This window comes from Pseudomonas sp. SAS7, assembly GCF_052112345.1.
GTDB classification, from domain to species: domain Bacteria; phylum Pseudomonadota; class Gammaproteobacteria; order Pseudomonadales; family Pseudomonadaceae; genus Aquipseudomonas; species Aquipseudomonas putida_Q.
The window spans coordinates 1-57,671 of the sequence record NZ_JBEGGO010000019.1 but is presented as its reverse complement, the minus strand read 5'-3'; the positions used below and the strand labels follow the sequence as shown (position 1 = coordinate 57,671).

The 57,671-nt window shown below is 61.9% G+C and carries 51 protein-coding genes and 2 tRNA genes (1 of these 53 running past the window's edge); 35 read left to right on the top strand and 18 right to left on the bottom strand.

Annotated elements, in window-relative coordinates; all coding sequences use genetic code 11:
* The 3 genes in view from carB to ABI582_RS24845 are tightly spaced (at most 2 nt apart) and all read left to right on the top strand, a layout consistent with a single transcriptional unit that may run on beyond the window.
* On the top strand, positions 1-1,341 hold the final stretch of the coding sequence (carB, locus tag ABI582_RS24855; RefSeq protein WP_019470447.1) for a carbamoyl-phosphate synthase large subunit. 1,881 nt of this gene lie to the left of the window's left edge; 1,341 of the gene's 3,222 nt are visible here — the last part of the coding sequence; its start codon lies beyond the left edge, outside the window; it ends in the stop codon at positions 1,339-1,341.
* Between the two features lie 2 nt (positions 1,342-1,343).
* Positions 1,344-1,820: a transcription elongation factor GreA gene (gene greA / locus ABI582_RS24850; protein WP_024717413.1), complete on the top strand. Its 477-nt coding sequence runs from the start codon at positions 1,344-1,346 to the stop codon at positions 1,818-1,820.
* On the top strand, positions 1,798-2,247 hold the full coding sequence (locus ABI582_RS24845; RefSeq protein ID WP_019470448.1) for a hypothetical protein: 450 nt from the start codon (positions 1,798-1,800) through the stop codon (positions 2,245-2,247). The genes greA and ABI582_RS24845 overlap by 23 nt, the downstream gene beginning before the upstream one ends.
* Before the next feature lie 12 nt (positions 2,248-2,259).
* On the opposite strand, the gene ABI582_RS24840 is transcribed toward ABI582_RS24845, so the two are convergent.
* A complete protein-coding gene (locus ABI582_RS24840; protein WP_016489174.1) occupies positions 2,260-2,568 on the bottom strand; it encodes a YhbY family RNA-binding protein in 309 nt (102 codons plus the stop codon).
* A gap of 102 nt (positions 2,569-2,670) precedes the next feature.
* Between ABI582_RS24840 and rlmE the strand changes: the two genes are divergently transcribed.
* From rlmE to ABI582_RS24760, 16 genes are all read left to right on the top strand, one after another.
* Positions 2,671-3,297: a 23S rRNA (uridine(2552)-2'-O)-methyltransferase RlmE gene (rlmE, locus tag ABI582_RS24835; RefSeq protein WP_019470449.1), complete on the top strand. Its 627-nt coding sequence runs from the start codon at positions 2,671-2,673 to the stop codon at positions 3,295-3,297.
* 202 nt (positions 3,298-3,499) lie between these two features.
* Positions 3,500-5,404 (top strand): ATP-dependent zinc metalloprotease FtsH, encoded by a 1,905-nt coding sequence (gene ftsH, locus ABI582_RS24830; RefSeq protein WP_041167879.1) that lies wholly within the window; start codon positions 3,500-3,502, stop codon positions 5,402-5,404.
* 8 nt (positions 5,405-5,412) lie between these two features.
* Positions 5,413-6,264, top strand: a complete 852-nt coding sequence (gene folP, locus ABI582_RS24825; protein ID WP_442120571.1) for a dihydropteroate synthase — start codon at positions 5,413-5,415, stop codon at positions 6,262-6,264.
* 16 nt (positions 6,265-6,280) lie between these two features.
* Positions 6,281-7,621, top strand: coding sequence for a phosphoglucosamine mutase (glmM, locus tag ABI582_RS24820; protein WP_442120570.1), 1,341 nt, complete (start codon positions 6,281-6,283; stop codon positions 7,619-7,621).
* Between the two features lie 65 nt (positions 7,622-7,686).
* Positions 7,687-8,442: a triose-phosphate isomerase gene (gene tpiA, locus ABI582_RS24815; RefSeq protein WP_043202566.1), complete on the top strand. Its 756-nt coding sequence runs from the start codon at positions 7,687-7,689 to the stop codon at positions 8,440-8,442.
* Between the two features lie 4 nt (positions 8,443-8,446).
* Positions 8,447-8,845 (top strand): preprotein translocase subunit SecG, encoded by a 399-nt coding sequence (gene secG, locus ABI582_RS24810; protein WP_043202565.1) that lies wholly within the window; start codon positions 8,447-8,449, stop codon positions 8,843-8,845.
* 21 nt (positions 8,846-8,866) lie between these two features.
* A tRNA-Leu gene (locus ABI582_RS24805) sits at positions 8,867-8,952 on the top strand.
* Between the two features lie 100 nt (positions 8,953-9,052).
* A tRNA-Met gene (locus ABI582_RS24800) sits at positions 9,053-9,129 on the top strand.
* A gap of 130 nt (positions 9,130-9,259) precedes the next feature.
* Positions 9,260-9,718: a ribosome maturation factor RimP gene (gene rimP, locus ABI582_RS24795; protein WP_167659473.1), complete on the top strand. Its 459-nt coding sequence runs from the start codon at positions 9,260-9,262 to the stop codon at positions 9,716-9,718.
* A gap of 59 nt (positions 9,719-9,777) precedes the next feature.
* Positions 9,778-11,259: a transcription termination factor NusA gene (nusA, locus tag ABI582_RS24790; RefSeq protein WP_009685349.1), complete on the top strand. Its 1,482-nt coding sequence runs from the start codon at positions 9,778-9,780 to the stop codon at positions 11,257-11,259.
* A 27-nt stretch (positions 11,260-11,286) separates the two neighbouring features.
* On the top strand, positions 11,287-13,815 hold the full coding sequence (infB, locus tag ABI582_RS24785; protein ID WP_338745259.1) for a translation initiation factor IF-2: 2,529 nt from the start codon (positions 11,287-11,289) through the stop codon (positions 13,813-13,815).
* 116 nt (positions 13,816-13,931) lie between these two features.
* Positions 13,932-14,330, top strand: coding sequence for a 30S ribosome-binding factor RbfA (gene rbfA, locus ABI582_RS24780; protein WP_016489165.1), 399 nt, complete (start codon positions 13,932-13,934; stop codon positions 14,328-14,330).
* Positions 14,331-14,333: 3 nt separating this feature from the next.
* Positions 14,334-15,251 carry a tRNA pseudouridine(55) synthase TruB gene (truB, locus tag ABI582_RS24775; protein WP_016501634.1) on the top strand — a complete coding sequence of 306 codons (918 nt, stop codon included), beginning with the start codon at positions 14,334-14,336 and terminating at the stop codon, positions 15,249-15,251.
* Between the two features lie 147 nt (positions 15,252-15,398).
* Entirely contained in the window at positions 15,399-15,668 is a 270-nt protein-coding gene (gene rpsO / locus ABI582_RS24770; RefSeq protein ID WP_016489163.1) for a 30S ribosomal protein S15, read from the top strand.
* A gap of 249 nt (positions 15,669-15,917) precedes the next feature.
* Entirely contained in the window at positions 15,918-18,023 is a 2,106-nt protein-coding gene (pnp, locus tag ABI582_RS24765) for a polyribonucleotide nucleotidyltransferase (RefSeq protein WP_016501633.1), read from the top strand.
* A 263-nt stretch (positions 18,024-18,286) separates the two neighbouring features.
* On the top strand, positions 18,287-18,637 hold the full coding sequence (locus ABI582_RS24760) for a BON domain-containing protein (RefSeq protein WP_016489161.1): 351 nt from the start codon (positions 18,287-18,289) through the stop codon (positions 18,635-18,637).
* Positions 18,638-18,705: 68 nt separating this feature from the next.
* Here the strand turns inward: ABI582_RS24760 and ABI582_RS24755 are convergent, their stop codons facing one another.
* Entirely contained in the window at positions 18,706-19,017 is a 312-nt protein-coding gene (locus ABI582_RS24755; protein WP_442120569.1) for a putative quinol monooxygenase, read from the bottom strand.
* A 60-nt stretch (positions 19,018-19,077) separates the two neighbouring features.
* Here ABI582_RS24755 and ABI582_RS24750 point away from each other — a divergent pair, with 60 nt between their 5' ends.
* Positions 19,078-19,491, top strand: a complete 414-nt coding sequence (locus ABI582_RS24750) for a VOC family protein (RefSeq protein ID WP_112250023.1) — start codon at positions 19,078-19,080, stop codon at positions 19,489-19,491.
* Between the two features lie 135 nt (positions 19,492-19,626).
* Here ABI582_RS24750 and ABI582_RS24745 read toward each other — a convergent pair whose 3' ends face one another.
* The 13 genes from ABI582_RS24745 to dksA all read right to left on the bottom strand — a co-directional run bounded on the left by ABI582_RS24745 (position 19,627) and on the right by dksA (position 38,584).
* Entirely contained in the window at positions 19,627-22,563 is a 2,937-nt protein-coding gene (locus ABI582_RS24745) for a DUF748 domain-containing protein (RefSeq protein ID WP_442120568.1), read from the bottom strand.
* Between the two features lie 78 nt (positions 22,564-22,641).
* Positions 22,642-23,511: an oxygenase MpaB family protein gene (locus ABI582_RS24740; protein WP_338745255.1), complete on the bottom strand. Its 870-nt coding sequence runs from the start codon at positions 23,509-23,511 to the stop codon at positions 22,642-22,644.
* Positions 23,512-23,553: 42 nt separating this feature from the next.
* Positions 23,554-25,488 carry an acetate--CoA ligase gene (gene acs / locus ABI582_RS24735; RefSeq protein WP_442120567.1) on the bottom strand — a complete coding sequence of 645 codons (1,935 nt, stop codon included), beginning with the start codon at positions 25,486-25,488 and terminating at the stop codon, positions 23,554-23,556.
* A gap of 199 nt (positions 25,489-25,687) precedes the next feature.
* Complete coding sequence (pgi, locus tag ABI582_RS24730; RefSeq protein WP_442120566.1) at positions 25,688-27,352, bottom strand: glucose-6-phosphate isomerase; 1,665 nt, start codon at positions 27,350-27,352, stop codon at positions 25,688-25,690.
* Positions 27,353-27,589: 237 nt separating this feature from the next.
* A complete protein-coding gene (gene panC / locus ABI582_RS24725; protein WP_442120565.1) occupies positions 27,590-28,453 on the bottom strand; it encodes a pantoate--beta-alanine ligase in 864 nt (287 codons plus the stop codon).
* On the bottom strand, positions 28,450-29,250 hold the full coding sequence (gene panB, locus ABI582_RS24720) for a 3-methyl-2-oxobutanoate hydroxymethyltransferase (RefSeq protein ID WP_019470466.1): 801 nt from the start codon (positions 29,248-29,250) through the stop codon (positions 28,450-28,452). Before panB ends, panC begins: the two co-directional genes overlap by 4 nt.
* 262 nt (positions 29,251-29,512) lie before the next feature.
* Entirely contained in the window at positions 29,513-29,992 is a 480-nt protein-coding gene (gene folK, locus ABI582_RS24715) for a 2-amino-4-hydroxy-6-hydroxymethyldihydropteridine diphosphokinase (RefSeq protein ID WP_258654050.1), read from the bottom strand.
* Positions 29,989-31,377, bottom strand: coding sequence for a polynucleotide adenylyltransferase PcnB (locus ABI582_RS24710; RefSeq protein ID WP_442120564.1), 1,389 nt, complete (start codon positions 31,375-31,377; stop codon positions 29,989-29,991). The genes folK and ABI582_RS24710 overlap by 4 nt, the downstream gene beginning before the upstream one ends.
* Before the next feature lie 983 nt (positions 31,378-32,360).
* A complete protein-coding gene (locus tag ABI582_RS24705) occupies positions 32,361-33,803 on the bottom strand; it encodes a sigma-54-dependent transcriptional regulator (RefSeq protein WP_442120563.1) in 1,443 nt (480 codons plus the stop codon).
* A 4-nt stretch (positions 33,804-33,807) separates the two neighbouring features.
* Positions 33,808-36,783 (bottom strand): sensor histidine kinase, encoded by a 2,976-nt coding sequence (locus tag ABI582_RS24700; RefSeq protein WP_442120562.1) that lies wholly within the window; start codon positions 36,781-36,783, stop codon positions 33,808-33,810.
* The gene (locus ABI582_RS24695) at positions 36,767-36,943 is read right to left on the bottom strand and encodes a hypothetical protein (protein WP_003250005.1); all 177 of its coding nucleotides are present in this window, start codon (positions 36,941-36,943) and stop codon (positions 36,767-36,769) included. Before ABI582_RS24695 ends, ABI582_RS24700 begins: the two co-directional genes overlap by 17 nt.
* A gap of 244 nt (positions 36,944-37,187) precedes the next feature.
* Positions 37,188-38,075 carry a tRNA glutamyl-Q(34) synthetase GluQRS gene (gene gluQRS, locus ABI582_RS24690; protein WP_338745250.1) on the bottom strand — a complete coding sequence of 296 codons (888 nt, stop codon included), beginning with the start codon at positions 38,073-38,075 and terminating at the stop codon, positions 37,188-37,190.
* A gap of 62 nt (positions 38,076-38,137) precedes the next feature.
* Positions 38,138-38,584 (bottom strand): RNA polymerase-binding protein DksA, encoded by a 447-nt coding sequence (gene dksA / locus ABI582_RS24685; protein ID WP_016501618.1) that lies wholly within the window; start codon positions 38,582-38,584, stop codon positions 38,138-38,140.
* A gap of 210 nt (positions 38,585-38,794) precedes the next feature.
* On the opposite strand from dksA, the gene ABI582_RS24680 reads away from it, so the two are divergent.
* Together ABI582_RS24680 and sfsA are read left to right on the top strand one after the other, a co-directional pair.
* On the top strand, positions 38,795-39,967 hold the full coding sequence (locus ABI582_RS24680) for a pyridoxal phosphate-dependent aminotransferase (protein ID WP_338745249.1): 1,173 nt from the start codon (positions 38,795-38,797) through the stop codon (positions 39,965-39,967).
* Positions 39,967-40,680 (top strand): DNA/RNA nuclease SfsA, encoded by a 714-nt coding sequence (gene sfsA / locus ABI582_RS24675; RefSeq protein ID WP_338745248.1) that lies wholly within the window; start codon positions 39,967-39,969, stop codon positions 40,678-40,680. Before ABI582_RS24680 ends, sfsA begins: the two co-directional genes overlap by 1 nt.
* Here the strand turns inward: sfsA and ABI582_RS24670 are convergent.
* The gene (locus tag ABI582_RS24670; protein ID WP_258909538.1) at positions 40,670-40,987 is read right to left on the bottom strand and encodes a Rieske (2Fe-2S) protein; all 318 of its coding nucleotides are present in this window, start codon (positions 40,985-40,987) and stop codon (positions 40,670-40,672) included. The two genes, sfsA and ABI582_RS24670, sit on opposite strands and share 11 nt — an antisense overlap.
* Before the next feature lie 148 nt (positions 40,988-41,135).
* Between ABI582_RS24670 and ABI582_RS24665 the strand changes: the two genes are divergently transcribed.
* From ABI582_RS24665 to ABI582_RS24650, 4 genes are read left to right on the top strand one after another with little or no spacing between them, the layout of a single operon-like run.
* Positions 41,136-42,020, top strand: coding sequence for a heme/hemin ABC transporter substrate-binding protein (locus ABI582_RS24665; RefSeq protein WP_442120561.1), 885 nt, complete (start codon positions 41,136-41,138; stop codon positions 42,018-42,020).
* Positions 42,021-42,070: 50 nt separating this feature from the next.
* Positions 42,071-43,054: a FecCD family ABC transporter permease gene (locus ABI582_RS24660; protein ID WP_162471788.1), complete on the top strand. Its 984-nt coding sequence runs from the start codon at positions 42,071-42,073 to the stop codon at positions 43,052-43,054.
* Entirely contained in the window at positions 43,054-43,821 is a 768-nt protein-coding gene (locus ABI582_RS24655) for a heme ABC transporter ATP-binding protein (RefSeq protein WP_442120560.1), read from the top strand. The genes ABI582_RS24660 and ABI582_RS24655 overlap by 1 nt, the downstream gene beginning before the upstream one ends.
* A 12-nt stretch (positions 43,822-43,833) precedes the next feature.
* Positions 43,834-44,718 (top strand): ChaN family lipoprotein, encoded by an 885-nt coding sequence (locus tag ABI582_RS24650; RefSeq protein WP_442120559.1) that lies wholly within the window; start codon positions 43,834-43,836, stop codon positions 44,716-44,718.
* A gap of 208 nt (positions 44,719-44,926) precedes the next feature.
* Here the strand turns inward: ABI582_RS24650 and ABI582_RS24645 are convergent, their stop codons facing one another.
* Entirely contained in the window at positions 44,927-45,205 is a 279-nt protein-coding gene (locus ABI582_RS24645; protein WP_016489141.1) for a TfoX/Sxy family protein, read from the bottom strand.
* 244 nt (positions 45,206-45,449) lie between these two features.
* Complete coding sequence (locus ABI582_RS24640; protein WP_442120558.1) at positions 45,450-47,012, bottom strand: AAA family ATPase; 1,563 nt, start codon at positions 47,010-47,012, stop codon at positions 45,450-45,452.
* A gap of 115 nt (positions 47,013-47,127) precedes the next feature.
* Here ABI582_RS24640 and mrcB point away from each other — a divergent pair, with 115 nt between their 5' ends.
* The 9 genes from mrcB to msrQ all read left to right on the top strand — a co-directional run bounded on the left by mrcB (position 47,128) and on the right by msrQ (position 57,005).
* A complete protein-coding gene (mrcB, locus tag ABI582_RS24635) occupies positions 47,128-49,449 on the top strand; it encodes a penicillin-binding protein 1B (protein ID WP_442120557.1) in 2,322 nt (773 codons plus the stop codon).
* A gap of 15 nt (positions 49,450-49,464) precedes the next feature.
* Positions 49,465-50,268, top strand: a complete 804-nt coding sequence (locus ABI582_RS24630; RefSeq protein ID WP_338745241.1) for a tetratricopeptide repeat protein — start codon at positions 49,465-49,467, stop codon at positions 50,266-50,268.
* Positions 50,268-50,600 (top strand): YqcC family protein, encoded by a 333-nt coding sequence (locus tag ABI582_RS24625; RefSeq protein WP_016489137.1) that lies wholly within the window; start codon positions 50,268-50,270, stop codon positions 50,598-50,600. Before ABI582_RS24630 ends, ABI582_RS24625 begins: the two co-directional genes overlap by 1 nt.
* 410 nt (positions 50,601-51,010) lie before the next feature.
* A complete protein-coding gene (locus tag ABI582_RS24620; RefSeq protein ID WP_028614116.1) occupies positions 51,011-52,735 on the top strand; it encodes an acetolactate synthase 3 large subunit in 1,725 nt (574 codons plus the stop codon).
* 1 nt (position 52,736) lies between these two features.
* The gene (gene ilvN / locus ABI582_RS24615; RefSeq protein WP_003250040.1) at positions 52,737-53,228 is read left to right on the top strand and encodes an acetolactate synthase small subunit; all 492 of its coding nucleotides are present in this window, start codon (positions 52,737-52,739) and stop codon (positions 53,226-53,228) included.
* Between the two features lie 54 nt (positions 53,229-53,282).
* Positions 53,283-54,299 carry a ketol-acid reductoisomerase gene (gene ilvC, locus ABI582_RS24610; protein WP_003250043.1) on the top strand — a complete coding sequence of 339 codons (1,017 nt, stop codon included), beginning with the start codon at positions 53,283-53,285 and terminating at the stop codon, positions 54,297-54,299.
* A gap of 150 nt (positions 54,300-54,449) precedes the next feature.
* Entirely contained in the window at positions 54,450-55,301 is an 852-nt protein-coding gene (gene pssA / locus ABI582_RS24605; protein ID WP_016501605.1) for a CDP-diacylglycerol--serine O-phosphatidyltransferase, read from the top strand.
* Positions 55,302-55,380: 79 nt separating this feature from the next.
* Entirely contained in the window at positions 55,381-56,394 is a 1,014-nt protein-coding gene (msrP, locus tag ABI582_RS24600; protein WP_442120556.1) for a protein-methionine-sulfoxide reductase catalytic subunit MsrP, read from the top strand.
* A complete protein-coding gene (gene msrQ, locus ABI582_RS24595; RefSeq protein ID WP_442120555.1) occupies positions 56,394-57,005 on the top strand; it encodes a protein-methionine-sulfoxide reductase heme-binding subunit MsrQ in 612 nt (203 codons plus the stop codon). The genes msrP and msrQ overlap by 1 nt, the downstream gene beginning before the upstream one ends.
* The last annotated feature ends 666 nt before the right edge of the window (positions 57,006-57,671 follow it).

Below are 57,671 nucleotides of genomic sequence, written 5' to 3'. Positions count from 1 at the left end.
GTGTGCCGCGTCGAGAAGCCGAAAGGCGTGATCGTGCACTACGGCGGCCAGACCCCGCTGAAACTGGCCCGTGCCCTGGAAGAAGCCGGCGTACCGATCATCGGTACCAGCCCGGACGCCATCGACCGCGCCGAAGACCGTGAGCGCTTCCAGCAGATGGTTCAGCGCCTGAACCTGCTGCAGCCGCCAAACGCCACCGTGCGCAGCGAAGAAGAAGCTATCCGCGCTGCGGGCAGCATCGGTTACCCGCTGGTAGTGCGCCCGTCGTACGTACTGGGCGGCCGCGCCATGGAAATCGTCTACGAACTGGACGAGCTCAAGCGCTACCTGCGTGAAGCGGTGCAGGTGTCCAACGACAGCCCGGTACTGCTCGACCACTTCCTCAACTGCGCCATCGAGATGGACGTGGATGCGGTGTGCGACGGCACTGACGTTGTGATCGGCGCCATCATGCAGCACATCGAGCAGGCCGGCGTTCACTCCGGTGACTCGGCGTGCTCGCTGCCACCTTACTCGCTGAGCAAGGAAGTGCAGGACGAAGTCCGAGTACAGGTCGCCAAAATGGCCCTGGAGCTGGGCGTTGTCGGCCTGATGAACGTGCAGCTGGCCCTGCAAGGCGACAAGATCTACGTGATCGAAGTCAACCCGCGCGCCTCGCGTACCGTGCCGTTCGTGTCCAAGTGCATCGGCACTTCCCTGGCCATGATCGCCGCCCGCGTAATGGCCGGCAAAACCCTGAAAGAGCTGGGCTTCACCCAGGAAATCATCCCGAACTTCTACAGCGTCAAGGAAGCCGTCTTCCCGTTCGCCAAGTTCCCGGGGGTTGACCCGATCCTCGGCCCTGAGATGAAATCGACCGGTGAAGTCATGGGTGTCGGTGACACCTTCGGTGAGGCGTTCGCCAAAGCCCAGATGGGTGCCAGCGAAGTGCTGCCGACCGGTGGTACCGCGTTCATCAGCGTGCGTGACGACGACAAGCCACAAGTGGCTGGCGTTGCCCGCGACCTGATCGCCCTGGGCTTCGAAGTGGTTGCAACTGCTGGCACCGCCAAGGTTATCGAGGCGGCTGGCCTGAAAGTGCGCCGTGTGAACAAGGTGACCGAAGGCCGCCCGCACGTGGTCGACATGATCAAGAACGACGAAGTGTCGCTGATCATCAACACCACCGAAGGCCGCCAGTCGATTGCCGATTCCTACTCGATTCGTCGCAATGCGCTGCAGCACAAGATTTACTGCACCACTACCATTGCGGCTGGTGAAGCCATCTGCGAGGCGCTGAAATTTGGTCCGGAAAAGACCGTTCGTCGCCTGCAAGATCTGCATGCAGGACTGAAAGCATGAGCATTACCAAGTACCCGATGACCGTCCAGGGCGCTCGCGCCCTGGAAGAGGAGCACCTGTTCCTGAGCAAGACCGAGCGCCCGCGCCTGAGCCAGGCGATCGGTGAAGCGCGCGAACTGGGCGACCTCAAGGAAAACGCCGAATACCATGCCGCCCGCGAAGAGCAGGGCATGGTCGAGGCGCGTATCCGCGATATCGAAGGCCGTCTGCAGAACTCGGTCGTGATCGACGTGACCACCATCCCTCACACCGGCAAGGTGATTTTCGGTACCACCGTGGTACTGGCCAACACCGAAACCGATGAAGAGGTGACCTACCAGATCGTCGGCGAGGATGAAGCCGACGTGAAACAGGGCAAGCTGTCGAGCGGCGCACCCATTGCCCGTGCCATCATCGGCAAGGAAGAAGGTGACACCGTCGTCGTCAAGACGCCTAGCGGCACGGTCGAGTACGAGATTGTCGAAGTCAAGCACATCTGACCGGCGCCTGCGGGCGCCATCCCTGGAGGGGATCCTCTGGCAACTGGCCCAGGTTTTCTGGGTCGGTGGCCTGTGGGTGTTCCATGTGGGGCTGGTGCCTGCGCTCAAGGTCAGTGGCCTGGCCCCGCTGCTGGTGCAGGATATCGCCGGGCAGATCGACCGCTGGTTGATCGGCGTGGCGTTGCTTGGCTTGTTGACTCAGCTGGCAGTGCTGGCAAGGGTGGACGGCCTGGCGGCCTGGTGGCGGCAGTTCCGTGGCCAGATGCTGTTGCTCGGCTTCGGTGCCTGCGTGGGGTATTACACCTTGCGCTACGGCATTTCGGTGGGCGAGCGCTGGCAGATGTTCTGCTTCCTGGTGCTGGGCTTTTCCGGCATCGTGCTGGTGGCCCAGCCGGTGCCGGTCAGGGCGCGTTCATCGCGCCACTGACCGGAGCCACCGTTACTTGTAACGGTGGATGTTGGACAGCTGCTTGTTCGGCTGTGGGTTCTTGCGGTAGATCAGCGCTTTCTTGCCGATGGTCTGCACCAGCTCGGCACGGCCGGCCTTGCACAGCTCGGCAATGGTGGCGGCACGTTCTTCGCGGTCTTCCGAACGAATCTCGACCTTGATCAGCTCATGGTCGACCAGCGCGCGTTCCAGTTCGGCGACTACGCCTTCATTCAAACCGTTGCCAGCAACGATCAAAACCGGCTTCAGGTCATGACCAATGGACTTGTACTGCTTCTTCTGCTCGTTATTGAGCGGCATAATCTGACCCTTTCCGTCTGATTCTGTAAAATTGACCGGCATTTTACCCGAGGGCCACCGGCTCCGCCCAGTCAATCACGACGCATATCATCGAGGTGCCCCGTGGTACAACGTTCCAAAAGCAGCGCAAACTGGCTGCGAGAGCATTTTAACGACCCTTTTGTGAAACAGGCGCAGAAGGATGGCTACCGCTCGCGTGCGAGCTACAAACTGCTGGAGATCCAGGAAAAGGACCGCCTGATCCGCCCGGGCATGAGTGTAATCGACCTCGGCGCGGCGCCAGGGGGCTGGTCGCAGGTGACCAGTCGTCTGATTGGTGGCCAGGGGCGCTTGATCGCTTCCGACATCCTGGAAATGGACTCGATCCCCGACGTGACCTTCATCCAGGGTGACTTCACTGACGATGCAGTGCTGCAGCAGATCCTCGCGGCGGTCGGTGATTCGCACGTAGACCTTGTGATTTCCGACATGGCCCCCAATATGAGTGGTACGCCCGAAGTGGACATGCCGCGCGCCATGTTCCTCTGCGAGCTGGCTCTGGATCTGGCAACCCGCGTGCTGAAGCCCGGCGGTGATTTCCTGATCAAGATTTTCCAAGGCGAAGGCTTTGATATGTACCTGAAGGATGTGCGCACCAAGTTCGACAAGGTGCAAATGCGCAAGCCGTCTTCTTCGCGGGACCGTTCCCGTGAGCAGTACCTGTTGGGCAAGGGTTTCAAAGGCGTTTGAACAGCGTGCTGCGGGTGGTCGATAGTTATTTCCAATCGGCCCTCCCGTCTGGATCGTCCGAACTTCGTGTAGTCTAGCTTTCACAAAGGGTTACAGACGGTGCCTGCGGCTGCGTAGGTAATGTAGTAAGTTAGGGCGATGAATATCATGCGAGGCACGGCTGCGTCGTGCGCCGGCCTCAGAGGGTAGCGAATTGAACGACATGGCAAAGAATCTGATCCTGTGGTTGATCATCGCAGCTGTCCTGGTGACAGTGATGAACAACTTCTCCAGCCCTAACGAGCCGCAGACCCTCAACTATTCCGACTTCATCCAGCAGGTCAAGGATGGCAAGGTCGAGCGTGTGACCGTCGACGGCTACATCATTACCGGCAAGCGCGCCGACGGCGACAATTTCAAGACCGTGCGCCCGGCCATTACCGACAATGGCCTGATCGGTGACCTGGTCGACAACCACGTGGTTGTCGAAGGCAAGCAGCCAGAGCAGCAGAGCATCTGGACGCAGTTGCTGGTCGCCAGCTTCCCGATCCTGGTCATCATCGCCGTGTTCATGTTCTTCATGCGCCAGATGCAAGGCGGTGCAGGTGGCAAGGGCGGGCCGATGAGCTTCGGCAAGAGCAAGGCACGCCTGCTGTCCGAAGACCAGGTCAAGACCACATTGGCCGACGTTGCAGGTTGCGACGAAGCCAAGGAAGAAGTGGGCGAGCTGGTCGAGTTCCTGCGCGATCCGGGCAAGTTCCAGCGCCTGGGTGGTCGTATCCCGCGCGGTGTGCTGATGGTAGGCCCGCCCGGTACCGGTAAGACGCTGCTGGCCAAGGCCATTGCGGGCGAGGCGAAAGTACCGTTCTTCACCATTTCCGGTTCGGACTTCGTGGAAATGTTCGTCGGTGTTGGTGCCAGCCGTGTGCGCGACATGTTCGAGCAGGCCAAGAAGCACGCCCCGTGCATCATCTTCATCGACGAAATCGACGCCGTTGGTCGCCACCGTGGCGCCGGCATGGGCGGCGGTCACGACGAGCGTGAGCAAACCCTCAACCAGTTGCTGGTAGAGATGGACGGCTTCGAAATGAACGATGGCATCATCGTCATCGCCGCCACCAACCGCCCTGACGTACTCGACCCGGCGCTGCTGCGCCCAGGCCGTTTCGACCGCCAGGTAGTGGTGGGCTTGCCAGACATCCGCGGTCGCGAACAGATCCTCAAGGTACACATGCGCAAGGTACCGATTGGCGAAAACGTCAACCCGGCGGTTATTGCCCGTGGTACCCCTGGCTTCTCCGGTGCCGACCTGGCCAACCTGGTCAACGAGGCATCGCTGTTTGCCGCGCGTTCCAACAAGCGCCTGGTCGAAATGAAAGAGTTCGAGCTGGCCAAGGACAAGATCATGATGGGCGCAGAGCGCAAGACCATGGTCATGTCCGAAAAAGAAAAGCGTAACACTGCCTACCACGAGGCGGGTCATGCCATCGTTGGTCGCCTGGTGCCTGAGCACGACCCGGTCTACAAGGTTTCGATCATTCCGCGCGGTCGGGCCCTGGGCGTGACCATGTTCCTGCCGGAAGAAGATCGCTACAGCCTGTCCAAGCGTGCGCTGATCAGCCAGATCTGCTCGTTGTACGGCGGCCGTATCGCCGAAGAGATGACCCTGGGCTTCGACGGCGTCACCACGGGTGCCTCCAACGACATCATGCGGGCCAGCCAGATCGCTCGCAACATGGTGACCAAGTGGGGCCTGTCGGAAAAGCTCGGCCCGCTGATGTATGCAGAAGAAGAGGGTGAGGTGTTCCTGGGTCGTAGCGCGGGCAGCCAGCATGCCAGCGTCTCCGGCGAGACTGCCAAGCTGATCGACTCCGAAGTACGCAGCATCATCGACCAGTGCTACGCCACTGCCAAGCAGCTGCTGATCGAGAATCGCGACAAGCTCGAAGCGATGACCGAAGCGCTGATGAAGTATGAGACCATTGATGCCGATCAGATCGATGACATCATGGCTGGCCGTACGCCACGCGAACCGCGTGACTGGGACGACGACAAGCATTCGGGCACCCCTGCTGCCCAGGATGATCGCCCTGAATCGCCAATTGGCGGTCCGGCAGCTCAACACTAAGGGCGTCTATGAGCTCAGTGCAGTACCCGACCCGGTTGCCTTGCGGCAACCGGGTTCTTGATTTGTCGCGTACCCATGTCATGGGTATTCTCAATATCACCCCCGATTCCTTCTCCGATGGCGGGCGCTTCAGCCAGCGCGACGAGGCCCTGCGCCATGCCGAAGCGATGGTTGCGGCCGGTGCCACGCTGATCGACATTGGCGGTGAGTCCACCCGCCCTGGCGCGCGGGCGGTATCGGTGACCGAGGAGCTGGAGCGTGTGGCGCCGATGGTCGAGGCCATCAACAGCCGCCTCGACGTCGTCATTTCGGTCGATACCTCCACGCCTGCCGTCATGCGTGAATCGGCGCGCCTCGGTGCGAGGTTGATCAATGATGTGCGTGCCCTGGAGCGTGATGGCGCCCTGGACGCCGCTGCCGATACCGGGCTACCGGTGTGCCTCATGCACATGCGCGGCGAGCCGGGTAACATGCAGGACGACCCGTATTACGATGATGTGACCGCTGATGTCACGCGTTATCTGGAACAGCGGATGGCCGCCTGCGCTGCAGCGGGCATCGACGCGAACAGAGTCATCCTTGACCCTGGCTTTGGTTTCGCCAAGACCCTGGCGCACAACCTGAGCCTGTTCAAACACATGGAAGCGCTCTATCGCCTTGGGCGCCCGCTACTGGTGGGCGTATCACGAAAGAGCATGATCGGCCTGACGCTGGAACGTCCGGTCGGCGAGCGCTTGTACGGCAGCCTTGCGCTGGCGGCGTTGGCCATGACCAAGGGGGCGAGCATCCTTCGTGTCCATGACGTGGCCGAAACCGTCGATGTGGTACGCATGATTGCTGCGGTACAAAACGCCGAATAAGTACATTGGAGTCCCTATGAGCAGAAAATACTTTGGTACCGACGGCATTCGTGGCCGCGTCGGCGAATACCCGATCACGCCTGACTTCATGCTGAAGCTTGGCTGGGCGGCCGGCATGGCCTTCCGCAAGCAGGGCAATTGCCGGGTGCTGGTGGGCAAGGACACACGTATCTCCGGCTACATGTTCGAGTCCGCACTCGAAGCCGGTCTGGCCGCAGCAGGTGCTGACGTCATGCTGCTGGGGCCAATGCCTACGCCGGCCATCGCCTACCTGACTCGCACCTTCCATGCCCAGGCGGGTATTGTCATCAGTGCTTCGCACAACCCGCACGAAGACAACGGCATCAAGTTTTTCTCGGGCCAGGGCACCAAGCTGCCGGACGAAGTCGAGCTGATGATCGAAGAGTTGCTCGACCAACCGATGACCGTTGTCGACTCGGGCAAGCTGGGCAAGGTCTCGCGCATCAACGATGCTGCCGGTCGCTACATCGAGTTCTGCAAGAGCAGCGTGCCTAGCAGCACCAGTTTCGATGGCCTGAAGCTTGTGGTCGACTGTGCCCACGGTGCCACCTACAAGGTCGCGCCAAGCGTGTTCCGCGAGCTGGGTGCCGACGTGACCGTGCTGCATGCCCAGCCGGACGGCCTGAACATCAACGAAGGTTGCGGCTCGACCCACATCGAATCGCTGCAGGCCGCCGTGCTGGTTGGTCATGCCGACCTCGGCATTGCCTTCGACGGTGATGGCGATCGCGTGCTGATGGTCGACCATACGGGCGCCATCGTCGACGGTGACGAGCTGCTGTTCATCATTGCCCGCGACCTGCATGACCGTGGCAAGCTGCAGGGCGGGGTAGTGGGTACGCTGATGAGCAACCTGGGCCTGGAGCTTGCGCTGAAGGACCTGGATATCCCGTTCGTGCGGGCCAAGGTCGGCGACCGTTACGTCATGGCCGAACTGCTGGAGCGTGAGTGGCTGGTCGGGGGTGAAAACTCTGGCCACGTCGTGTGCTGCAACCACACCACCACCGGTGACGCGATCATTGCCGCGCTGCAGGTGCTGATGGCGCTCAAGCGCCGTGGTGAAACCCTGGCGCAGGCCCGTCAGGCCCTGCGCAAGTGCCCGCAGGTGCTGATCAACGTACGCTTCGGCGCCAGCAAGGTCGACCCGCTGGAGCACCCGGCAGTCAAGGAAGCCAGCGCCAAGGTGACCGAGGCCCTGGCGGGCCGTGGTCGTGTTCTGTTGCGCAAGTCGGGTACCGAGCCGTTGGTGCGGGTCATGGTCGAGGGCGAAGACGAAAGCCAGGTGCGCACGCACGCCGAAGCGTTGGCCAAACTGGTCAGCGAAGTTTGTGTCTGAAGGCGCTTGCCAGCGCAGATCTGGTTGGGTAAGATCTGCGCCCACTTTGACCGACGAGGTAAAGCATGCGTCGCCCTATGGTAGCTGGTAACTGGAAGATGCACGGTACCCGCGCTAGCGTCGCTGAGCTGACCGAAGGCTTGAGCAATCTCGCCTTGCCGAGCGGAGTGGAAGTCGCGGTGTTTCCACCGGCTTTGTTCATCAATCAGGTGATTGATGGGCTGGCAGGTAAAGAAATAACTGTCGGCGCACAGAATTCTGCTGTACAACCCGAACAGGGTGCGCTGACCGGGGAAGTTGCTCCGGAACAGCTGGTTGAAGCAGGTTGCAAGTTGGTGTTGGTTGGTCACTCTGAGCGTCGCCAGATCATTGGTGAAACCGACGAAGTGCTCAATCGCAAGTTTGCAGCGGCCCAGGCCAAAGGTTTGAAGCCAGTGCTTTGCATCGGGGAAACCCTTGAGGAGCGCGAGGCAGGCAAAACGCTTGAAGTTGTCGGGCGTCAACTAAGCAGTATCATCGAAGCATTCGGTGTTAAGGCTTTTGCCAATGCAGTAATTGCCTATGAGCCTGTATGGGCCATCGGCACTGGCCTGACGGCCACGCCACAGCAGGCCCAGGATGTGCACGCCGCCATCCGCGGCCAGCTGGCGGCAGAAGATGCTGAAGTGGCTGCGAAGGTGCAGCTGCTCTACGGCGGCAGCGTGAAGGCGGCCAATGCGGCCGAACTGTTCGGCATGCCGGATATCGATGGGGGTCTCATTGGTGGGGCTTCCCTGAACGCAGACGAATTCGGTGCAATTTGTCGCGCCGCAGGAAACTGAACAAATGCTGGAAACAGTCATCGTTGTTTTTCATCTGTTGGCAGCGCTGTCGCTTGTAGTGCTGGTACTGTTGCAACAGGGTAAGGGTGCCGAAGCAGGTGCATCTTTCGGCGCGGGTGCTTCAAATACCGTGTTCGGGAGCCAGGGCTCTGCAACGTTCCTAAGTAAATTCACTGCTATACTCGCTGCCACTTTCTTTTTGACAGCACTTGGGTTAGGATACTTCGCGAAGCAACAAGCTCACCAGCTTAGCCAAGCAGGTCTTCCAGATCCAGCAGTGCTAGAAGTGAAAGAGCAGCAGAAGCCGGCAGTTAATGATGATGTACCGGTGCTCCAACAGCAGAAGAGCGAAACCACCAATAATACGGGTGATGTACCTCCTCCGGCTCAAGAGCAGAAGTAACGGGTTTCAAGTAGTAGTATTGCCGAGGTGGTGGAATTGGTAGACACGCAACCTTGAGGTGGTTGTGCCCATAGGGTGTAGGGGTTCGAGTCCCCTTCTCGGTACCAATTGAAGCTTGAGAGCCCGCTTTAGCGGGCTTTCTTGTAGGTGAACGTTTGGATTTGACCCCTAACAGGGTTCGGTCTTATACTTTCGCCCCAGCTTTGTCGCGGGGTGGAGCAGCTTGGTAGCTCGTCGGGCTCATAACCCGAAGGTCGTTGGTTCAAATCCAGCCCCCGCAACCAGCTTCAGCGGAGCCCCTTTTCAGGGGCTTTTTGCTAACCGAACAGTTTTCGGCGTCGTTGTCCAACGGCGCTTTCAGGGATGGGCGCTTTGCCCATTTTTTATTTGCACAGCATGCACGAGGGGGTTCAGGTGTCGAGCAAGCTAGAACAGTTGCAGGCCTTGTTGGCCCCGGTTGTCGAGGGTCTGGGCTATCAGTGCTGGGGGATCGAATACGTTTCCCAGGGTAAGCATTCGGTACTGCGCATCTACATCGACAAGGACGGCGGCATCCTGGTGGAGGACTGCGAAGCGGTCAGTCGTCAGGCCAGCGCCATTCTCGATGTGGAAGATCCAATCAGCAGTGAGTACACCCTCGAGGTGTCTTCTCCAGGCATGGATCGCCCACTGTTCACTCTGGAACAGTTTGCCTCGCATGCCGGCGAACAAGTGAAGATCAAGCTGCGCTCACCCTTCGAGGGTCGTCGTAACTTCCAGGGCCTTCTCCGCGGTGTGGAGGAGCAGGATGTGGTGGTCCAGGTGGACAATCAGGAGTTCCTGCTGCCGATCGACTCGATCGACAAGGCCAATATTATTCCCAGTTTTGACTGAGACGTGCCGGGCCCGGCGGACTATCCGGGCCCAATGGCTTGCGCAAGGCGAGGCGTACGATGAGCAAAGAAGTACTGCTGGTTGTTGAATCGGTATCCAACGAAAAAGGTGTACCGCCCGGCGTCATTTTCGAAGCGCTGGAGGTGGCCCTGGCCACTGCAACCAAAAAACGTTTTGAAGACGAAGTCGATCTGCGTGTGGAAATCAACCGCCACACCGGTAGCTACGAGACTTTCCGTCGCTGGACCGTGGTCGATGAAGCCGACCTTGATGATCCGGCGATCGAAACCTGGTTGGACAAGATCAAGGACACTCATCCCGAAGCCAAGGTTGGTGACGTGATCGAGGAGAAGATCGAGTCCATCGAGTTCGGTCGTATCGCCGCTCAGACCGCCAAGCAGGTCATCGTGCAGAAGGTCCGTGAGGCCGAGCGTGCCCAGGTGGTCGATGCCTACCGCGAACGCGTAGGCGAGATCATTTCCGGTACCGTCAAAAAGGTTACCCGCGACAACGTCATCGTTGACCTGGGCAACAACGCCGAGGCCTTGCTGGCCCGCGAGGATATCATTCCGCGTGAAACCTTCCGTGTGGGTGTGCGCCTGCGTGCACTGCTCAAGGAAATTCGCACTGAAAACCGTGGTCCTCAGCTGATCCTGTCGCGCACCGCGCCACAGATGCTGATCGAGCTTTTCCGCATTGAAGTGCCGGAAATTGCCGAGGGCCTCATTGAAGTCATGGCTGCTTCCCGTGATCCGGGTTCGCGAGCCAAGATCGCCGTCCGCTCCAAGGACAAGCGCATCGACCCGCAAGGTGCCTGTATCGGCATGCGTGGTTCGCGCGTCCAAGCTGTATCCGGGGAGTTGGGTGGTGAGCGTGTGGATATCGTCCTTTGGGACGATAACCCGGCGCAGTTCGTCATCAACGCCATGTCGCCGGCTGAAGTCGCGGCGATCATCGTTGATGAAGATGCCCATGCCATGGACATCGCCGTCGCCGAGGATAACCTGGCCCAGGCCATTGGCCGTGGCGGTCAGAACGTTCGTCTTGCCAGTCAGTTGACCGGCTGGACCCTGAACGTGATGACCGAGAAGGACATTCAGGCCAAGCAGCAGGCCGAAACAGGTGACATCCTGCGCAATTTCATCGATGAACTGGAAGTCGACGAGGAGCTGGCCCAAGTGCTGGTCGACGAAGGCTTCACCAGCCTCGAAGAAATTGCCTACGTACCGTTGGAAGAAATGCTCAACATCGATGGCTTTGACGAAGATATCGTCAATGAGCTCCGCGCTCGAGCCAAGGACCGTTTGTTGACCAAGGCCATCGCTACCGAAGAAAAACTGGCAGACGCCCACCCGGCCGAAGACCTGCTCTCTCTTGAGGGTATGGACAAGGACCTGGCGGCTGAACTGGCGGTGCGCGGCGTGGTTAACCGCGAAGACCTGGCCGAGCAGTCGATCGACGATCTGCTCGACATCGACGGCATCGACGAAGAGCGTGCCGGCAAGTTGATCATGGCCGCCCGAGCCCATTGGTTCGAGTAATTAGGCGCGGCCTGAGGAGAGAAGTGCATGACGCAAGTCACGGTGAAAGAACTGGCCCAAGAGGTCGAGGCACCGGTAGAGCGCCTGCTGCAGCAGATGCGTGAGGCAGGTCTGCCGCACACCGACGCCGGTCAGGTAGTGACCGACAATGAGAAGCAGACCCTGCTGACTCATTTGAAAAGCAGCCACAAGAGCAAGGCGGAAGAACCGCGCAAGATTACCTTGCAGCGCAAAACCACCAGCACCCTGCGTGTCGCCGGTAGCAAGAGCATCAGCGTAGAAGTACGCAAGAAGAAAGTATTCGTGCAGCGCAGCCCGGAGGAAATCCAGGCTGAGCAGAAGCGTGAAGTGGAAGAGCGCCGCGCGGCCGAAAACGCCGCTCGCGACAAGGTTGACGCCGATGTTCGCCAGCGCAACGAAGATCAGGCTCGCCGTCAGGCAGCCAACTCTGCTGTAGCCGCCCCTGCGCCTGCTGCCAAGCCAGAGCCGGCACCTGCCGCTGCCCCGGCCCCGGTAGTCGCCGACGCCCCGGCCTCCGAAGACGCTGCAGCCCGTGCTGCCGAGCGCAAGAAGGACGAGACCCGTCGCAACGAAAGCCGTACCCGTGATGACGATCGTCGTCGTGGCGAGGCGCCTCGTGTGTCGATCAAGGTCAAGGTCAAGGAAAAGGAAAAGGCGCCGACTCCGCGTGCTGCTCCGCGTACCACCGACGAAGAGAGCGATGGCGCTCGTCGTGGTCGTGGTGGCAAGGGCAAGCTGAAGAAGCGTAACCAGCATGGCTTCCAGAACCCGACCGGCCCCGTCATCCGTGACGTGACCATCGGCGAGACCATCACGGTCTCCGAACTGGCCAACCAGATGTCCGTCAAGGGCGCTGAAGTTGTCAAGTTCATGTTCAAGATGGGCACCCCGGTTACCATCAACCAGGTACTCGACCAGGAAACCGCTCAGCTGATCGCAGAAGAGCTGGGCCACAAGGTCACCCTGATCAGCGATAGCGCCCTGGAAGACTCCCTGGCCGAATCGCTGAAATTCGAAGGCCAGTCAGAGTCGCGTGCGCCGGTGGTAACTGTCATGGGTCACGTTGACCATGGTAAGACCTCGCTGCTCGACTACATCCGTCGTGCCAAGGTTGCCGCTGGCGAAGCCGGTGGTATCACCCAGCACATCGGTGCCTACCACGTGGAAACCGACCGCGGCATGGTCACCTTCCTCGACACCCCTGGCCACGCAGCTTTCACTCAGATGCGTGCACGTGGTGCCAAGGCGACCGACATCGTCATCCTGGTGGTGGCGGCGGACGACGGCGTGATGCCGCAAACCCGCGAGGCCGTTCAGCATGCCAAGGCAGCTGGCGTTCCGCTGGTTGTTGCGGTGAACAAGATCGACAAGCCAGGTGCTGACCTCGATCGCATCCGCAACGAACTGTCCGTCGAAGGCGTGACCTCCGAGGAATGGGGTGGTGACACGCCGTTCGTCAAGGTTTCGGCGAAGATGGGTACCGGTGTCGACGAACTGCTCGAAGCCGTCCTGCTGCAGGCCGAGGTTCTCGAACTGACCGCTACGCCTACTGCCCCAGGCCGTGGTGTCGTGGTTGAATCGCGCCTCGACAAGGGCCGTGGTCCGGTTGCTACCATCCTGGTCCAGGACGGTACGCTGCGTCAGGGCGACATGGTGCTGTGTGGCTCCAACTATGGCCGTGTTCGCGCCATGCTCGACGAGAACGGCAAGCCTGTGAAGGAAGCTGGCCCGTCGATCCCGGTCGAGATCCTCGGCCTGGATGGCACGCCGGAAGCCGGTGACGAGCTGTCGGTAGTGGCCGACGAGAAGAAAGCCCGCGAAGTTGCCCTGTTCCGTCAAGGCAAGTACCGCGAGGTCAAGCTGGCCCGTGCTCACGCCGGCAAGCTGGAAAACATCTTCGAGAACATGGGCCAGGCCGAGAAGAAAACCCTCAACATCGTTCTCAAGACCGATGTTCGCGGTTCGCTCGAGGCGCTCAATGGTTCGCTCGGCGCTCTGGGCAACGACGAAGTACAGGTCCGTGTGATCGGTGGCGGCGTAGGTGGTATCACCGAGAGCGACGCCAACCTGGCGCTGGCTTCGAATGCGGTACTGTTCGGCTTCAACGTGCGTGCCGATGCCGGCGCGCGCAAGATCGTCGAGCAGGAAGGTCTGGATATGCGTTACTACAACGTGATCTACGACATCATCGAAGACGTCAAGAAGGCCCTGACCGGCATGCTCGGCAGCGATGTTCGCGAGAACATCCTGGGTGTCGCCGAAGTACGTGACGTGTTCCGTTCGCCGAAGTTCGGCGCCATCGCTGGCTGTATGGTCATCGAGGGCACCGTATACCGTAACCGTCCGATCCGCGTACTGCGCGAAGACGTGGTTATCTTCGAAGGCGAGCTGGAATCGCTGCGTCGCTTCAAGGACGACGCCGCCGAAGTGCGTAACGGCATGGAGTGCGGTATTGGCGTCAAGAGCTACAACGACGTCAAGGTCGGTGACAAGATCGAAGTGTTCGAGAAAGTCCAGGTGGCTCGTACCCTCTAAGGGCGAGCTAGCCGCAAACGCCCGCTACAGGGCGGTTTGCGGCACCTCTTCAGGTAGCGCCCGGTCAGGCATTGGTCTGACCGGGCGTTTGCCGCTTTAAGTTACAGGTAGCAAGAATGGCCAAAGAATACAGCCGTACCCAACGTATCGGCGATCAGATGCAGCGCGAGCTGGCCGAGCTGATCCGTCGCGAAGTCAAGGACCCACGTGTCGGTCTGGTCACCATCACCGCCGTGGACGTCAGCCGTGACCTGGGCCATGCCAAGGTGTTCATCACCGTCATGGGCGAGGAAACGCCAGACGCCGTGAAGCAGTCGTTGAAGGCACTGAACAGTGCTGCCAGCTTCCTCCGTCTGCACCTTGGCCGCTCGATGCAACTGCGCAGCGTGCCGCAGCTGCACTTCCACTTCGATGAAAGCGTCAGCCGCGGTGTGCACCTGTCGGCGCTGATCGAGCGTGCAGTGGCCGAAGACCGCCTGCACAAGGATACCGACGAGCTGGACACCAAGGAGTAAGCGGTGGCCCAGGTCAAACGTATCCGCCGCAATGTCAGCGGCATCATCCTGCTCGACAAGCCTTTGGGCTTTACGTCCAACGCCGCCCTGCAAAAGGTGCGCTGGCTGCTCAACGCGGAAAAGGCCGGCCACACCGGTAGCCTCGACCCGTTGGCAACCGGCGTGCTGCCGCTGTGCTTCGGCGAGGCGACCAAGTTTTCGCAGTACCTGCTCGATTCCGACAAGGGCTACGAAACCGTCATGCAGATGGGCCAGACTACCAACACCGGCGATGCTGAAGGTGAGGTGCTGCAGACCCGCGAAGTGACCGTTGGTCGTGCCGACATCGAGGCAGTGCTGCCACGTTTTCGTGGCCCGATCAGCCAGATACCGCCGATGTACTCGGCGCTCAAGCGTGACGGCCAGCCGTTGTACAAGCTGGCACGTGCAGGAGAGGTAGTGGAGCGCGAGGCGCGTTCTGTTACTATTAACCGCTTGGAGTTGCTGGAGTGTGAAGGCACTCGTGCACGGTTGACCGTAGGATGCAGCAAAGGCACCTATATCCGCACCCTGGTGGAGGATATCGGCGAGGCCCTTGGTTGCGGTGCCTATGTCGCCGAGCTGCGCAGGACCCAGGCCGGGCCCTTCGCGCTGGCACAGACGGTTACGCTTGAAGCGCTTGAACAGGCCCATGCCGAAGGCGGTAACGAAGCGCTCGATCGCTTCCTGATGCCCTCGGACAGCGGTCTGCAGGACTGGCCCATGGTAAGCCTGTCCGAGCACAGTGCGTTTTACTGGCTGCATGGGCAGGCGGTACGCGCGCCGGACGCGCCACAATTTGGCATGGTGCGGGTACAGGATCACAATGCGCGCTTCATCGGTATCGGTGAAGTGAGCGAAGACGGGCGTATTGCGCCACGTCGGCTGATTCGGTCGGAATGACCGAAACCGCAGGGTGAGGCTTCGGCCGAACTCTACGGAATCAAGGGTGGCTGTCAGTAGGCACGGTCACACCTTTTTTATTAATACAGGGATTTGTCCCTGGCCTATTGGACCCCGCTTGCGGGATCCGTTATCAGGAGAAGCCAAATGGCCCTCAGCGTTGAAGAAAAAGCTCAAATCGTTACCGACTACCAGCAAGCTGCTGGCGACACTGGTAGCCCGGAAGTTCAGGTTGCTCTGCTGACCGCGAACATCAACAAGCTGCAAGGCCACTTCAAGGCCAACGGTAAAGACCACCACTCGCGTCGTGGCCTGATCCGTATGGTAAACCAGCGTCGTAAGCTGCTGGACTACCTGAAGGGCAAAGACACCACTCGTTACAGCGCCCTGATCGGTCGCCTGGGCCTGCGTCGCTAATAGCGGCCTGGTCAGTGGTGTGCATGGCGTGTCTCATGCAGTGGCAGCGCTGCCTGGCAGCGTTGTCTATGGGCACGCCATGCGTATCTCCGAGGTTGGCAGCCTGGTGAAGTGGAGCGGTTTTCCGCTCTTCAACCAGGCTCCCAGCCTCGTGTTGTATCTGGACGGTCAATGGGGCCGATTCCCCGTTCTGCCCACAAATTCGCAAGAAACCAGTTCCCCCAGAGCCACTGAAAAAGGTAGGAAACCGTGAACCCGGTAATCAAGACATTCCAGTTCGGTCAGTCGACCGTTACTCTCGAAACGGGCCGTATTGCCCGTCAGGCAACCGGCGCCGTGCTGGTTACCGTCGACAACGACGTCACCGTGCTGGTGACTGTGGTAGGCGCCAAACAGGCTGATCCAGGCAAGGGTTTCTTCCCGCTGTCGGTTCACTACCAGGAAAAGACCTACGCCGCCGGCAAGATCCCAGGTGGTTTCTTCAAGCGTGAAGGCCGTCCTTCCGAGAAAGAGACCCTGACCTCGCGCCTGATCGACCGTCCGATCCGTCCGCTGTTCCCAGAAGGCTTCATGAACGAAGTGCAGGTCGTCTGCACCGTGGTTTCCACCAGCAAGAAGACCGACCCGGACATCGCTGCGATGATCGGTACCTCGGCTGCCCTGGCCATCTCGGGTATTCCGTTCGAAGGCCCGATCGGCGCCGCCCGCGTTGCCTTCCACGAAAGCACCGGCTACCTGCTGAACCCGACCTACGAGCAACTGGCTGCCTCGAGCCTGGACATGGTCGTTGCCGGTACCTCCGACGCCGTACTGATGGTTGAATCGGAAGCACAAGAGCTGACCGAAGACCAGATGCTGGGTGCCGTACTGTTCGCCCACGACGAATTCCAGGCCGTTATCCAGGCTGTCAAAGAGCTGGCTGCCGAAGCTGCCAAGCCGACCTGGGACTGGAAACCTGCCGTTGCCAACACCGAGCTGTTCAACGCCATCCGCGCCGAATTCGGCGAGGGCGTTTCGCAGGGCTACACCATCACCGTCAAGGCTGATCGCTACGCGCGCCTGGGCGAGCTGCGTGATCAGGCCATCGCCAAGTTCTCCGGTGAAGAAGGCCAGCCATCGGCTGCCGAAGTCAAAGAAATCTTCGGCGAAATCGAATACCGCACCGTTCGCGAAAACATCGTAAACGGCAAGCCACGTATCGACGGCCGCGACACCAAGACCGTTCGTCCGCTGAACATCGAAGTAGGTGTTCTGCCGAAGACCCACGGTTCGGCGCTGTTCACCCGTGGCGAAACCCAGGCTCTGGTCGTTGCGACCCTGGGTACTGCCCGTGACGCCCAGCTGCTGGATACCCTCGAAGGCGAGAAGAAAGACCCCTTCATGCTGCACTACAACTTCCCGCCGTTCTCGGTGGGCGAGTGTGGCCGTATGGGCGGCGCTGGCCGTCGCGAAATCGGCCACGGCCGTCTGGCCCGCCGTTCGGTCCAGGCCATGCTGCCGGCTGCTGACGTGTTCCCGTACACCATCCGCGTGGTTTCGGAAATCACCGAGTCCAACGGTTCCAGCTCCATGGCTTCGGTCTGCGGTGCATCCCTGGCCCTGATGGACGCCGGTGTGCCAATGAAGGCGCCGGTTGCCGGTATCGCCATGGGCCTGGTCAAGGAAGGCGAGAAGTTTGCCGTTCTGACCGACATCCTGGGTGATGAAGACCACCTGGGCGACATGGACTTCAAGGTAGCCGGTACCGCCAAAGGTGTTACCGCGCTGCAGATGGACATCAAGATCAACGGCATCACCGAAGAGATCATGGAAATCGCCCTGGGCCAGGCCCTGGAAGCGCGCCTGAACATCCTCGGCCAGATGAACCAGATCATTGGTCAGTCGCGTACCGAGCTGTCGGCCAACGCCCCGACCATGATCGCTATGAAGATCGACACCGACAAGATCCGTGACGTCATCGGTAAAGGCGGCGCCACCATTCGTGCCATCTGCGAAGAGACCAAGGCTTCGATCGATATCGAAGACGATGGCTCGATCAAGATCTTCGGCGAAACCAAGGAAGCGGCAGAGGCTGCCAAGCAGCGCATCCTGGGTATCACCGCCGAGGCCGAAATTGGCAAGATCTACGTCGGCAAGGTTGAGCGTATCGTCGACTTCGGCGCCTTCGTCAACATCCTGCCTGGCAAGGACGGCCTGGTGCACATCTCCATGCTGAGCGATGCTCGCGTCGAGAAAGTCACCGACATCCTGAAAGAAGGCCAGGAAGTGGAAGTGCTGGTACTGGACGTGGACAACCGCGGCCGTATCAAGTTGTCCATCAAAGACGTTGCCGCGGCCAAGGCCTCGGGCGTCTAAGCGACTGCCACGCTACACAAGAGAGGGCCCTTCGGGGCCCTTTTTTCATGGGTGGCGGGAACCTTTTGCGGACTTGCATCTTGCATGCAGGTTTACCGCGCTGATTGCAAAATGCACGACACAGCATTTGATGGCTGTTTGCTAACCTGTTGATTTATAAGGGAACAAGCGAAGCGGAAAAGCTGGCACAGCCCATGCAACTACCTTCTTACCTGACGCCAGGACATACGGCGCAGACCTTTCGAAAAACAGGAGTGACCCACATGAAGAAGTTCGCCATTGCTGCCGCTACTGCTACCGCTCTGACCCTGACCATGGCTAACGCGGCATTCGCCCAACAGTCCACCCAGGCCCCGATGACGCTTGCGGCCGGTGAGGTGACCAAAGCCAAGGAAGCCACTTCCGATACCTGGATCACCACCAAGGTCAAATCCGACCTGCTGACCGAGAAAGGCATCCCGGGTTCCGATATCAAGGTTGAAACCAACAAAGGCGTCGTGTCGCTGTCGTCGACCACCGCCGTGACCGAATCGCAGAAAGAAATGGCGATTGCCATCACCAAGAAAATCAAAGGCGTCAAGGCTGTTTCGGCCGATGGCCTGAAAGCCGAATAAGGATTGTCCCGTCGGCCATATGGATTTGGCCACTTATACACAAAGCCCCGGCGCGAGCCGGGGCTTTTTCATACCTGCTGGTACAGCGGGTTGCGTGCGATCACATCGCTTTCGAAGCATTGCTGCTCGGCTATCAGCGGTTCTACCAGTGGGCGGCTGTCGCGAAAGTGTGCGGTCTGGGTATGGGCTTCATAGGCGGCATCGTCGCGGTAGATTTCGTACAGATAGATAAGCTCCGGGTCGACCCGGTCCTGCGACACATCGAATGCCAGGCAGCCTGGCTCGCTGGCGACGGAAGCGGCGGCATTGACCTTGATCGCCGCCAGAAAGGCCTCAGCACAACCGGGCTTGACACGGGTCTTGATAAACAGGCTATACACAAGTCGCTCCTTTTGTTTTAAATTCACTTACGAATTGTATACAAAAATGGAGCCCCGCCAATGTCTGAATTGCCTGTACGCCCCGGCCGCCTGAATGGCCTGCGCCATATTGCCCTGCTGGTACCCAACCTGGAGGAGTGCGAACGCTTCTACGTCGACGTGCTGGGCATGGAAGTGCTGAACCGCGCCAACGAAGACCTGGTGTACCTTACCTGCGGCAACGACAACCTTTCGCTGGGGCGTGGGGCGGGGGCGGCCAACGGGCTGCAGACCCTGGATCACTATGGGTTCATTGTGGACAGCGTGGAGGAGCTAGAGGCCTGGTACCAATACTTCAAGGCCCATGGCGTGACCTTGCTCGACCGGCCGTTCAACCATGGTGACGGGGCGCGCAGCTTCCACTTGCTGGACCCGGCGGGGAACAAGGTGCAGCCGCTGTATCACCCGGCGGTGTCGGGGCAGCGGTTGGTCTAGTAGGCAACCACATCCCCTTGTAGGAGCAGCCTTGTGCTGCGAAGAGGCCAGAGCTGGCAAGCATTTGTATCTGCCTGTTCCGGCCTCTTCGCAGCACAAGGCTGCTCCTACAAGGGTAAGTGTCAGTCTGAACGACTATTCGGCATCGAGGTGCATCGGCGTCACCACCCGCCCATCGCTCTCAGGCTGCCCCAGGCTGGTATCGATGAAATACACCCGGTCATCTTCAAGCTTGCCCTTGTCCACCAGGTAATCCTTGATACTGCTGGCCCGCTCCTGGCCCAGTGTCCGCAGCAGGGCGGTGCTTTCGGCCCACGACTTGATCACTGCCTCGCGTAGCTTGGTGGTGCGTTCTTCGCGGCCCAGTTGCTCCCATTCGGCAGGCGGCTGCTGTTTCAGGCGCGTGCGGTAGATGCCTTCCAGCATCGCCGGCTTGTCGCTGTCGTCGACTATCAGCATCGAGGCATTGGCCGGCACCTTGTCACCGCGGCGCTGCAGGATCTTGTACCAGGTGGACTGGTACTCACGCTCCAGGCGTTGCTGGGCGATCAGTGGGCCGTCGCTGGCCTGGGCGCTGGTGCCTTCGATTTCCAGGCGTAGCTCCGGGCGCTCTTTCAGCGCCGACGCCAGCTTGTCCAGTGACGACTGGGCATCGCCGGTGAGTTCGCTGGAGCCCGGGGCAAAGGCCACGTTACCCAGGTCTTGCGAGCCACCGCCGGTAATCAGTCCGCCAATGAACTTGAACGGCGCCTGTGCCGCGCGCAGCACCAGGTTGCGCAGGGTTTGCCACACAATCGGCATCACGCTGAACTGTGGGTTGTTGAGGTCACCCGTGACCGGCAGCTCGATCGAGATCTTGCCCTCGGTATCCTTCAGCAGTGCCACCGCCAGGCGGATCGGCAGGTCGACGGCGTCCGGGCTGTCTACTTTTTCGCCCAGCTGCAGTTGCTCCACCACTACCTTGTTCTCGGCCTTGAGCTGGCCGTTGGTAATCAGGTAGTGCAGGTCTAGGTTGAGCCGGCCCTTGCGGATGCGGAAGCCGGCAAACTTGCCGGAGTAGGGCGTCAACGTGGTCAGCTCGACGCGCTTGAAGCTGGTGGCGATGTCCAGGCTGGCCAATGGGTTGAACGGGTTGAGTGCACCCTTGATGGTGACCGGCGCGTAACGGTCGACCTTGCCCTTGACGTCAACCTTGGCCGGCACCGGCTTGCGGTTGTCGATGGTGCCGATCTGGCCGTTCAACTGCTGGGCGGCCGTGGCGAAGTTGGGGGTGAGCGACAGGTCGGCAAAGTTGGCCGAACCGTCTTTGATGTCGATCTGCCCGATGTGGATGCCCAGCGGCTTCTCGCTGCTGGCCGAGGCCGGTTTGGCCTGGCTGCTCGCCGGGGCGCCGGCCGGTTGCGGGATCAGCAGGTCATTGATGTTGGTGGTGCGGTCTTCGTTGATGATGAAGCGCGCATAGGGCTGCAGCAGGGTCACCTTGTCGATCGACAGGGCATCGCCGTGCACGTAGGACAAGCCGTCGACATTCACCTGCTGCCATTTGACGAAGTCGCGGCTCTTGATGGTATCCAGGGTATGCAACTGGTTGACCTGCGCCTTGCCGGTAATGGTGAAGGCCAGTGGCGCGGTGTTCTTCAGGTCGACCTTGAGGTCGCTGGCGAGCATGCCGCTGCGAAGCTCCAGCAGGATGAACGGGCTGATGTAGGCCTGGGCCACGCGCAGGTCGATGTCGCGGGTGCTCACATCCAGCTTTGCCCATATCGGCGCCAGGTTGACCTGGCCAGCCGCCTGCAGCTTGCCTTGCTTGCCTACGCCGGTATCGAGCTTGAGCGTGAAGGGCGACTGGTTGAGGCTGTCGAAACCTTGCAGGTCGGCATTGAGCGGGCCGATGTCCAAGGCGACCGGTTCTTTCTGGCTGCGGTCTGCCAGGTGCACCAGGTAGTTGCGCAATTGCACGTCCTTGAGCAGCACTTGCCACGGCTTGCCAGGCTCCTTGGCGGCTTTCTCTTCAGGCGTAGGCTCGGCGGCGGCAGGCTCGGCCTTTTCCTTCGGCGTGGCCTCGGCCGGTTGGCTGGCGAACAGTTTCTGCCAGTCGAGCTGGCCGTCTTTTTCCAGCGCCGCCCAGGTTTCCAGTTTTTCGCTGCGGATCTTGCCCACGCTGACCAGTTGCTTGACCAGGTCGACGGAGGTTTCGCTCACGTCCAGGCTGGCCAGGCGCGCCAACGGGCGGCCATCCGGTGCCTTGATGGCGAACGGCGCAATGCGTACGGACACGTTATCCAGCAGCAGCTCGGTCTGTTTGGCGAGGTTGAGCGTGTAATGCGCATCAAGGCTGAGCACGCCATCTTCCAGCACCAGTGGCACGGCATCGCGCACGTAGGGCCAGAACAGCTTCATCTTGGCGTCAGTAACCTTCAGTGTGCCTTCGGAGGCGACCGGCGACAGGCTCAGGGTACCTTTCCAGTCGATTCGGCCACCGTTGGGGCCGTTGGCCACCAGCGTCATGTCGGCATTGTCGTTGGGCAGGGTGCTGAGGTTTTTCAGCTCCAGGTTCATGTTGTCGTAGAGGAACTCGATGGGCTCGCTGGGGCGCTGGTCCTCGAAGTGCAGGTAGCCATCGATTAGCTTGATGCTGCCAACGCGTAGCGGGAACGGGTCGCTGGGCGGCGCGTCGGGTTTCGCTTCACTGGCAGGCAGCTTGAACAACCTGGTCAGGTTGAGGGTACCGTCCTTGGCGAACAGCACCTCATTGCGTGGCTTCTCGAGTTCCACGGCTTCCAGATGCAGGGCTTTGGTCCACAGGCTGTCGAGCGAGAGGTTGGCGTACAACCGCTCGAAACCGACCTGCTCCTTGCCCGGCTCGCCGATCTGCAGGCCCCACAGCGTCAGCTCGAGGCTGAAGGGGTTGAGTTCGATCCGTTCGAGGTGGGCCGGTACGGTCGCGTACTGGGCCAACTGCTGGTTGGCGATGCGCAGCGCGACACCGGGAAGAACGAGAAAGCCGAGCAGGCTGTAGAGGGCTACCAGGGCCACGATTGCGCCAGCGGCGCGAGTCAGTCCTTTGTACATGTGTCGCTTCGTCTGTCTAAGCAGGAGTGCTTGGAGTATGGCACGTTAAATCAGTTCCGCAGGGGCGGCCATTTGACGTCATTCGATACCCATGCGCCGTTTGGCCCGATGAGCCGAGCCGTCACGCATGGCCCAGCGCAGCACAGGTGCGGTGCGCTGCAAGCCCAGGCGGATCAGGCGCTGTTGCAAGGGCCCGTGCTGCAGGCCGAGCATGGCCTGGGCCCAGCCCGGCAGCAGGTCGATGCCGGCGTGCAGCATCAGCTTGCCTACCGGCTGTGCCAGGCGGCTGGGGGCCGGGGCGTCGAGCAGGATCTGTATCACCTCATGGCTGCGCGTGTCGCAGTGCAGCTGCGGGCGCATGCGTTGCAGGTAGGCTTCGACCTGCTGACACGAACGTGGCACGTCGCGGGCGCCAAGGCGCTCGGCGATCAGGGCGATTTCGTTGTAATAGGCATCCTGTTCGGCGCGCGGCAGGTGCGGGTTGCGATAACGCAGGTGGGCGGCGAGGAAACTGCTGACCTCCGCCACATGCACCCAGGTCAGCAGGTCGGGGTCGCTGGCGGCATAGGGGCGACCGTCCGGGGCGGTGCCGGTAACCTGCAGGTGAATGGTGCGCACCTTGTCGATCAGCCACTCGGCATCGCCGGTGGCGCCGAAGGTGGTACCGGAAATGAACTGGCTGGTGCGGCGCAGGCGGCCGAGCAGGTCTTCACGAAAGTTTGAGTGGTCCCACACGCCGGCCAGGGCCAGCGGGTGCAACAACTGCAGCATCAGTGCGCTGATGCCGCCCACCAGCATGCTCGGGAAGTCGCCATGTACCCGCCAGCTGATGCTGTGCGGGCCGAACAGGCCGGGGTCGCCCTTGGGCGATTCCAGGTCGAGCTGGCCGAGGGCCAGCCCGGTGAGGCTCATGACCTGGGTTTCGATGCGGCGGCGAAGGGCTTCCATGGCGACCTGTGGTTCAGGGCGGCCATGGACAGCGGCCGCCGGTTACTGGTTGAGGCGTTTATCAATCAGGCCCTGTACCACGCTGGGGTCGGCCAGGGTCGAGGTATCGCCCAGGTTGTCCAGCTCGTTGCTGGCGATTTTGCGCAGTATACGCCGCATGATCTTGCCTGAGCGGGTCTTGGGCAGCGCCGGGGCCCACTGAATCAGTTCGGGCTTGGCGAAACTGCCGATTTCCTTACTGACCAGGGCCAGCAGTTCGGCCTTGAGCGCATCGTCCGGGGCCACGCCATTCATGGGCGTGACGAAGGCATACACGCCCTGGCCCTTTAGGTCGTGCGGGTAGCCGACCACCGCTGCTTCGGCGACGCTGTCATGCAATACCAGCGCGCTTTCCACTTCGGCGGTGCCGATGCGGTGGCCCGACACGTTGATCACATCGTCGATGCGCCCGGTGATCCAGTAGTCGCCATCGGCATCGCGGCGGGCACCGTCGCCGGTGAAGTAATAGCCGGGCATGGGCTTGAAGTAAGTGTCGACCATGCGCTGGTGGTCGCCATAGACGCTGCGGATCTGCCCGGGCCAGCTGGCCTTGATCGCCAGCAGGCCGGCGCCGGGGCCTTCGATCAGCTTGCCCTTTTCATCCAGCAGCACCGGCTGCACGCCGAACATTGGTTGGGTGGCACAGCCGGGTTTGAGCGTCTGCGTACCGGGCAGTGGGGTGAGCATGATGCCGCCGGTTTCGGTCTGCCACCAGGTATCGACGATGGGGCAGCGTTTTTGCCCGACTTCCTCGAAATACCATTCCCAGGCTTCGGGGTTGATCGGCTCGCCGACGCTGCCCAGCAGGCGCAGGCTTTTGCGCGAGGTGCCTTGCAGCGGTGCGGAACCCTCGCGCATCAGGGCGCGCAGGGCGGTTGGGGCGGTGTAGAAGATGTTCACCTGATGCTTGTCCACCACTTGCCAGAAGCGCGAGGTGTCCGGGTAGTTGGGCACGCCTTCGAACATCAGCGAAATAGCGCCGTTGGCCAGCGGACCATAGACAATGTAGCTGTGGCCGGTGACCCAGCCGACGTCTGCGGTGCACCAGAACACCTCGCCGTCGCGGTAATCGAACACCACCTTGAAGGTCATGGTCGCCTGCAGCAGATAGCCGGCAGTGGTGTGTAGCACGCCTTTGGGTTTGCCGGTGCTGCCGGAGGTGTAGAGGATGAATAGCGGGTCTTCGGCCTCCATCGGTTCGGGAGGGCAGTCGTCGCCGGCCTTGTCCGTCACCTCTTGGTACCAGAGGTCGCGGCCTTCGGCCCAGGCCACATCGCCACCGGTGCGGCGCACCACGAACACGCTGCTGACCGCAGGGCAACTGGCCAGGGCCTTGTCGACGTTTTGCTTCAGCGGGATGCGCTTGCCACCGCGCACGCCTTCATCGGCGGTTATCACGGTGCGGCAGTCGGCGTCGAGGATGCGGTCGCGCAGGGCGTCTGGGGAGAAGCCACCGAACACCACCGAGTGGATGGCACCAATGCGGGTGCAGGCGAGCATGGCGAAGGCGGCTTCGGGAATCATCGGCATGTAGATGCATACCCGGTCGCCTTTTTTCACACCGCGCGCCTTCATCGCATTGGCCAGGCGGCAGACCTGGCGGTGCAGTTCGCGGTAGCTGATGGCCTTGGAGTCGTTTGGGTCGTCGCCCTCCCACAGCAGGGCGGTCTGGTCGCCGCGCTGGGCCAGGTGACGGTCGATGCAGTTGTAGCTGACGTTGAGTTGCGCACCGTCGAACCAGCGGGCCTTGCCGGTGTTCAGGTCGCACTGCTGCACGCTTGACCAGGGCTTGACCCAGTCAAGTCGCTTGGCCTGTTCGGCCCAGAAGGTGTCCGGGTCGTCGACCGACTGGCGGTAGAGGCGGCGGTAGTCGTCGGGGGTAAGGGTGGCAGACTGGCTGACGGCCAGGGCCTGGGGGTAATTGCGGATATCGAACATGGCGGGTGGTCCTGCTCTTGTAAGGGGCGATGGACTGCAACGGCTATTCGATAGGACAGTGTAGCTGGGAGCGGTGTTCAACCTGTGCTGGCCTCTTCGCGGGTGAACCCGCTCCCACAGGGACCGCACAATGCTTGGAACTTGTGCAGTACCTGTGGGAGCGGGGCTTACCCGCGAATAGGCCGGTGCAGGCGTTAGATCACCCGCGGTGACGGCCGCGGAAGTAGTTGATCAGGCCTTGGGTGGAGCCGTCTTCGGCGCTGTCTTCCAGGGTGCCGACCAGGCGTTGGTAAACGCCCTTGCCCAGCTCTTTACCCAACTCCACGCCCCACTGGTCAAAGGCGTTGATGCCCCAGATCACGCTTTGCACGAACACTTTGTGCTCGTACATCGCCACCAGTGCGCCCAGGCGGCGTGGGCTGATGCGCTCCACTACCAGGGTGTTGCTCGGGCGGTTGCCCGGGATCACCTTGTGCGGGGCCAGCTTCTCGATGTCCGCTTCGTTCAGGCCTTTGCCGCGCAGTTCGGCCTCGGCTTCTTCACGTGTCTTGCCCTGCATCAGCGCCTGGCTCTGCGACAGGCAGTTGGCGTACAACCACTGGTGATGGTCGGCCACCGGGTTGAAGCTCACTACCGGCACGATGAAGTCGGCCGGAATCAGCTGGGTGCCTTGGTGCAGCAACTGGTGGTAGGCATGCTGGCCGTTACAGCCAACCCCGCCCCAGATCACCGGGCCGGTATCGGTTTTCACCGGAGTGCCGTCCTGTAGCACGCTCTTGCCGTTGGACTCCATGTCCAGTTGCTGCAGGTGCTTGGTGATGTTGCGCAGGTAGTGATCGTACGGCAGGATCGCGTGGCTATTCGCGCCCCAGAAGTTGCCATACCACACGCCCAGCAGGGCCAGCAGCACCGGCATGTTCTTGTCGAACGGCGCGGTCTGGAAGTGCTGGTCCATGGTGTAGGCACCGGACAGCAGTTCCTTGAAGTTGGCTGTGCCGATGGCCAGGGCAATTGGCAGGCCGATGGCCGACCACAGCGAATAGCGCCCACCCACCCAGTCCCACATCGGGAAGATGTTCTCTTCGCGAATGCCGAAGGCCACTGCCGCGGCCTTGTTGCTGGAAACCGCGATGAAATGGCGGTACAGCTCGGCTTCCGAGCCGCCCTGGGCCAGGTACCAGGTGCGCGCGGCCATGGCGTTTTTCAGGGTCTCGAGGGTGTTGAACGACTTCGACGAGACGATGAACAGGGTGGTTTCGGCGCGCAGGTTGGCCGAAAGCTCGTGGAACTCGCTGCCGTCGATGTTGGCCAGGTAGTGGCAGCGTACGCCACGCTGGGCGTAGGGCAGCAGCGCCTCGGAAACCAGCTCTGGGCCAAGGAACGAGCCCCCGATGCCGATGTTGACCACGTCGGTGATCGGCTTTTCGCTGTAGCCGCGCCACAGGCCGTCGTGGATGCGGCCAACCAGTTCGGTGATCTGGTTGAGTACCTTGTGTACTTCCGGCATGACGTTCACGCCGTTGACGCTGAGCTTGTCGCCCACGGGCCGGCGCAGGGCAGTGTGCAGCACCGGGCGGCCTTCGGAGGCGTTGATGATTTCGCCGCTGAACATCGACTTGATGGCGTCTTGCAGGCCCACTTCGTTGGCCAGGTTCACGAGCAGGTCCCGGCTTTGTTCGGTGATCAGGTTTTTCGAGTAGTCGAGGAACAGGCCGCAGCAGCTCAGGGAGAACTGGTCGAAGCGTTGGGCATCGGCGGCGAAGGCTTCGCGCATGCTGAAGCCTTGCATGGCGTCGCGGTGTTGCTGAAGCGCCTGCCAGGCGGGCAGGGCCGTCACATCGTGGGGAGTACGGTAATACGCCATTGCGCGGGGTTCCCTTGGTGCGTGGTGATGCCTTGGACACGGCAGTCATTGCCGGGTTCAGGCTGGCATCATTATAGGCAAAGGCCACGCACTGGGAATGGGTATGGCAGGGTGATTTTGGGGACACACTTTGCGCCCCATTCGCGGCACAAGGCCGCTCCCACAGGGTTGAGGACAGCGCGGTCCCTGTAGGAGCGGCCTTGTGCCGCGAATGGGCTGCATAGCAGCCCCAGGCCGTTACGCGGTCTTCTCTTCCACATGCAGGTAAAGGTTGTCGATCAACCGTGTGTTACCCAGGTAAGCCGCCGCAATCACCACCAGGTCGCGGTCATCGATCACTGCCGGGCGCAGGCTCACGGCATGGCGCACTTCCAGGTAATCGGGGCGCAACCCCGCCGCACTCAGCTGCGCCTGCCCATCAGCGACCAACGCGGCAAAGTCCCGTTGGCCACGGCCGATGGCCTCTGCAATGTGCTGCAACGTGCGGTACAGCACTGGCGCGATCGCACGCTGCTCCGGCGTGAGGTAGCCATTGCGCGACGACAGCGCCAGGCCATCTTCGGCACGCACTGTGGGCTCGCCAATGATCTGCACCGGCATGTTCAGGTCGCGCACCATGGCGCGGATCACCGCCAGCTGCTGGAAGTCCTTTTCACCGAACACCGCAAGGTCAGGCTGGACCATGTTGAACAGCTTGCTGACCACGGTGGCCACGCCTTCGAAATGCCCGGGCCGGCTGGCGCCGCACAGTCCTTCGGAAAGGTGGGGCACGCTGACGCGGGTTTGCACGCTCATGCCGTCGGGGTACATCTCTTCGGCGCTGGGGGCAAACAGCAGGTTGCAGCCGGCCTGCAGCAGGCGCTCCTGGTCTGCGGCCAGGGTGCGCGGGTACTTGTCGAGGTCTTCGTTGGCGCCGAACTGCAGCGGGTTGACGAAGATGCTGGCCACCACGAAATCGGCGCGCTGCGCAGCCTTTGTTACCAGGGCCGCGTGGCCGCTGTGCAGGTTGCCCATGGTCGGCACGAAGCCGATGCGCTTGCCTTCACCGCGAGCGCGGGCGACGGCGGCGCGCAGTTCGCGGACGGTCTTGACTGTATTCATGCACTGAACCCGTGTTCGCTACCTGGGAAGCTGACTTGCTTGACCGCCTCGACGTAAGCGACGAGGGCGCTGTGGATATCGGGCTGGCCTTGCATGAAGTTCTTCACGAACTTCGGCACCCGGCCGGTCAGCGACAGGCCGAGCATGTCGTGCAGTACCAGCACCTGGCCATCGGTGGCGCTGCCGGCGCCAATGCCGATCACCGGAATGCCCACGGCATTGGTGATTTCTGCCGCCAGTTCGCTGGGCACGCATTCGAGCAGCAGCATGGCCGCGCCGGCCTGTTCCAGGGCAATGGCGTCGGCGCGCATCTGCCGGGCTTGGGCTTCCTGGCGGCCTTGCACCTTGTAGCCGCCCAGCACGTTGACGGTCTGCGGGGTCAGGCCCATGTGCGCACACACCGGCACGCCGCGCTCAGCCAGCAGACGGATGGTTTCGGCCAGCCACGCGGCGCCTTCAATCTTGACCATGTGCGCGCCGGCCTGCATCAGCGTGGCGCTGTTGGCAAAGGCTTGCTCCGGGGTGGCGTGTGCCATGAACGGCAGGTCGGCGAGGATCAGCGCCCCGTCATTGCCGCGTTTGACACTGGCGGTGTGGTACGCCATGTCCGCCGTGGTTACCGGCAGGGTGCTGTCGTGGCCCTGCAGGACCATCCCCAGCGAGTCGCCCACCAGCAACACTTCAATGCCGGCCTGGCTGGCGGCCTTGGCGAAGGTCGCGTCGTAGCAGGTCAGCATGGTGATTTTTTCACCCTTGGCCTTGAGGCCATTGAGGGTGGTAAGGGTTACTTCAGGCATGTCGGAAAATCCTCGTTCAGGCGCTGTAAAAAACGACTGCATTCAACGCGTGTAGTCATCTTCCGGAGCGGCACATCATCGCGCGTGATGTTCGGGCACAGGTCCGTCCGGGCCTAAATACGGGTATGCGGCACTTTGGTGCCACACGGGACGCCTATAGTCGTGAGCGAGGTGGGGGAAGTCAATCACCCTGTTACCGCATTGTTACGATCAGGGTGTTACTGGCGTTACCGCGCCAGTGGGCAAGGCTGAAACGCCCGGTTTACAGGCGTTCAAGGCCGACGAACGGGCAGTCGTCGAGCAATTGCGCGAGGGCGCGGCCATCGGCCAGGTGGAAATCGTCCGGCACCAGTTCAGCCAGTGGGTACAGCACGAAAGGCCGGGCATGCATGTGGTAGTGCGGCACTTTAAGGCGTGGCTCGTCGAGTACCTGGTCACCAAACAGCAGGATGTCCAGGTCCAGCGTGCGCGGGCCCCAGCGCTCATTGCGCACGCGGCCCTGGCCGTTCTCGATGGCTTGCAGCGCATCGAGCAGCGCCAGTGGCGGCAGTGCGGTGTCCAGGGCGGCGACAGCGTTGGTGTAACGCGGTTGGCCGGGCAGCAGCGAATCGCTGGTATACAGGGCCGAAGCCGCTACCAGGCGCGTGCCCTCGACCTGGTCAAGCGCCTGCAAGGCACTGCGCAGTTGTTCGGCAGGCGCGTCAAGGTTGCTGCCCAGGCCAACGTAGGCGCGGGTCTTCACTCGGCCGCCTCGTCACCACCGCGCTTGCGTTTGCTGGCGCTGCGTTTGCGTTTGCGCGGGCCGGCACCGGTGCCTTCGTCACGGCTGCCCAGTTCGCGAATCATCTCGCGGCGCTCGCTGTCGTTGGCATCCTGGTAGTCGGTCCACCACTGGCCGAGATCGTCGGTATCTTCCCCGGCGCTTTCACGCAGCAGCAGGAAGTCGTAACCGGCGCGGAAGCGAGGGTTGTCCAGCAGCATGTCGGCGCGTTTGCCGCTGCGCCGTGGCAGGCGCTCCTGCATGTCCCAGATCTCGCGGATCGGCAGGGTGAAGCGCTTGGGAATGGCGATGCGCGCGCATTGCTCGGCGATCAGGTCGTGGGCCGCGCCGTTCATGGCCGGGATCGGCGGCACGCCCTGGTTCTGCAGGTGCAGTACACGGGCCGGCAGGGCTGGCCACAGCAGCGCAGCGAACAGGAACGCCGGGGTTACCGGTTTGCCCTGCTTCACGCGCAGGTCGGTGTTTTGCAACGCCTGGCTGATCAGTGTGTGGGCATAGGTCGGGCGCTCGTCCAGGGCGTGGGCACTGGCCGGGAACAACGGCTCGAACAGCTGCAGGTCGACCAGCATCTCGAAGGCGATGGCGCCTTGGCCGGAGAGGAACAGCTTTAGGCTTTCCTCGAACAGGCGTGCCGGTGGAATCTCGCGCAGCAACGGGGCCAGTTCGCGGATCGGCTGGACCGTGTGCTTTTCGATACCGAAGTCCAGCTTGGCGGCGAAACGCACCGCGCGCAGCATGCGCACAGGGTCTTCCTGGTAACGGTGGGTCGGGTCGCCGATCAGCCGCAGCAGGCGGTTGCGCACATCGTGCACACCATTGGCGTAGTCGAGAACGCGCTCGCTGACCGGGTCGTAGTACAGGGCATTGATGGTGAAGTCGCGACGTTGCGCGTCTTCTTCCAGGGTGCCGTACACGTTGTCACGCAGGATGCGGCCACTGGAATTGTGCGACGAACGGTGGCTGTCGCCCTGATCGTCTTCCGAGTGGGGCGCGCGGAAGGTGGCGACTTCGATGATCTCACGGCCGAAATGCACATGGACCAGCTTGAAGCGGCGACCAATGATGCGCGCGTTGCGGAATTCGGCGCGGACCTGTTCGGGGGTGGCGCTGGTGGCGACGTCGAAATCTTTGGGCGTGATGCCCAGCATCAGGTCGCGGACACAGCCACCGACCAGGTAAGCCTGGTAGCCGGCGCTTTGCAAACGTTCCACGATGTTCACCGCGTGACGGCTGAACTGGTGGCGCTGCAGCGAGTGCTGACTCTTGTTGATCACCTCAGGCGTGGTGCGCCTGTGGTGCGGGCCCGGTACGGGCGGGCGGAAAGACTGGAACAGCTTCTTCAGCATGGGATGCACTGTGTGAAGGAATGTTCGGCCAAGAATAGGAGAATGGCCGCATGATGGGCGGGGATTCTAGCATTTACTCGGGGAATGGTGTAGGCGGGTAGCAGGATGCCTGCCAGAAGGGTAGAAACGACAAGGGGAGCCTAAGCTCCCCAAGAAGTCGTTGCGTGCTCTTATTGTTTTTTTTGCTGGGCTTTTTGTTTTTGTTGAGTGCCCTGTCCACAAATCTCGAAGCTTGTGAACGACCCCCAATCCAGGGGTTAAGAGCAAACGGATTGCTTTGGCCGCTGATGTCACGTTGATCTGTCGATCCAACCAGTTCAGGCGCTGCTTTTTAGTGCAGTTTTTGTTGTTCTCTGCCTGGTCGTGGGGCAAGCCCCAAACACGCATCCTCTCCAAAAGAATCAGTTAGCTGCGCCTCCGCCGTCTTGTTTTTATTGTGCGTGAGCCGTTTCGTCTTGTTCTTATTTTAGGTTGCAGTGCTTGTTATTGTTTTTGTACTAAGCATATAGCAGGTGCCGTGCCAACTTTTGGAAACCCAGTAAAATCAAGGGGTTGAGCGGTTTTGGCAAAATTCTGCGGGCTGAAATCGGGGCGGTTTCGTTACCGTACGCCTCGAGAACTGTTACGGCGGAAAGGTTGGGTAACAGATTTTTGTGGGCACTGGTGTGTTACCTGGGGTGTTTCGGGGCCAGATGGGTTCGCCACACCCCGTTCAGCGCCTGTGAGATCGAGCGCCGCCCGCGCGGCGCATCGCGAGCTGCGCTCGCTCCTACGTTTGTTTCGGGCCAGTTACGCTGTGACAGGCGTGCGCGACCGCCTTGTTGGTACGACGCAATATCGAGCCATGCGCCAAAGCGTTCGCGCGCGTTTGCCCCAGGAATAATTGGCCCGAAACAAACGTAGGAGCGAGCGCAGCTCGCGATGCGCCGCGCGGGCGGCGCTCGGTCTCACCGGCACCACACACGTCGCGGCGGGCGCAGCGGTTATTCGCTGGTAGCGTTGCTCTTGCGCCGTGGAATGCCCAGGCGCTGGCGGCGTTCCCACAGGCACTTGCGGCTGACGCCTAGCTTGCGTGCCAGTTCGGTCTCGGTCATGTGGTCCTGGTGCTCGAGCACGAAGTGCTGGAAGTAGTCTTCCAGCGACAGGTCCTCGGTCGGCTCGTGGCTGGCATTGGCAGCACTGGCCACCACCAGGGCGTTGTTGAGGATCTCGTCCTCCTCCAGGTCGCTCAGCTCGATGTCGATGCCCAGCAGCTCGGCAGAAATTTCTGCGCTCTCGCTGAGGATCACCGCGCGCTCCACGGCGTTTTCCAGCTCACGTACGTTACCCGGCCAGCTGTAATGACGAATGGCCTGCTCGGCTTCGGCCGAGAAATGCAGGTCGTCGCGGCCGATGCGGGCACTCTGGCGGGCGAGGAAGGCGCTGGCGATCTCGTTGACGTCGCTGCCGCGCTCGCGCAGGGCAGGCAGTTTCAGGGCGATCACGTGCAGGCGATAGTAAAGGTCCTCGCGGAACTGGCCAGCCTTGGCCAGGTTCTTCAGGTCGCGGTGGGTCGCCGCGATCAGGCGCACATCGACCTTTTGCGATTGCACCGAACCCACCCGGCGAATCTCGCCTTCCTGCAGCACGCGCAGCAGGCGGGCCTGGGCTTCCAGCGGCAGCTCGCCGATTTCGTCGAGGAACAGCGTGCCGCCGTCGGCGGCTTCTACCAGGCCTGCACGCCCGGCGCTGGCGCCAGTGAACGCGCCCTTCTCGTGGCCGAACAGTTCGGACTCGATCAGTGTCTCGGGGATGGCTGCGCAGTTCACCGAGATCATCGGTGCCTTGGCCCTGCGCGACAGGTTGTGCAGGGCGCGGGCCACCAGCTCTTTACCGGTACCCGACTCGCCCTGGATCAGCACGTTGGAGTCGGTAGGCGCCACCTTGCGGATCTTGCTGTACATGTCCTGCATTGGCGGGCACGAGCCGATGATGCCGATTTCGCCATTGGCCGCAGCCGCGCTGCCTTTGTCGGACGATGCGGCCTTGCCATTGGTGGCGCGTGGCTCGGCAGCCGGTGCGGCAGCCGGGGCGTTCTGCCGGTCGCGCAGGATACGTGCCACGGCCTGCAGCATCTCGTCGTGGTCGAACGGCTTGGCGATGTAGTCCACCGCGCCCATTTTCATCGAGTCCACTGCCGAGCGCAGGCTGGCGTAGCTGGTCATGATCAGCACCGGGGTGCCCTGGCCGAGCTTGATCAGCTCGGTGCCAGGTGCGCCTGGCAAGCGCAGGTCGCTGACGATCAGGTCGAAGGTGGCAATGCTGAAGCGTTCCTGGGCTTCCTGCACCGAGCCGGCTTCGCTGACCTGGTACTGGTTCCGCTCGAGCAGGCGACGCAAGGCCGAGCGGATGATGGTTTCGTCTTCGACGATCAGAATGTGCGGCATTGATTCAATTCTCTCGACGGTCTCGAATTTCAGGGGACGTCGCTACGACATGCCGGGGCAGGGTCACGCGGATCCGGGTGCCACGTTGCCGTTCGATATCGGCCGGGCTGTCGATGGTGATTTGCCCATAATGCTCTTCCACGATGGAATAGACCAGAGCGAGCCCTAGTCCGGTTCCCTCGCCCGGGTCCTTGGTGGTGAAGAAGGGTTCGAACAGGCGGTCCATGATGTTCTTCGGTATCCCGCTGCCCTCGTCCTCGACGATCAGGTCGACGGTGTGCTCGCTGACTTCGCTGCGCACGCGCACGGCGCTGCCGGGTGGCGAGGCGTCGCGGGCGTTGGAGAGCAGGTTGATCAGCACCTGGGCCAGTCGCTGCGGGTCACCTTCGGCCCAGTGGTCCGGGTTGCAGAGGTTGAAGAACTGTACTTCGAAATTGCGCCGGTTCAAGGCCAGCAGACCGATGGCGTCCTGCGCGACTTCGGCCAGGCACACCGGTTCTTCGCTGTTCTGGTGGCTGCCGCCGGCATGGGCGAAGCTCATCAACGACTGGACGATGCGCGACACACGCTTGGTCTGGTCGAGGATCTGGCTGGACAGCTCGATGATTTCGCCATCGCCTTCGCGTTCCTCGCGCAGGTTCTGCGCCAGGCAGGCGATGCCGGTAATCGGGTTGCCGATTTCGTGGGCCACGCCGGCGGCCAGGCGGCCGATGCTGGCCAGGCGCTCGGAGTGCACCAGCTTGTCTTCCAGGGCCTGGGTTTCGGTAAGGTCTTCCACTAGCAGCACAAGGCCGCTGTTACCGGGGGCCAACGGCTCGTCGATGGCGGCCTTGTGCAGGTTCAGCCAGCGCGGCTGCCCGTCCAGTGCCAGGCGCTGCTTGTGCAGGTGCTCGTCGGGCAGGTTGATAAAGCCTTGCAGCAGGCCGCGCCAGGGTTCGTCGATGGTGAGCAGGCGCGAGCCGACCACGTGCTTGGCGGCAATGCCGGTCAGCTCTTCCATGGCCTTGTTCCACATCAGGATTTCCTGGTCCTTGGCCAGCGAGCAGACGCCCATGGGCAGCTCTTGCAGGGTCTGGCGGTGGTAACGGCGCAGGGCATCGAGCTCGGCGGCCAGGCCGGTCAGGCGCGAGTGATAGTCTTCCAGGCGGCTTTCGATGAAATGGATGTCTTCGGTCACGTAGTTTTCGTTACCGGACTTGTACGGCAGGAAGGTTTCGACCATGTCCTGGGCCACGCTCGGCCCCATCAGGCCGGACAGGTTGGCCTCGATGCGGTCGCGCAGGCGGCGCAAGGCGTAGGGGCGGCGCTCGTCGAACGGCAGGTAGAGGTCGCGCAGGGCCTGTTCCACTTCCTTTTGTGCGGCCTTGGCGCCCAGCGGCTTGGCCAGTTGGGTGGCGAACTCCTGTGGCGAGGCGGCGTGCAGCTCGCGGCGCTGCGGGCGGCGGACGTTGTCGACGGCGCAGGCTTCAGCCGCGCTGACTTCTTCGTTGCTGGCGTTGGTGAACAGCGAAATCAGGGTAAATAGCAAAACGTTGGCCGCCAGCGAGGCAATGGCCGCCATGTGCCAGCTGGTATCGTCCAGCACATAGATCATGTCCAGCAGCGGAATATAGAAGCCCTGCAGGTTGCCCAGCAGCGGCAGCAGCATGGTCACCATCCACACCAGGGTGCCGGCCAGCAGCCCGGCGATGAAGCCGCGGCGGTTGGCGGTGGGCCAGTACAGCACCGACAGCACGCCCGGCAGGAACTGCAGGGTGGCGACGAACGCGACGATGCCCAGGTTGGCCAGGCTCTGGTGGTTGTTCTGGGTCAGGTAGAACATGAAGCCGGCGGTGATGATGGCGACGATCAGCGCGCGGCGAGTCCACTTCAGCCAACGGTAGATATTGCCTTCGGCCGGGGGCTGGTACAGCGGCAGCACCAGGTGGTTGAGGGCCATGCCCGACAGTGCCAGGGTGGTGACGATGATCAGGCCGCTGGCGGCCGACAAACCGCCGACGTAGGCCAGCAGTGCCAATGCTTCGTTGTTGGCGGCAATCCCCAGGCCCAGGGTGAAGTACTCAGGGTTGGTAGTGGCGCCCAGGCGCAGGCCAGCCCACAGCACCAGCGGCACGGCCAGGCTCATCAGCAGCAGGAACAGCGGCAGGCCCCAGCTGGCACTGACCAGCGAGCGCGGGTTGAGGTTTTCGGTGAAGGCCATGTGGTACATGTGCGGCATGACGATGGCCGAGGCGAAGAACACCAGCAGCAGGGTGCGCCATGGGCCTTCCTGCAGGGGGGTGTGCAGCGCGGCCAGGGCGGTCTGGTTCTGCAGTAGCCACACTTCCAGCTCGTGCGGGCCGCCGAATACGCCGTACAGGGCGTAAAGCCCGATACCGCCCAGGGCCAGCAACTTGATCACCGACTCGAAGGCGATGGCAAACACCAGGCCTTCGTGTTTTTCGCGCGTGGCGATGTGCCGCGAGCCGAAGAAGATGGTGAACAGAATGATCAGCGTACAGAAGGCGAAGGCCACCCTGGCCTTGACCGGCTCACCGGTGAGGATGCTGATCGAGTCGGCCACCGCCTGGATCTGCAACGCCAGCAGCGGCAGCACGCCGATCAGCATGATGATGGTGGTGAGTGCCCCGGCCCAGGTGCTGCGAAAGCGGAACGCCAGCAGGTCGGCCAGCGATGACAACTGGTAGGTGCGGGTGATCTTGAGGATCGGGTAGAGCAGCACCGGTGCCAGCAGGAACGCGCCGGACACCCCCAGGTAACAGGCAAGGAAACCGTAGCCATATTGGTAGGCCAGGCCCACCGAGCCATAGAAGGCCCAGGCACTGGCGTACACGCCCAGCGACAGGGTGTAGGTGAGCGGGTGGCGAATGATCGAACGCGGGATCAACCCCCGCTCGCTGATCCAGGCCACGCCAAACAGCACCATGAGGTACCCGGCGCTGATCAGGATCATCTGGGTCAGGCTAAAGCTCATCGGCATCTCGTTGGCTCTGCAGGATGAAGGTGACGACGATCAGGATCAGCCAGAGCAGGTAGGGGCGGTACCAGGCTCCGGTCGGTTCGATCCACCAGTCCATGATGGCCGGGGAGAACAGGTAGATCCCCACGACCAGAAGCAGGACCAAACGATAGATGTACATGCTGGCCTCGATGGTTGGGCGCTGCGGGCTTGGACTTATTATTGGCGCAAATGGCTGGGTGGATGCTAGCGGGAATCCATTGCGTTAGCCAAGGGTTTGAAATTATTAGGCTTTTGTTTTTGAGGGTTGGTTTGCCTGTGCTGGCCCTTTCGCGGGTAAACCCGCTCCCACAGAACGGCACCGCCTTCGAAACCTGTGAAGAACCTGTGGGAGCGGGTTTACCCGCGAAAGGGCCGGGCCTGCCTCAGCGCAAATCAGCCTCAGGCACCGTGGTCCGCTGCGCGATCGCCTCCGGCCGCCACTGCTTGCGGGCTATCGCCAACACTTCAGCCGGCGTTGCCAGCAGCAAGTCGGGGTCTGCTTCCTGCCCCAGTGCCCGCAATGCCCGCAACAGCAGCGGTGTAGCATGCTCCGCCTGCAAGGGTGGCGAGCGGTACGATTTGCCCAGCTTGTGCCCATCTGGCTGCACGATAAGCGGAATATGCAGGTAGCGCGGCTGTGAGAACCCCAGCAACTCCTGGAGGTACAGTTGACGCGGGGTGTTGTCGAGCAGGTCGGCGCCACGCACGATGTCGGTAACACCCTGCCAGGCATCGTCCAGCACCACCGCCAGCTGGTACGCATACAGCCCGTCGCGGCGCTGGATGACGAAGTCGCCCACTTCACGGCCCAGGTGCTGCTGGTACTCGCCCTGTACCCGGTCGGTAAAGCGGTAGATCAGCTCTGGTACGCGCAGGCGGATCGCCGCGCCTTCCCGGGCATGGCCGGCGTTGCGGCACAGGCCTGGGTAGATGCCGTTGTAACCCTCCAGCTGCTTGCGCGAGCAGGTGCAGGCATAGGCCAGGCCCATGTTGAACAGGCGGTCGACTACTGCGGCATAGGCATCGTGCCGCTGGCTCTGGAACACCACTTCGCCATCCCATTCCAGCCCGTAACGCTCCAGGGTCTGCAGGATGGCATCACGGGCCCCGGGCATCTCCCGGGGTGGGTCGGTGTCTTCCATGCGCAGCAACCAGCGGCCGTTCACGGCGCGGGCGTCGAGCCAGGAGGCGAGGGCGGCGACCAGCGAGCCGAAGTGCAAAAAGCCGCTGGGGGTGGGGGCGAAGCGCCCGATGTAGCTGGAGTCGGTCATGTCAGGCTGGGCATATAAATGAAACGGGGCGCATCAAGCGCCCCGTTCAGGTGGAAGAAAGATCAGCCTTTGCCGACCGTTTTTTCCTTTTTCTCGGCGATTTCCTTGCAGTCGAAGCACAGGTCGGCGGTCGGACGGGCTTCCAGACGGCGCAGGCCGATTTCGATGCCGCACGATTCGCACCAACCGTAATCTTCGTCCTGGATCTTCTGCAGGGTCTTGTCGATTTTCTTGATCAGCTTGCGCTCGCGATCACGGTTGCGCAGCTCAAGAGCAAATTCTTCTTCCTGGCTGGCACGGTCGGCCGGGTCCGGGAAGTTCGCAGCTTCATCCTTCATGTGGTCTACGGTGCGATCCACACTCTGCATGAGCTCGCCTTTCCAGGCATTGAGAAGCTTGGTGAAGTGCTTCTTCATGGGCTCACCCATGTACTCTTCGCCCTTGGTCTCTTTATAGGGCTCGACACCGTACATGGTTTGACCGGTTTTTTGCTTTTCTACGGTGGACATGAATAGACCGCCTCTCACTCATCTGATCCAATGCGCAGGATGCTCCATCCCCGGCGACCGCCGGCCCTGCGACTGCGAGCCGCCGAACTTACCAGATAGATCGGGGGTGCGCTACCCCGCCCGATCCTGCTTATTGACATCGGCGCGAGCCGTACGTTCGTTGGCGTGCAGAGGTAGAATCTCCAGTTTAGACGCAATTGAGAGAAGGTCATGGCCCACCCCTACAGTGCGCGCAGCCGCGCCATCGAACCCTTCCACGTCATGGCGCTGCTGGCCCGGGCCAATGAGCTGCAGGCGGCCGGGCACGACGTGATCCACCTGGAAATCGGCGAGCCGGACTTCACTACGGCTGCGCCGATCGTGGCTGCCGGCCAGGCGGCACTGGCCGCCGGGCACACCCGCTACACCGCCGCACGCGGCCTGCCGGCGCTGCGTGAAGCGATTGCCGGCTTCTATGGCCAGCGTTATGGCTTGAATATCGACCCGCAGCGCATCCTGATTACCCCAGGTGGTTCTGGCGCGCTGCTGCTGGCCAGCAGCCTGCTGGTCGACCCGGGCAAGCATTGGCTGCTGGCCGACCCGGGTTACCCGTGCAATCGCCACTTCCTGCGGCTGGTCGAGGGTGGGGCGCAACTGGTACCGGTGGGCCCGGAGGTGAATTACCAGCTGACCGCCGACCTGGTCGAGCGCTACTGGGACAAGGACACCGTCGGTGCACTGGTCGCGTCGCCGGCTAACCCGACCGGTACCGTGCTGGGGCGCGAAGAGTTGGCCAGCCTTGCCAAGGCCACCCATGAGCGGCATGGCCACCTGGTGGTGGACGAGATCTACCATGGCCTCACTTATGGCATGGACGCGCCAAGCGTGCTGGAAGTCGACGATTCGGCGTTCGTCCTGAATAGTTTTTCCAAGTATTACGGCATGACCGGTTGGCGCCTTGGCTGGCTGGTAGCCCCACCTGGGGCAGTGGCCGACCTGGAGAAGCTGGCGCAGAACCTGTACATCAGTGCACCGAGCATGGCCCAGCATGCCGCGCTGGCCTGCTTCCAGCCCGAGAGCCTGGCCATTTTCGAAGAACGCCGGGCCGAGTTCGCCCGCCGTCGCGACTATCTGTTGCCCGCCCTGCGCGAATTGGGCTTCCGCATTGCCGTCGAGCCGCAGGGGGCGTTTTACCTGTATGCCGATATCAGCGCCTTTGGCGGGGATGCGTTTGCCTTCTGCCGGCATTTCCTGGAAACCGAGCACGTGGCCTTCACCCCGGGCCTGGACTTCGGCCGCCACCTGGCCGGGCACCATGTGCGCTTTGCCTACACCCAGAGCCTGCCGCGCCTGGAACAGGCGGTGCAGCGCATTGCCCGCGGCCTGCGGAGCTGGCAAGGCTGATGCGTTTCTCTCCTTCACTTGAACAGGGCCGCCTGCTGCGCCGTTACAAGCGCTTTCTGGCGGACATCGAACTGGCCAGCGGCGAACAGCTGACCATTCACTGCCCGAACACCGGCTCCATGCTCAACTGCATGCGTGAAGGCGGGCAGGTGTGGTTCAGCCGCTCCAACGACCCCAAGCGCAAGCTGCCAGGCACCTGGGAAATCAGCGAAACCCCGCAGGGGCGGCTGGCCTGTGTGAATACCGGGCGGGCCAATGCACTGGTCGAAGAGGCGCTGCGGGCCGGCGTCATCGCCGAACTGGCCGGTTTCACCGCGCTAAAGCGCGAGGTGGCATACGGTGAGGAAAGCAGCCGCATCGACTTTCGCCTGGAGTTCGACGGTGGCCCCGCATATGTCGAGGTCAAGAGCGTGACCTTGGGCTACCCCGACAGCACAGTGGCCGCCTTCCCCGATGCAGTGACCCAGCGTGGTGCCAAGCACCTGCGCGAACTGGCGAAACTGGCCCAGCAGGGTATACGGGCGGTGCAACTGTACTGCGTGAACCTGACGGGTATCGACGCCGTGCGCCCGGCCGAGGAAATCGACGCAGCCTATGCACAGGCCCTGCGTGCTGCGGTGGCGGACGGGGTAGAGGTGCTGGCCTACGGCACCCGCCTGGACGCCGAAGGCATTGTTGTTGATCGCCGCCTGCCGGTGCTGCTTACGCCGTGAGCCAGATGCCCTGGCTGTCTTCGTGACAGCCCTGGGCCTGTAATTGCTCACCCTCGCAGGGCCCGGCCACGCACTCGCCGCTTTCAATGAGGAACAGCGCACCATGGTGGGCGCAGTGGATGAGGCTGGCGCTGTCATCGAGAAATGCATCTTGTCCCCAGTTCAGCGGGATGCTGCGGTGTGGGCAGCGGTTGCGATAGAGGTACACCTGGCCATGGCGGCGCACGCCGAACAGTTCGAGGCCGTCTACGCTGAAGGCGCGGCTTTGGCCTTCGGCCAGTGCATGGGAGGTACAAAGGAAGTGCATGGCAAGGACGACTCATGAAACAGATGATGACTTGACGCTTCAATGCGAATAATTATCAAATTGCCCGCATTCGCTGCGCCTGGCTGCCTATGGTGCGCAGTTCTGCCGCCCGCCACAAGGCGCGCGGCTCGCCTTCAGAAGGAACCCGATGATGCGCCGTCCAGTCGCCTTGCTCGCCCTGTGCGCAAGCTTTGTGCTCTCCACCCAGGCCCTGGCGGCCGAGTTGCCGCAACGCTGGGTCAGCGCCGGTGGCGCCCTGAGCGAATGGATAACTGCGCTGGGCGGTGAAGCGCGGCTGGTCGGTGTGGACACCACCAGCCAGCACCCGGCATCGCTGAAATCACTGCCCAGCGTGGGCTACCAGCGGCAGCTGTCGGCTGAAGGCATTCTCAGCCTGCGCCCGGATGTACTGGTGGGCACCGAGGAAATGGGCCCGCCGCCGGTCTTGGCGCAAATCCGCAAGGCCGGTGTGCAGGTGGAGTTGTTCTCCAGCAAGGCCGAACTGGCGGCGGTGGATGAAAACCTCAAGCATCTGGGGCAGTTGCTTGGCGCAGAGCCGCAAGCTTCGGCGTTGGCGGCGGGTTACCACCAGCAAATCGAGGCGGTGCAGGCCAAGGTCAAGCAGGCTCAGGCCGGGAAAAAGGCACCTGGGGTGCTACTGCTGGTCGGCCATGCCGGGGCCAAGCCGCTGATCGCCGGGCAGGGCACTGCGGGTGACTGGCTGCTGGGCCAGGCAGGTGGGCACAACCTGGCAGAACATCAAGGCTACAAGAACTTCTCCAACGAAGCCTTGGCGGCGCTGGACCCGGATGTGATCGTGTTTTCCGACCGGGCGCTGGCCGATGAGCAGGCGTTGCAGGCCCTGTTGAAAGAAAACCCCGCGCTGGCTGCCTCGCGGGCTGTTCGTGAGAAACGCCTGGTGTCACTGGACCCGACGTTGCTGGTGGGCGGGCTTGGCCCACGCCTGCCATCGACCTTGCAGTCGCTGGCAGCCACCTTCTACCCGGCAGCCCAGGCCAGCTTCGCGCAATGAAACAGCGGGTCCAGCCACGCACGTTGTTCATTTGCCTGAGCCTGCTGTGCCTGTTGGCGGTGTGGCTGTCGCTGGCCCTGGGGCCGGTCAGCCTGCCGCTGTTCGACACCCTGCGCGCCGGCCTGCGCCTGCTGGGGCTGCCAATTGCGGCCGACGGCCTGCAGCAGGCCGAGATGATCCTGGGCCAGATCCGCCTGCCGCGTACCCTGCTGGGGCTGGCGGTGGGCGCTGTGCTGGCGCTGTCCGGTGTGGCCATGCAGGGGCTGTTTCGCAACCCGCTGGCCGATCCGGGGCTGGTGGGGGTTGCCGCTGGGGCGGCGATGGGCGCTGCGGTGGCCATTGTCGGTGGCGCCTGGTTTGGCGGCATGCCGGAGGCTTTCGCGCCGTATCTGCTGTCGTTCTGCGCTTTTGTCGGGGGGCTTGGGGTAACCGCGCTGGTTTACCGTCTGGGCCGGCGCGATGGCCAGACCAACGTCGCAACCATGCTGCTGGCTGGCGTGGCCATGACTGCGCTGGGCGGCGCGGCCGTTGGGCTGTTCTCTTACCTGGCCGACGACGCCACCCTGCGCACACTGACATTCTGGAACCTTGGCAGCCTGAACGGTGCCAGCTACGAACGGCTATGGCCATTGCTGCTGGTGGCGGCGGGGGTAGCGGTGTGGCTGCCACGCCGGGCCAAGGCGCTGAATGCCCTGTTACTGGGTGAGTCGGAGGCGCGCCACCTGGGTGTCGACGTGGAGCGGCTCAAGCGCGAGCTGGTGTTCTGCACGGCGCTGGGCGTGGGTGCGGCCGTGGCTGCTGCAGGGCTGATCGGTTTCATCGGCCTGGTGGTGCCGCACCTGGTGCGCTTGCTGGCCGGGCCTGATCACCGCGTGGTGCTACCGGCCTCGTTGCTGGCGGGGGGCGTGCTGATGCTGTTCGCCGACCTGGCGGCTCGGCTGCTGCTGGCACCTGCCGAGTTGCCGATTGGTATTGTCACGGCCTTTATCGGTGCGCCGTTCTTCCTGGTCCTGCTGATACGAGGGCGCAGCTGATGTTGCAAGTCGAAGGCCTGCACCTGCGGCGGGGAAGCAATGAGGTGTTGCACGACATTCACCTGCAACTGAGCCCGGGGCAGGTGGTGGGTGTGCTCGGCCCCAACGGTGCCGGCAAGAGCAGCCTGCTGGGTGTGTTGTGTGGCGAGCTGGTGCCCGACCGAGGGCGGGTGACGTTGCAGGGCCGGCCCCTCACCGATTGGCCTGGGCAGGAGCGGGCCAGGCGCCTGGCCGTATTGCCACAGGTGTCCAGCCTGGGCTTCTCGTTCCGGGTGGAGGAAGTGGTGGGCATGGGGCGCATGCCGCATGGCACCGGGCAGCAGCGCGATGCGCAAATTGTCGAAGCGGCGTTGCAGGCGGCGGATGCCTGGCACCTGGTGGGGCGCAGTTACCTGGCGCTATCGGGGGGCGAGCGGCAGCGGGTGCACCTGGCCCGTGTGCTGGCGCAGCTATGGCCGGGCGAGGAGGGGGCCACGCTGCTGCTCGACGAACCGACCTCGATGCTCGACCCGCTGCACCAGCACACTACCCTGGAGTCCGTGCGCCGCTTCGCCGACCGCGGCGCTGCGGTGCTGGTAATCCTGCATGACCTGAACCTGGCGGCGCGCTACTGTGACCGTATCCTGTTGCTGGAGCAGGGGCGCAGTCATGCGTTTGCATCGCCCGAAGAGGTGCTGACGCCAGCGGCGTTGAGGGCGGTTTACGGAATCGATGTGCTGGTGCAGACGCACCCGGAGCGTGGGCATCCGCTGATCATCACCCGCTAGGAGGCATTGCCGATGCGTCATCCGCTGCTGTCCGGTTTCTCGCTTTGCCTGATGTTGGCACTGGGTGGCTGCCAGGCCAGCCTGCCGCCGTTGCCCCCTTGGCAGAGCAGTGAGGGGCGTACGCATGCCGAGTTGGGGCAGATCATCGACCTTGCCAGCGGCCAGGCGATCAGCCCTGAGCAACTGGTGCAGCGCCTGGCGGGCACCCCTCGGGTGCTGGTGGGCGAAAAACACGACAACCCGGACCACCACGCGCTGCAACTTTGGCTGCTGCGCGCGCTGCAGGGTCAGCGCGTGCAAGGCAGCCTCTTGCTGGAGATGCTGCAGCCTGAGCAGCAACCGCTGGTCGACAAGGTTCAGGGGCAGCCCCTGCCGGCAGACTTGCCCAAGGCGCTGGCCTGGCAGGAAGGTTGGGACTGGCAGCTGTACGGGCCGATCGTGCGTGAGGCCTTGCAGCAGCGAGTGCCACTGCTGGCGGCCAACCTGTCGCCTGGGGAGATGCGCCAGGCCTATCGACAATCCGCCTCGCTGACCGGCGAAAGGTCCAATGCGCCAGCGGTGAAGGCTGCCTTGCTGGAGCAGGTACGCGCCGGGCATTGCGGGATGCTGCCGGAAAGCCAGTTGCCGGCAATGCTGGCCGTGCAGCAGCAGCGCGACCGGCGCATGGCCGAGCGTTTGCTGTCGGCGCCGCAGCCGGCACTGCTGTTTGCCGGGGCCTATCACGTGCGCAAGGACTTGGGCATACCCTTGCACTTGGCTGATCTGGGGGCGTCGGGGGAGAGCAAGGTATTGCTGCTGGCCGAGGTGGGCGAGCAGGTTGAGCCAGGCGAGGCTGATTACGTGTGGTACACGGCGGCGACGCCCGAGCAGGATTACTGCGCGCAGTTTCGCCAGTAGTGTGCACGGTGGGAAAGCCAAGCCAGGCGGCATAAAAACCGCAGGCAAAAAAAGACCCGGCAAAGAGCCGGGTCAATAACCGTGATTAGCCTGATGAGGAGATAATCTGAGAGTCCGAACCAGGGGCTCTTAGGTTATCCAACCAGTCTCGCGACCAGTTGTGATAATCATAACGATTCTCATTTCGTAGTCAATCCCCTTTCCACGATTATTTTGGATTTTTTTGCGTAGGGTTTTTTGCGTCCAGTTGTTGATTGAGCGCTTCTTTGCGTTCGAGCGGCAGATCGTTCCAGTGCATGTCCAGCAGGGCGCCTTCAATGGCGTACAACAGCACCTTGGAAGCGCGGAACCCTCGTGTCTTAACGGCCTGGTATGCACCCACCGCACCCAGGCGACGCAGGTCCGATGCACTGTGGATGCCGGCGGCATGCAGCCACTGCGCAGAGGTCTTGCCAAGGTTCTTCAGGTGCTGCAATTCATCGTTCATCGAGCCTCCTTGCGATGGCTGAACGTGGATTGGAGGATAAATCGCGAGCAGGTCAGAGAGGAGTGTAGCGGGGGTTAGGAAATGCGCGGCCTTTTGCCATCGGAGCGATGAGCTGTCGGGACCTGTGCCGGCCTCTTCGCGGGTGAATCCGCTCCCACAAGGTGCTCTACAAGCCTCAAGGTCGGCGTAGTACCTGTGGGAGCGGGTTTACCCGCGAAGGGGCCAGAACAGGAAAACGATGAACTTACAGGCCAGGCAAACGCTGGCGAATCTGCTCGATCACCTGGTCCATGCTGCCAGCATCCTGGGTATCGACCCGGGTGCTCTGCACCAGCTCCTGCGCATCCAGGGCTTCACGGCTGGCCTGCTGGGCCTTGACCACGTCCAGGGTGGCATCCGAAGGGTCGGTGTTTTCGGCCTGACGCTGCTCCAGCCAGCTGGCGATGACTGCCTCGGGTGCGTGGCAGTCCAGGATCAGGAACGGCACACCGGTCTGGCTGGCAACGTCTGCAGCCGCCTGGCGCTGTTCGCGCTTGAGGTAGGTGGCATCCAGCACCACCGGGAAGCCGGCGCGCAAAACGGTTGCTGCCACGTCGTGCAAGCGTTGGTAAGTGGCGGCACTGGCATCCTGGTCATAAATCCCGGTAGTCAGTTGGCCGGCGTTGTCCTGCAGCTGTTCGCCGAACAGGCGCTTGCGCTCGACGTCGGAGCGCACGCGAATGGCGCCCAAGGCCTCGACCAGGCGCATTGCCACGTGGCTCTTGCCCACTGCCGAGACGCCATGGGTGATGGCCAGTAGCCGCGAAGGGATGGCGCTGTAGCTTTCGGCCAGGTTGGCGTAGTTGCGGTAGGTGCGCAGGGTAGTAGCCCGCTGCACGCCGTCGGCGTTGGCCGGCATGCTGAACAGCGCGACCTTGGCCCGTACCAGGGCGCGATAGGCTTTGTAGAAGTTGAGCACTTCCAGGCCTTCATAATCGCCGGTCAGCTCCAGGTACTGGCTGATGAAGCGTCGTGCCAGGCACTTGAGGCCGCGATCTTCCAGGTCCATGGCAAGGAAGCCGGTGTCCGCCCAGACATCGGTCATGCGGAACGGTTCGTTGAACTCGATGCAGTCGAAGATCACCACCTGGCCGTCGATCAGTGTGGCGTTGCCCAAGTGGATGTCACCATGGCACTCGCGGGTGAAACCATTGGCCTTGCGCGAGGCGAACAGGCCTTGCAGCCGCTCGAAACTGCTGCGCGCCCAAGCCTGCAGGTTGTCCAGTTGCAGCAGGTCGGCCTTGTCGCTGAGGAATGGGCGGATCTGCTCGAAGTTCTGCTCGACCGGGGCCATGACGCTTTCAGGCGAGCCGTAGGGCTGCTCGGCGGATACCTTGGGCGTTTGCAGGTGGAACTCGGCGATTTGCCGGGCCATCTGGTCGATGTGCGCGGCATTCAGTTCGCCATTGGCCTGCAGGGTGCTGAGCATCTGCCCCTGGGGGAACTGGCGCATCTTCAGCGCGTATTCGATAGCCTCGCCTTCGCCACCGATCTGCGGCGCTTCGACGCTACCGGTAACCGGCAATACCTCCAGGTACAGGCCGTCGGTCAGGCGCTGGTTCAGGCGCAATTCTTCGTTACAGAAATGCTGGCGCTGGCCCAGTTCGGTGAAGTCGAGGAAGCCGAAGTTCATCGGCTTCTTGATCTTGTAGGCGTACTCGCCGGTGAGCAGCACCCAGGAGATATGCGTCTCGATGAGCTGGAACCCATCCACGGGGTGAGGGTACAGGGCTGGGTTCTGCAACGCAGTGATAAGTGCTTGGCTCACGGGAAATCCTTCCGGGGGCAGGGAATTCGAATGCGCCATTATGGTCAATGGTGCCGTCCCTGCCTACCGCTGGGCCGTCTGCCCAGCCTTTATAAAGTGCGTATAATCCGCCGCCATGACCCGAACCCGAAATCCCCGTACCCCTCAGAAACGCCCGACCGGCCGCTCTCGCGCCTGGCTGGGCTGGGCTTTGAAGCTCAGCCTGGTAGGCCTGGTGATCGTTGCCGGCTTCGCGGTTTACCTCGATGCCGTCGTGCAGGAGAAGTTCTCCGGCAAGCGCTGGACCATCCCGGCCAAGGTGTATGCCCGGCCGCTGGAGCTGTTCACTGGTCAGAAACTGAGCAAGAACGACTTCCTTACCGAACTCGACGCACTCGGCTACCGGCGCGAAAGCGCGGCCAACGGCCCGGGTGCGGCGGCCGTCAACGGCAATACCGTCGACCTCAATACCCGTGGTTTCCAGTTCTACGAGGGCATGGAGCCAGCACAGTTTGTACGCGTGCGTTTCTCCGGCGATTACGTGGCGGGCCTGTCGGCTGCCAACGGCAAGGCGCTCGACGTGGTGCGGCTTGAACCGCTGATGATCGGCGGCATTTACCCGAAAAACCTCGAAGACCGCATCCTGATCAAGATCGACCAGGTGCCCAAATACCTGCTCGAAACCCTGGTGGCGACTGAAGACCGCGACTTCTACAGCCACTATGGCGTGTCGCCCAAGTCCATCGCCCGGGCCATGTGGGTCAACACCTCGTCCGGCTCGATGCGTCAGGGCGGCAGTACCCTGACCCAGCAGCTGGTGAAGAACTTCTACCTCAGCAGCGAACGCAGCCTTAGCCGCAAGCTGACCGAAGCGATGATGGCCATGCTGCTTGAGTTGCACTACGACAAGCGCGAGATTCTCGAGGCCTACCTCAACGAAGTGTTCGTCGGTCAGGATGGCCAGCGTGCCGTTCATGGCTTCGGCCTGGCCAGCCAGTTCTTCTTCAGCCAGCCGCTGGCGGAACTGAAGCTGCATCAGATCGCCTTGCTGGTGGGCATGGTCAAAGGGCCGTCCTACTACAACCCGCGGCGCTACCCTGACCGCGCTCTGGCCCGCCGCAACCTGGTGCTCGACCTGGTGGCCGAACAGGGCGTCGCCAGCCAGGCGGAAGTCGATGCGGCGAAGAAGATGCCGTTGGGCGTGACCAAGCGCGGCAGCCTGGCCGACAGCTCGTTCCCGGCCTTCCTCGACCTGGTCAAGCGTCAGCTGCGCCAGGACTACCGCGACGAAGACTTGACCGAAGAAGGCCTGCGTATTTTCACCAGCTTCGACCCGATTCTGCAGATGAAGGCCGAAACCTCGATGAGCGAGACCTTCAAGCGCCTGGCGGGGCGCAAGGGTGCTGACGAGGTGGAGTCGGCAATGGTCGTGACCAACCCGGAAACCGGCGAGGTACAGGCGCTGATCGGTAGCCGCCAGGCAGGCTTCGCCGGTTTCAACCGGGCCATTGATGCTGTGCGGCCGATCGGCTCGCTGGTCAAGCCGTCGGTGTACCTGACGGCGCTGGAGCAGCCGAGCAAGTACACCCTGACCAGTTGGGTGCAGGATGAGCCATTTTCGGTCAAGGGTGCCGATGGCCAGGTCTGGCGCCCACAAAACTATGACCGTCGACCGCATGGCACCATCTACCTGTACCAGGGGCTTGCCAACTCGTACAACCTGTCAACCGCCAAGCTCGGCCTGGAAGTGGGCGTGCCCAATGTGATCAAGACCATTGGCCGGCTGGGGGTAAATGTCGACTGGCCAGCCTTCCCGGCCATGTTGCTGGGGGCCGGTGGCATGTCGCCGATGCAGGTTGCGACCATGTACCAGACCATCGCCAACGGCGGTTTCAACACCCCGATGCGCGGTATTCGCAGTGTGTTGACCGCCGAGGGCGAGCCGCTCAAGCGCTACCCGTTCCAGATCCAGCAAACCTTCGACCCGGGTGCCATCTACCTGGTGCAGAACGCCATGCAGCGGGTCATGCGCGAAGGTACCGGGCGCTCGGTGTACAACACCTTGCCGCGCTCGCTGACCCTGGCGGGCAAGACCGGTACCAGTAACGATTCGCGCGACAGCTGGTTCTCCGGCTTCAGCCAGGACCTGCTGGCCGTGGTGTGGATGGGCCGTGACGATAACGGCAAAACCCCCTTTACCGGCGCCACCGGTGCCCTGCAGGTGTGGACCAGCTTCATGAAGAAGGCCGACCCGCTGCCGCTGGACATGCCGCAGCCGGACAACGTGGTGCAGGCCTGGATCGACCCGTACACTGGCCATGGGTCTGATGGCAGCTGTCCGGGAGCGGTGCAGATGCCGTATATTCGCGGGAGTGAACCGCCCGCCGGCGCGACCTGTGGCGGCGAGCAGAATCCTGCAGAATCAGTCATGGACTGGGTCAAAGGCTGGATGAATTAAGCACAGGCTGCATTGATGAGGTGTGACGTGAACAAGTGGCTGTTTCCTGCCGTGACGGCGTTGGCTGTGCTCCAGGGGTGCTCCAGCGTCCCGCGCGGCAATATACCGGTGGTCGATTCGAGCACTCGCGTGTCCAACAGCGAGCGCGTGACGGCCAACCGCTCGGCGGGTGGCTATAACACGGGCACCGCGCAAGCGCAGACGTTGCCCGAAGACTCCGGCGTGACCGTGATGATCCCGCAGGGCGCTGGCGCTTCTGGCATCCAGACGTTCCCGGCTGCCAATGGCGCGGCGCCGATCAGCACCTCGCCAATCACGCCGGGCCCGATTACCCCAGGCCCGGTCAGTTCGGCGCCGATGACCACCAACCCCAACCCGATCGCCGACGAGCCGTTCGACATCGCGGCAATGAACAGCACCCCGGCAAGCACCAGCGCACCAACCGGCATTCCGCGCAGCAGCGCCGCTGCCGGTGGTCTGTCGGCCGACGAGCAACTGGACGGCCCGGTGCTGGCACTGCTGACCACCGCGCAGACCCAGCAGGGCAGTGGTGACTTCAACGGCGCTGCGTCGAGCCTGGAGCGTGCACAGCGCATTGCCCCGCGCGAGCCGCAGGTGCTGTACCGCCTGGCTCAGGTGCGCCTGTCGCAAGGTGATGCAGCGCAGGCCGAGCAGCTGGCGCGTCGCGCCCTGACTTACGCCAACGGCCGCCCGAGCCTGCAGGCCGAGCTGTGGAACACCATCGCCCAGGCCCGTGAAAAGCAAGGTGACAGCGCTGGCGCGGCATTGGCCCGGCAGAAGGCGCGGGTCAATTCGTGATGATCGAGCAACGTATTCTGGACATTGCCGACCACCTGCTGCTGATCGAGCGTGAACTGGTGGTGCAAGGGTGGTGGGATGACGAGCCACCCAGCGATGAGGCACTGGCCAGTACCGTGCCGTTCGCGGTCGACACCCTCAGTTTCGAGCAGTGGCTGCAATGGATCTTCCTGCCGCGCATGAAGATCATCATCGAGCTGGGCCATCCGCTGCCCAATGCCTCCAGCATCCTGGTCATGGCCGAGACCGTGTTTACCGACCGGCCGGAGCAAAGCCGTGAGCTGCGCCGACTGTTGGCAGCATTTGACCAATTGATCGCTCCTTCCGCCTGATTTCTTCAGTTTTTCCTTCAAGGGCCGCAGATTGTGGCCCTTTTTTGTGGAAATCTTATTTATTCTGCTGCTGAAGCGATTTTTAGTGGTGGCAGGAATTCATCTTGGGGAAATATTGGCAATAATTTTTCTTGACATGTTGGCGCCGAATCACAAGAATCCAACTTCCGCTGTAGAGGGACTGCCAGAAGCAGACCCGCTAAGCAGATCATGAGGCGCACACCCGCGCCGACCTGTTACACCCCGCAACGCGTTACCTCGCGCTGGGTGGGAAAACCCCGCAACACTCTGGGGTGCTCCCAATACTTGCTCAGTCAGTGCTGACGTTTTCGCTCATGCTCTGCTTGGCAGTAAACCTATTAAGACCCGTCCACTAGGGACGGTATTCTGGCGTTTTAGAGGTGAACAACGTGGAGCTTTTATCTGGCGCTGAGATGGTCGTCCGCTTTTTGCGTGACGAAGGCGTTAAGCACATCTACGGGTACCCTGGTGGTGCTCTCCTGCATGTTTACGACGCACTGTTCAAAGAACCGGAAGTGGAACACATCCTGGTTCGTCACGAGCAGGCGGCAACCCATATGGCGGACGGCTACGCCCGCGCCACCGGCAAGGCCGGTGTGGTGCTGGTAACCTCCGGCCCGGGCGCGACCAATGCCATTACCGGCATTGCCACCGCCTACATGGATTCGATTCCGATGGTCATCCTGTCCGGCCAGGTGCCTAGCACCATGGTGGGTACCGATGCCTTCCAGGAAACCGACATGATTGGTATCTCGCGGCCGATCGTGAAGCACAGCTTCATGATCAAGAACCCGACCGAGATCCCGGAAGTCCTGAAAAAAGCGTTCTACCTGGCGCAATCCGGTCGCCCAGGTCCGGTCGTGGTCGACATTCCAAAAGATATGACCAACCCGGCCGAAAAGTTCGAATACGTCTACCCGAAAAAGGTCAAGCTGCGCTCCTACAGCCCCGCGGTCCGTGGCCATTCCGGCCAGATCCGCAAGGCCGCCGAGATGCTTTTGGCTGCCAAACGCCCGATCGTCTACTCCGGTGGTGGCGTGATTCTCGGCGGTGGCTCCGAAGCCCTGACCGAAATCGCCAAGTCGCTGAACCTGCCGGTCACCAATACCCTGATGGGCCTGGGTGGCTTCCCGGGTACCGACCGCCAGTTCCTCGGCATGCTCGGCATGCACGGCAGCTACACCGCCAACATGGCCATGCACAACGCCGACGTGATCCTCGCTGTGGGTGCACGCTTCGACGACCGCGTGGTCAACGGCCCGGCCAAGTTCTGCCCGAACGCCAAGATCATCCACATCGACATCGACCCGGCGTCGATCTCCAAGATGATCAAGGCCGACGTGCCGATCGTCGGTCCGGTCGACAGCGTGCTCAGCGAAATGCTCGGCATCCTCAAGGAAATCGGCGAGCAGCCTGACAAGGCGGCGCTGGATGCCTGGTGGAAGCAGATCGACGAATGGCGTGGCGATGGCGAACTGTTCCCTTACGACAAGGGCGATGGCAATGTCATCAAACCGCAGAAAGTCATCGAGACCCTGTGCGAAGTGACCCATGGCGATGCCTTTGTCACCTCCGACGTGGGCCAGCACCAGATGTTCGCGGCGCAGTACTACCGCTTCAACAAGCCGAACCGCTGGATCAACTCCGGTGGCCTGGGCACCATGGGCTTCGGCTTCCCGGCGGCGATGGGCGTCAAGCTCAACTTCCCGGACCAGGACGTTGCCTGCGTGACTGGCGAAGGCAGCATCCAGATGAACATCCAGGAGCTGTCCACCTGCATGCAGTACGGCCTGCCGGTGAAAATCGTCAACCTGAACAACGGTGTGTTGGGCATGGTTCGTCAGTGGCAGGACATGGCCTACAACGGTCGTCACTCGCACTCGTACGTCGAGTCGCTGCCTGACTTCATCAAGCTGGCCGAGGCCTATGGTCATGTGGGTATCCGCATCACCAGCCTGAAGGACCTCAAGCCGAAGCTGGAAGAAGCGTTTGCGATGAAGGACCGTCTGGTGTTCATCGACATCGCGGTTGACCGCAGCGAGCACGTCTATCCGATGCAGATCAAGGATGGCTCGATGCGTGACATGTGGCTGAGCAAGACGGAGCGTACCTGATATGCGGCACATCATTTCCCTGCTGCTGGAAAACGAACCAGGTGCGTTGTCCCGTGTGGTCGGCCTGTTCTCCCAGCGCAACTACAACATTGAAAGCCTGACCGTGGCGCCGACCGAAGACCCGACCCTGTCGCGTCTGACGCTGACCACCGTTGGCCATGACGAAGTGATCGAACAGATCACCAAGAACCTGAACAAGCTGGTCGAAGTGGTCAAGCTTGTCGACCTGTCGGAAAGCGCTCACATCGAGCGTGAACTGATGCTGGTCAAGGTCAAGGCCACCGGTGCCCAGCGCGCCGAGATCAAGCGCACCACGGATATCTTCCGTGGCCAGATCGTCGACGTGACCGCCAGCGTGTACACCGTGCAGCTGAGCGGCACCAGCGACAAACTGGACAGCTTCATCCAGGCGATCGGCACTGCATCGATTCTCGAAACCGTGCGCAGCGGCGTTACCGGCATTGCCCGTGGCGACAAAGTGCTCAGCATCTAAATTCAAAAATTAGCGATGGCTCCGCAGGGGCCGAGATATAACCAGGGGTATTTCATGAAAGTTTTCTACGATAAAGACTGCGACCTTTCCATCATCCAGGGCAAGAAAGTCGCCATCATCGGTTACGGTTCCCAGGGCCACGCCCAAGCGTGCAACCTGAAAGACTCCGGTGTAGACGTTACCGTCGGTCTGCGTAAAGGTTCGGCTACCGTTGCCAAGGCTGAAGCCCACGGCCTGAAAGTTGCCGACGTTGCTACCGCTGTCGCTGCGGCTGACCTGGTCATGATCCTGACCCCGGACGAGTTCCAGGGCGCTCTGTACAAGAACGAGATCGAGCCGAACATCAAGAAGGGCGCTACCCTGGCCTTCTCCCACGGCTTCTCGATCCACTACAACCAGGTTGTTCCGCGTGCCGACCTCGACGTGATCATGATCGCGCCGAAGGCCCCGGGCCACACCGTTCGCTCCGAGTTCGTCAAAGGCGGCGGCATTCCTGACCTGATCGCTATCTACCAGGATGCTTCGGGCAATGCCAAGAACGTTGCCCTGTCCTACGCTTCGGGCGTTGGTGGCGGCCGTACCGGCATCATCGAAACCACCTTCAAGGACGAAACCGAAACCGACCTGTTCGGTGAGCAGGCTGTTCTGTGCGGCGGTACCGTTGAACTGGTCAAGGCCGGTTTCGAAACCCTGGTCGAAGCTGGCTACGCGCCGGAAATGGCCTACTTCGAGTGCCTGCACGAACTGAAGCTGATCGTTGACCTCATGTACGAAGGCGGCATCGCCAACATGAACTACTCGATCTCCAACAACGCCGAATACGGTGAGTATGTTACCGGCCCGGAAGTCATCAACGAAGAATCCCGCAAGGCCATGCGCAACGCTCTGAAGCGCATCCAGGACGGCGAGTACGCGAAGATGTTCATCTCCGAAGGTGCCACCAACTACCCATCGATGACCGCCAAGCGCCGCAACAACGCCGCTCACGGTATCGAAATCATCGGCGAGCAACTGCGCTCGATGATGCCGTGGATCTCGGCTAACAAAATCGTCGACAAGACCAAGAACTAAGTCTTATCGAAAGATGAAAAACGCGGCTTCGGCCGCGTTTTTTCGTTCTGGCAGCCCGCTTCTGGTATAAAGCAGACCAGTGGCCTGCTGTCAGAACCTGTTTCGCGGGCCCGTGTCGAACATTTTCCATCCTGTTGCAAGGTACCCTTTATGAGCGAACGTCCCGAAGAGCCGAACAAGCCCTCCGACGCCGAAAGCCTGCTACCTATCGATGAGCACATTGAAGAAGGGCACGACGCCGAAGGCCGCAAGGTGCGCCACCGCGGCATCTACCTGCTGCCCAACTTGTTCACCACCGCCAACCTGTTTGCCGGCTTCTATTCCATCATCAGCTCGATGAGCGCACAGAGCGCCCTGAGTGCCGGTGACCCGCGCGAGGCGAGCAAGTACTTCGCCTTTGCCGCCATCGCCATCTTCGTGGCCATGGTGCTCGACGGCCTGGACGGTCGCGTTGCGCGCATGACCAATACCCAGAGCGCCTTCGGTGCCGAGTATGACTCGCTGTCAGACATGGTCGCCTTCGGTGTGGCCCCTGCGTTGCTGGCCTTTGGCTGGGCGCTGGGTGACATGGGCAAGGTCGGCTGGATGGTGGCCTTCATCTATGTGGCCGGTGCTGCGCTGCGCCTGGCGCGCTTCAACACCCAGGTCGGTACCGCCGACAAGCGCTACTTCATCGGCCTGGCCAGCCCGGCTGCCGCAGGTGTGGTAGCGGGTACCGTGTGGGCGTTCAGCGATTACGGTATTCAGGGCTCCAAGCTGTCGTTCCTGGTGGCGCTGCTGGTGGCAGCTGCCGGCATGCTGATGGTCAGCAATATCAAGTACAACAGCTTCAAGGAGCTGGACCTCAAGGGGCGCGTGCCATTCGTGGCCATCCTTGCCGTGGTGCTGGTGTTTGCCGTCGTGTTCAGCGACCCGCCGCGCATCCTGCTGCTGATCTTCCTCGCTTATGCAGCGTCGGGGCCGATCCAGTTCCTGTTGAAGGCGCGCCGGCGCAAAGCGTAAAAATTGCTTAACGCTGGAATAACCCTCCGGCTCCATAGTCTTACTGGTACATCCGTTATCCAGTGCTATGGAGCCGCCCATGCTCATCAAGCTTCCCAGGTCTTCCGAGTGCAAGGCGTCGGAGATCACGCCCGAAGGCATCTACCTTTCCCGTCGTACCCTGCTGGGTGGCTCATTGGCCGGCCTGGCGTTGGGCGCATTGCCGGGCAGGGCGGGCGCTGCTGAAGTTTCGCGTTATGCCGATGTGCAGGCCGGCGCTGCACCGGCCTGGTTCACTGACAAGCTCGCTGCCACGCGCTGGCAGGCGGTGGCGGTGAAGGACGAGGCAATCACGCCGTTCAAGGATGCCACTCATTACAACAACTTCTATGAGTTCGGGCCTGACAAAGGTGACCCGGCTGCCAATGGCGACAGCCTGAAGACCGAGCCGTGGTCGATTGTGGTGGATGGTGAGGTGGGCAAGCCCGGGCGCTATGCACTGGAAGACTTCGTCAAACCTTATCAGCTCGAGGAGCGGATCTATCGGCTGCGTTGCGTAGAGGCGTGGTCGATGGTCATTCCGTGGCTGGGGTTCCCGCTGGCGCAGGTACTCAAGCAGGTCGAGCCGACCTCCAAGGCGCGCTATGTGCGCTTCGAAACGTTGAAAGATCCACAGCATATGCCTGGGCAGCGCTCAGGGTTCGCCTTGATCGACTGGCCTTATAGAGAAGGGCTGCGCCTGGACGAGGCAATGCACCCGCTGGCGATCCTGGCGGTAGGCATGTATGGCCGCGAACTGCCCAATCAGAATGGCGCACCGTTGCGCTTGGTGGTGCCGTGGAAGTATGGCTTCAAGAGCATCAAGTCGATCGTGCGCATCAGCCTGGTGGCTGAACAGCCCGGCACTACGTGGGAAGGGCTGGCGCCGGATGAATATGGTTTTTATGCCAACGTGAACCCGACGGTCGATCACCCACGCTGGACCCAGGCGCGTGAACGCCGGTTGCCCAGCGGGTTGTTCAGCCCCAATGTGCGAGAGACGCAGATGTTCAATGGTTACGCTGATGAAGTGGCGTCGCTGTATACCGGGCTTGATCTGCGGAAGAACTATTGATGCGTTACCCCTGGTTTCGCCTGGCGATCTTCATCGTGGGATGCCTGTTCCCGGCGTGGTGGCTATATCAGGCGGCGATGAACCTGCTGGGGCCTGACCCCGGGAAGATCATGATGGACCGCCTTGGGCTTGGGGCGCTTACCTTCCTGCTGGTGACCTTGAGCATGACGCCACTGCAGAAACTGACGGGGTGGTCGGGGTGGATCGTGGTGCGCCGGCAGCTGGGGTTGTGGGTGTTTGCTTATATAGTGCTGCACATCCTCTGTTACCTGTTCTTTATCCTTGGGCTGGATTGGGGGCAGTTGGCGGTGGAGCTGCGCAAGCGGCCCTACATTATTGTTGGTGCGCTTGGGTTCCTTTGCTTGCTGGCCTTGGCGGCTACCTCGAATCGGTATAGCCAGCGGAGGCTGGGGGCGCGGTGGAAGAAGCTGCACAGGTTGGTGTATCTGGTTCTTGGGCTGGGGTTGCTGCACTTTTTGTGGATTGTGCGCTCGGATCTGCGGGAGTGGGCTGTGTATGCGTTTATTGGTGCTGTGCTGATGGTGCTGAGGGTTCCTGCTGTTGGGCGGGGGCTTTCGAGGGTTGGCAGGAAGCAGGGTAGGGCGGTTTGAGATTGAGGAGGGCTGCCAGGGGCCAGTCTTGAGATAGTAGTGGCTGTGAAAGGTGCTTGCCTTTGATCTTGTGGCGCCTGTGAGATCGAGCGCCGCCCGCGCGGCGCTTCGCAGCACAAGGCTGCTCCTACATCTGTTTCGGGCCAATTAATACTGTGAAATTTGCGCGCGAACGCCTTGGAGCACGGCTCGATATTGCGTCGTTCAAACAAGGAGGTCGCGCGCGTCTGCCACAGGCGATACTGGCCCGAAACAAATGTAGGAGCAGCCTTGTGCTGCGAAGCGCCGCGCGGGCGGCGCTCGATCTCATAGGCGCTGAATGTGTTGTGGCGGGCACCTGTTAGCCTTTCTAGGGTATTTCCCGCTTATATTTCAATTTCTTGAAATTAAGGGTTGACGCCCTTCCGAATCCCCTTATAATGCGCCCCACTTCCAGCGACATCGGAACGACAAACTCCTTGAGATTCAACGAGTTAAGTGGTTAAGGTGGTGCTGAACGGGCTACGATCAACTGATCGCAAGCGGTTGAAATGGTGGTTGACAGCGCTTCTAAACGCTGTATGATTCACCTCCCGCTACGAGAGATCGCAGCGAGTTAAGTGTTTGAAGCCAAACGAGTTTCTCGGAAAAAACTTCAAAATAAACGCTTGACAGACTCTGGGGAAA

Bases quoted from the DNA above. Each gene is read 5' to 3' on its own strand.
- ABI582_RS24840 (WP_016489174.1), bottom strand. From the start codon at position 2,568: ATGCCGCTCAATAACGAGCAGAAGAAGCAGTACAAGTCCATTGGTCAT.
- ftsH (WP_041167879.1), top strand. From the start codon at position 3,500: ATGGCAAAGAATCTGATCCTGTGGTTGATCATCGCAGCTGTCCTGGTG.
- folP (WP_442120571.1), top strand. From the start codon at position 5,413: ATGAGCTCAGTGCAGTACCCGACCCGGTTGCCTTGCGGCAACCGGGTT.
- glmM (WP_442120570.1), top strand. From the start codon at position 6,281: ATGAGCAGAAAATACTTTGGTACCGACGGCATTCGTGGCCGCGTCGGC.
- tpiA (WP_043202566.1), top strand. From the start codon at position 7,687: ATGCGTCGCCCTATGGTAGCTGGTAACTGGAAGATGCACGGTACCCGC.
- secG (WP_043202565.1), top strand. From the start codon at position 8,447: ATGCTGGAAACAGTCATCGTTGTTTTTCATCTGTTGGCAGCGCTGTCG.
- nusA (WP_009685349.1), top strand. From the start codon at position 9,778: ATGAGCAAAGAAGTACTGCTGGTTGTTGAATCGGTATCCAACGAAAAA.
- infB (WP_338745259.1), top strand. From the start codon at position 11,287: ATGACGCAAGTCACGGTGAAAGAACTGGCCCAAGAGGTCGAGGCACCG.
- rbfA (WP_016489165.1), top strand. From the start codon at position 13,932: ATGGCCAAAGAATACAGCCGTACCCAACGTATCGGCGATCAGATGCAG.
- rpsO (WP_016489163.1), top strand. From the start codon at position 15,399: ATGGCCCTCAGCGTTGAAGAAAAAGCTCAAATCGTTACCGACTACCAG.
- ABI582_RS24760 (WP_016489161.1), top strand. From the start codon at position 18,287: ATGAAGAAGTTCGCCATTGCTGCCGCTACTGCTACCGCTCTGACCCTG.
- ABI582_RS24750 (WP_112250023.1), top strand. From the start codon at position 19,078: ATGTCTGAATTGCCTGTACGCCCCGGCCGCCTGAATGGCCTGCGCCAT.
- ABI582_RS24745 (WP_442120568.1), bottom strand. From the start codon at position 22,563: ATGTACAAAGGACTGACTCGCGCCGCTGGCGCAATCGTGGCCCTGGTA.
- ABI582_RS24740 (WP_338745255.1), bottom strand. From the start codon at position 23,511: ATGGAAGCCCTTCGCCGCCGCATCGAAACCCAGGTCATGAGCCTCACC.
- acs (WP_442120567.1), bottom strand. From the start codon at position 25,488: ATGTTCGATATCCGCAATTACCCCCAGGCCCTGGCCGTCAGCCAGTCT.
- pgi (WP_442120566.1), bottom strand. From the start codon at position 27,352: ATGGCGTATTACCGTACTCCCCACGATGTGACGGCCCTGCCCGCCTGG.
- panC (WP_442120565.1), bottom strand. From the start codon at position 28,453: ATGAATACAGTCAAGACCGTCCGCGAACTGCGCGCCGCCGTCGCCCGC.
- panB (WP_019470466.1), bottom strand. From the start codon at position 29,250: ATGCCTGAAGTAACCCTTACCACCCTCAATGGCCTCAAGGCCAAGGGT.
- ABI582_RS24710 (WP_442120564.1), bottom strand. From the start codon at position 31,377: ATGCTGAAGAAGCTGTTCCAGTCTTTCCGCCCGCCCGTACCGGGCCCG.
- ABI582_RS24705 (WP_442120563.1), bottom strand. From the start codon at position 33,803: ATGCCGCACATTCTGATCGTCGAAGACGAAACCATCATCCGCTCGGCC.
- ABI582_RS24700 (WP_442120562.1), bottom strand. From the start codon at position 36,783: ATGCCGATGAGCTTTAGCCTGACCCAGATGATCCTGATCAGCGCCGGG.
- ABI582_RS24695 (WP_003250005.1), bottom strand. From the start codon at position 36,943: ATGTACATCTATCGTTTGGTCCTGCTTCTGGTCGTGGGGATCTACCTG.
- gluQRS (WP_338745250.1), bottom strand. From the start codon at position 38,075: ATGACCGACTCCAGCTACATCGGGCGCTTCGCCCCCACCCCCAGCGGC.
- dksA (WP_016501618.1), bottom strand. From the start codon at position 38,584: ATGTCCACCGTAGAAAAGCAAAAAACCGGTCAAACCATGTACGGTGTC.
- ABI582_RS24680 (WP_338745249.1), top strand. From the start codon at position 38,795: ATGGCCCACCCCTACAGTGCGCGCAGCCGCGCCATCGAACCCTTCCAC.
- sfsA (WP_338745248.1), top strand. From the start codon at position 39,967: ATGCGTTTCTCTCCTTCACTTGAACAGGGCCGCCTGCTGCGCCGTTAC.
- ABI582_RS24670 (WP_258909538.1), bottom strand. From the start codon at position 40,987: ATGCACTTCCTTTGTACCTCCCATGCACTGGCCGAAGGCCAAAGCCGC.
- ABI582_RS24665 (WP_442120561.1), top strand. From the start codon at position 41,136: ATGATGCGCCGTCCAGTCGCCTTGCTCGCCCTGTGCGCAAGCTTTGTG.
- ABI582_RS24655 (WP_442120560.1), top strand. From the start codon at position 43,054: ATGTTGCAAGTCGAAGGCCTGCACCTGCGGCGGGGAAGCAATGAGGTG.
- ABI582_RS24650 (WP_442120559.1), top strand. From the start codon at position 43,834: ATGCGTCATCCGCTGCTGTCCGGTTTCTCGCTTTGCCTGATGTTGGCA.
- ABI582_RS24645 (WP_016489141.1), bottom strand. From the start codon at position 45,205: ATGAACGATGAATTGCAGCACCTGAAGAACCTTGGCAAGACCTCTGCG.
- mrcB (WP_442120557.1), top strand. From the start codon at position 47,128: ATGACCCGAACCCGAAATCCCCGTACCCCTCAGAAACGCCCGACCGGC.
- ABI582_RS24630 (WP_338745241.1), top strand. From the start codon at position 49,465: ATGAGGTGTGACGTGAACAAGTGGCTGTTTCCTGCCGTGACGGCGTTG.
- ABI582_RS24625 (WP_016489137.1), top strand. From the start codon at position 50,268: ATGATCGAGCAACGTATTCTGGACATTGCCGACCACCTGCTGCTGATC.
- ilvN (WP_003250040.1), top strand. From the start codon at position 52,737: ATGCGGCACATCATTTCCCTGCTGCTGGAAAACGAACCAGGTGCGTTG.
- ilvC (WP_003250043.1), top strand. From the start codon at position 53,283: ATGAAAGTTTTCTACGATAAAGACTGCGACCTTTCCATCATCCAGGGC.
- pssA (WP_016501605.1), top strand. From the start codon at position 54,450: ATGAGCGAACGTCCCGAAGAGCCGAACAAGCCCTCCGACGCCGAAAGC.
- msrP (WP_442120556.1), top strand. From the start codon at position 55,381: ATGCTCATCAAGCTTCCCAGGTCTTCCGAGTGCAAGGCGTCGGAGATC.
- msrQ (WP_442120555.1), top strand. From the start codon at position 56,394: ATGCGTTACCCCTGGTTTCGCCTGGCGATCTTCATCGTGGGATGCCTG.